Here is a 57,671-nt window from a genome sequence, read left to right on the forward strand (position 1 = left end):
CAAATCAAAATAAATGATTACTCCGTTTGCTTCTTTTGCAACTCATTTACCGTGACAAATCGATACCCTTTCTTCGATAAAGAATCTAATATGCCTTCAATCGTTTTTAGTTCGTTGTCAGTACGATCATACATTGGATGCAGCAAAATAATATCCCCTGGCTTAACGTTTTTATTTACATAATTCACTTTATCGGCAACCGAAGTGTAGTAAGTGTCGGGTTCAAGACTCCACATGATTGTTTCGATATGGTGTTGTTTCAAATAATACGGTAAACCAACGAGTTTTTTTCCGTTTGGCGGACGAAAATCGATGTCGCCTTTATAGCCTGTTTTTCGGATGAGTTGATTGGTTGTTTCAATTTCCTTCCGTATGAAGGAAAGCGATTTAAAAACCATTCGTTCATGGGAATATGTATGGTTTCCGATTTGGTGGCCGGCTGCCGCAATCTCTTTTCCTAATTGCGGGTTTTTCTTCAGTTCGTTTCCAATGACAAAAAATGTAGCTTTGGCATTGTATCGATCTAAAAGAGGCAATAGTTTGTCCACGTTTTTAGTCGGTCCGTCGTCAAAAGTCAACGCAACGACTTTCTTGCTTGTATCCACGTGGCTAGTAAGCCCTCCAAACAGCTGATATGTTCTTGAGTTCATTAATTTATATGTCACGAATGCTGCAAGAGATAACGCTAATAAAACAGCCCCGTATATTGCTACTTTTTTCCGCGTCACGATGTTTCTCTCCTTTAACCGTTCCTCTGAAAGCATTTTATCAGCTAGTATAGAATGAGGCAATGCTTAATGATAGATCAAAATTCAGCAACGAACTTTCTCAACCTATACTGCTAGAGGTGAGAGATTTCCCGGTGAGTATGTAGGATTAAAGGGGGAGATATCACTTTACTTTTTATTTAAAGTTTTGCTGTTCGATTGCTTCTCTGAGTAACGGAAAAGGAATAACAGGTCAACCATTTGGAGAAACTGTGATTAAAAAAGAAAGGTTTTCTAATTATGTGGGGGCTTACAATCGCGATCATTCTCTTTAACTCCATTGCCTTTGTAACAAATCGGCGCTTAACGAAAAGCCAAATTGTGCACATTTGGACCTTTACTATTTGTTTACAGGGGATTGTCGATCTGTATTTAGGTTTGAAATATGAGGCATATTGGTACTTTACAAATGGAATGGAGGGAATATCGATACCAGCTCGCACCCTGCTGATCCCTCCTGTAAATATGATGTTTTTGAATTGGTATCCTTTGAGCGCCCCATGGTTCCGACGTTTTGTTTACGTTATGTGTTGGACTATATTTATAACGGCGTACGAAGCCGCCACGTTGCTACCTGAACCTTGGGGGTATTTCCGCTACGGATGGTGGAATTTATGGTATTCGATACTATCATATCCATTGTTGCTGCTAATTGTACTCCGTTATTACAAGTGGATTAAAAAAATTGAAAAAGAGAATTAATCGATCAATGAGCCGAAATGGGGCCATCCGCTATGAATGTTTAGATTAAAGAAAAAAGCGAAGTGTTGCATTTCCTGAATTACTCAACCATTGTCTTTTGCCCCATGCACTAGAAATAAAAAAGCACCGTTGGCAGAATACAAAGAGAAAGAACTGATAGACTCATCCATCATATCGTTTCCTTTCTTTTTAGAAGCTTTTAAGCACCACCCCCTTCATTTTAATATGTTCAAGTCATACTGGGACGGTTTCAAATGTGTAGCTACAATCAAGCTACAATTTCATGAGATAGATGTTCTCATGTTGTCGACTTATAATCGCATAGGGGGGCACGTCCGGCAAATAATTATGAAAAAATGCAATAAAAAGGGCGGTTTTTTCAAATGGTGGGGTTATCAATTGCTGTAATTGTTTTTAACTTCGTTGCTTTTTTTACAAATCGACGGTTGACGAAAAATCAAATGGCACATATTTGGACATTTACTACCTCGTTTCAATTACTTTTTGACTTGTATGTAGATCATAAGTATCACGGATATTGGTATTTTACGAAGGAAGTTGATTGGGAAGGGCTTCCGACATTGACAATGCTTATTCCTCCCGTAAATATAATGTTTTTAAATTGGTATCCTTTCCATAAGTCCTTGTTAAAACGTTTCCTTTATTTTGTTTGTTGGCTAATATTTATATTGATTTACGAAATGGTTACATTGTTGCCTGAACCTTGGGGATATTTTCATTATGGCTGGTGGAATTTAGGATATTCAGCGCTTGCAGATCCGATCTTATTAATCATTTTACTGAGCTATTATAAATGGGTTTGTAAACTTGAATAGTTGATAGGCATCTTGGTCAAACGAAGTTAAAACAATGTTTATGTCTTATAATGGGCGAAAACCTATACCCACTTCCATATAGACACATACACTATGTTGAAGCCAAGCGGGGAGGAGGAATAAAATGGAAAGACAAATGGATGGAGGATATGGCGGTTATTATCACCACGGCCATGGCGGATACTATCCGGGCTACGGCTATCACCATGGTCACGGCGGTTATTATCCTGGCTATGGTTACCATCATGGTCACGGCGGTTATTATCCTGGCTATGGTTACCATCATGGTCATGGCGGATACTATCCTGGTCACGGCTATCATCATGGCCACGGTGGATACTATCCAGGCCACGGTTATCATCATGGCCAAGGGACCTACTAATGTTGGCGATTCACTGATTGCCAATGAAAAGTTGATGTTGCGGATGAAACGAAGGTGCACAATAGTTGAAGAGGATCGCCAAAAAAGACCGATATCTATCGGTCTTTTTTAGCGTTTTTACATTGCGGATGTTTATACTTTTCATCGTTCCGCGTGCTTCCAACGTAAACAGAGGAAAAATTTATAGTAGCGAATTACATCATTTTAGATTTCTCTTATTCAAATTGCCAATTGTTACACTAAAAAACAAGCGGAATTTTGACACTCTATTTGTTTTTGTCTATTTACAACGTAACAATGTTATGTTACATTGTTTATGTGAGATGAGGAGGTGTTCGAACAATGGAACAAGAGTTGATTTCGAAAAAAGAATTGCTGGAACTCACAGATATTTCATACGGCCAGTTATATCGATGGAAACGAAAAAAATTAATTCCTGAAGAGTGGTTTATCCGAAAATCCACGTTTACTGGACAAGAAACGTTTTTTCCAAAAGAGAAAATATTGGCGAGAATTGAAAAGATCAAGCAGATGAAGGATGATTTATCACTTGATGAATTGGCAAGCATGTTTTCGCCGAACCCAACGACCATTTCTCTTCATAAGGATGATGTTATAAAACGTAACATTGTTTCAGAGGTGGCGCTTCATTTCTATATGGAGCAAAAAGGCGAGCAACATGTGCTTTCGTTTGAGCAACTCCTTCAATTGTATATATTTGATCGACTGCTGCAGACAGGGGAAATGAGTCTGGGAGAAGGGAAAAGCGTATTTGATGTATTTGAGCGTCATTACACAAAAGTTCAAGGGAAAAGCTGTGAACTGCTCGTCGTGCGAAAAATGGGCATTTCAACATGCCTGCTCGCTACAAATGGAAGTGAGTTATATTTTGAAGACGGAGCTAAAGTCGTTGCCCGGTTGCATGTACCTAGTTGTATAGAGGAATTAAAAATAAAAGTGACGGAGGGGATGGATAAATGGAGCGAAAAGATTTAGTGATTGCTGGCGTCGGCCATGCTTCTGGCGGCCTATACAATATCGTCAAGGTCTCAGGAAGCGGAAAGCTATTTGGTGATGTTGATTGCAACGATTTGAACATTCAAGGCAATGCGACCATTGAAGGAAATGTGAAAGCGGAAATGGCTCATGTATCTGGAAGGGTTCATATGACGGGGGCGCTGCGCGCTGAACAAGTGAAAATTAGCGGAAATGCTAGTATTGGCGGGAATATCGAATGTAAAACGATTCGTTTCCACGGAAACGGGAGCGTAAAGGGAACGTTGAACGCCGAAGAGGTTTATATTCACGGAGAAACAGATATTGCGGGAGATTGCGCGGCCGAAACGTTTGATGCACGGGGCAGCTTTACAATCGGCGGATTATTGAATGCGGGAAACATTCAAGTGAAGCTGTATGGCCATTGTCAAGCGAAGGAAATTGGCGGGGAAACGATTGAGGTTCGGCAACCAGGAGTCCCGTTTTTGAAGAAGCTATTTTTTCATGTCGGATTGACAGCCGAAATGATTGAAGGCGATGAAATTTATTTAGAACATACAAACGCAAAAATCGTGAGAGGAAACAAAGTAACCATTGGTCCTGGCTGTGAGATTGAACGAGTGGAATATCAGAATAATTTTCAATGCGATAAAGGAGCGAAGGTAGGAACGCATCAAAAAATATGAGGAGGGAAGTTATGAGAAACTTGACAGTCAATGGTTCCGCTTTAACATCAGGAGGGACATTTCGCAATGTGACGATCCGCGGTGACGCTACGATTAGCGGCGATGTGCAATGTACGAAATGGAAAGTGTTCGGGAACGCTGATGTGAGCGGGAATATTACAGCAGAAGTGCTAGATATTTTTGGACAGGTGAATATAAGAGGGAATGTCAGTGTGAAAACGATCAAGCTATTTGGCCAGACAGACATTCGCGGAAATGCAAATGCGCATGATGTTCATCTTCGCGGAGCCGCACATATTGATGGAAATATCGCAGGCGGAACGATTCACGGGTATGGAGAGATGAATGTTTCCGGTGATTGTGAAGCCGAATCGTTTTCGGTCAAAGGGGTTGTACAAATTGCTAATACGTTAAATGCGGAACGAGTCGATTTATCCCTTTATTTTGCTGATAGCCGCATTTCGGAAATCGGCGGCAAAACGATCCGCGTAAAACGAAGCAAATGGAATGTAATGAGCTTTTTCAAAGGACTATCGAGCGCTTCAACAAGGCTCATTACAGAAACAGTCGAGGGTGATGAGATTTACTTAGAACATACGAGTGCAAAAATTGTCAGAGGAGACCGCATCGTTATCGGTCCAGGATGCGATATTGAACTTATCGAATACAAAACGAGTTTGCAGCAAAGCGAAAAAGCCGTTGTAAAAGAGAAAAGGAACATATAATAAGGAGAATCGGTATGGGGAGAAACGATACAAGAATTGGTTGGGTAGTAGCTGGATTATTGCTCGGAATTTTTGTAGCCTCGATGGACAATACGATTGTTGCGACAGCGATGGCAACGATCGTTGCCGATTTAGGAGGTCTTGATAAATTTGTATGGGTGACATCTGCGTACATGGTAGCCGAGATGGCAGGAATGCCGATCTTTGGAAAATTATCGGATATGTACGGGAGAAAGCGATTTTTTATTTTCGGGATTATCGTTTTCCTTCTTGGTTCGATGTTATGCGGTGTGGCACAAAATATCGTTCAGCTTAGCATTTTTCGAGCCATCCAAGGAATTGGCGGCGGAGCGTTAGTTCCGATTGCATTTACGATCATGTTTGATATTTTCCCGCCGGAAAAGCGAGGAAAAATGGGCGGACTTTTCGGCGCTGTGTTTGGGCTATCTAGCATATTTGGTCCTCTCTTTGGCGCATATATTACCGATTACTTAAATTGGCGCTGGGTATTTTATATTAACATTCCTTTGGGGCTTCTAGCGTTTTTATTGATTGCATTGTGTTATCGCGAGTCGCCAAAACATGCGAAGCAAAAAATTGATTGGTTGGGTGTTATTACGCTTGTACCAGCGATCGTATGTCTCATGTTCGCCTTAGAGCTTGGCGGCAATCAGTATGAATGGGATTCTTCTGTCATTATTAGTCTGTTTTCTGCTTTTGTTGTGCTATTTTTATTATTTCTTTACGTGGAGACAAAAGTGCAAGAGCCGATTGTTTCTTATCGCATGTTTCGTAATCGTTTATTTGCCGCAGGCAATCTCGTCGGTTTTTTTTCTGGAGCCACCTTTATTGTCGCAACGGTCTATATCCCTATTTTTATTCAAGGTGTGACAGGCGGCTCAGCAACGAACTCCGGGCTCATATTATTGCCGATGATGCTGGCGACAACCGTATCCGCTCAGCTCGGGGGATTTTTCGCAAGCAAAATGAGTTATCGCAACGTGATGATCATATTTATGGCCGTATTCGCAATCGGCATGTTTCTATTAAGCACTATCACACCGGAAACATCTCGTGCGACGGTAACGTGGTATATGATTATCGTTGGATTAGGAATAGGGGCTTCTTTTTCGGTGCTGGGAATGGCGGCGATCCATCACTTCTCAGAAATGGAGAGAGGAGCAGCTAGTTCAACAAACTCTTTCATACGGTCGCTTGGAATGACGGTCGGCATTACGATCTTTGGCATTATTCAACGGAATTTATTTCAAGACAAGTTGAACCATTTATTGAAAGGAATAGCACATGGGGGACCGGTTATGAGTACAAACGATCCGCGAGCGATTCTCTCTCCGGAAGCGCGAGCCCATATTCCGAGCGCTATTCTTGAACAAATTACATCGGCGTTAGCGTCTTCGATCGCACATACTTTCATGTGGAGCTTAATTCCGGCAGCGCTTACGTTGCTGTTTGTATTCTTTATGACAAATGATCGGCTCACTGTGGCATATGCCAGCCGACAATCCGCAAAAATAAAGAAAGAAAATGCGCAATAATTAGAGTAAAGCCCTTTCTCTGTGAGAGAAAGGGTTTTATTTTTATTAAGCATTTCTTTTGTAGAAAAACTAATGAATCATGTAAAATGAAATACCTGAGCTATATAGCCAAAAGGAGGAATGGATTATGAACAGTCGGACGTCGGTCATGGTGAGCATTGTATTGGCAATGCTTGTTGCGTCTATGGACACGACCATTATGAACACGACGATGCCTATTATTGCGAAAGAACTAGGGGGATTCTCTCTTTATGCATGGTCATTTGCTTCTTATATGATTACGACGACCGTTCTTTCCCCGATTGCCGGAAGGTTGTCCGATCTTTTTGGCCGGAAGAAAGTATTTAGTTTTGGACTAGGCCTCTTTCTTATCGGATCACTTTTATGCGGAATGTCACAAAACATGGTCCAGCTAGTCATATTCCGTGCCATCCAAGGAATCGGCGCCGGATTTATGATGCCGTTTCCAGCTATTATTGCAGGCGATTTGTTTCCGGTCGAGAAACGCGGAAAAATTCAAGCGTTTTTTACCGCAATGTGGGGTCTTGCGGCCGTTCTTGCACCATTGTTAGGTTCATTGTTTGTCGAATATATGTCGTGGCGCTGGATTTTTTACGTCAACATTCCGATTTGCTTGCTTTCTTTATTGACCCTTCTTCCGTACAAGGAAGTGTACGAGCCGAAAAAGGCTGCGATTGATTACATCGGGGCGCTATTGTTCGGGCTCGCGATTACGCTTCTCCTGCTTGTTACGGTTGTAGAAACGAATCAGTTAATATACGCTGCTTTCGGTGTCTTGCTTCTTGTTGTATTTTATATGTACGAAAAAAAGCAACCGTCACCGCTTGTGCCGCTGACGCTAGTTCATCAACCAACTTTAAAATGGATGAATATTAACGGATTTGTCGGCTGTATGGCACTGTTTGGGACGTCAAGCTACATTCCGTTGTTTTTGCAAAAGATTGTTCATCAATCGGTATTTATAAGCGGTGTGGCTCTTTTAGGAACGGCGATCGGCTGGATGATTGCTGCGGTTCCAGCAGGAAAATGGATTTTGCAATACGGCTACCGCATTTTGTTGATTATCGGGAACATCCTTTTAGTCGTATCTGGATTATTGCTTGTTCTTTTAAACGAACACCACGGATTTTTTTATGTGTTTTTTGTCATGTTCATCCAAGGATTGGCATTCGGTCTTACCTCCACTGTCGGCGTGATCGGTTCGCAACAGCTGGCTGATGCACACGAAAAAGGAATTGCTACATCATTTTTCATGTTTTGCAGAAATATTGGCACGGCCATCGGTGTTACGATTATGGGGGCGCTTTTAACAAAAGAAGCTGATTTTATGATGGGAATTCATCAATTGTTTTTATTCGGTTTTATTGGCAGTATTGCGGCGCTATTGACTTCCTTTTTCATCAGAGATGAATCAGCACAAGCAAAAAAGCTAAATGCAGCTAGGACATGAAAAATAATGAAGTGATGGCTATAAACCTTTTATTGATTCAATCCGATAAAAAAAGTGGAGGAAGCAATTATTTGTACGATCTAGTTTGCTGCAAAACGGATTGAAGAATGGAGGAGCCAGCTTTGAAGATGACAGTAAGAAAAAAAATGTATGCCGGCTTTTCGGCGGTTTTAGCCATTTTAGCGATCATTGTGGCCGTCGCTTATTATGAACTAAAAGTAATTGATAGCAGCTATTCGAAATTAATTGATCGAAATGTGCAAGAGTTACTATCGGTTCAAAAGTTGGAAATAGCTATCAAAAAAGAACAGGCGAGCCTACGCGGCTATTTAATTACCGGTGATGACACGTCATTAACAAATTTTGATAAAGCCCATGACGAATATGGACAATTGAGCAATCAGCTGAATCAAACGGTTGTGCGCAATGAAGCGAAAGAGCTGCTTTCGCAGTTGAATCAGCTGGAAACGGAATTTTATCAGTTCGGAAAAGAATTAATGCAGCTTAAGCAGCAAAACAATGTGCAACAGTATACGAATTTAGTGGCGACAAAAGGCCGAGAGTTGATGAAACAATTTGATGATACGGCCGATAAGCTAACGAGCTTAGAGCAGCGCTTATTGGATCAAAGCAATCATGCTAACTCTTTAAAGTCTGAGTCGGTGCAGCGCTGGATGGTCATTTACGGTCTTATCGCTATGGTTGTTGGCGTGATAGTGGCATGGTATATAAGCCGAATGATTTCCCGGCCGGTTGTGGCGTTATCTAAGGCGGCGCAACAAATTGCGGCAGGGGATCTTACGGGTGATGCCATTCGCATTAAAAATAGAGACGAGATTGGTGAGTTAGCTCGCTCGTTTAATGAGATGGCTGAAAATTTGCGTGAAGTGATACGCCAAGTAGCATTGAATGCTGAACAAGTAGCTGCATCGTCGGAGCAATTAACAGCAAGCGCTGAGCAGACAAGCAAAGCGACCGAGCAAATTACGGTCACGATGCAAGATGTCGCGTTAGGAGTCGAAAAGCAATCACAAAATGTCGAGGAAACATCGCAAACCATTCACGAAATGTCCCAAGGCATCCATCATATTGCGAACCGGACGCAAAATGTTGCGGAAATCGCAGGAGCGACTTCGGAAAAAGCATTAGAAGGAAGTTCTATTATCCGGACAGCAGTTGACCAAATGAACTCGATCAACGAAACGGTGACCCGTTTAGCTGATGTCATCAAAGGATTGGGAGAACGCTCTAATCAAATTGGACAAATTATTGAAGTGATTACAGGGATCGCTGAACAAACGAACTTGTTGGCGTTAAATGCGGCGATCGAGGCGGCGAGAGCAGGTGAACAAGGCCGCGGATTCGCTGTGGTCGCAGATGAAGTTCGGAAATTGGCGGAGCAATCAGCACAATCAGCGCAACAAATTTCGACATTGATTGCGGGAATCCAGCAAGAGACAAACGCTGCTGTCCAATCAATGGCAATGGCGACAAGCGAAACTTCTAGCGGTATTTCTGCAATCCGTACAGCAGGGCTATCATTTAAAGAGATTAAAGATTCTGTTCAACAACTCGCTGCGCAAATTCAGGAAGTTTCTTCTGCTGTGCAGCAGATGTCTGCGGGTGCTGACCAGATTGTGCAATCCATGCAATTAATGAGCCAGGTGGCGGAATCAGCAGCTGCGGGTACGCAGGAAGTTTCTGCAGCAACGGAAGAACAGCTTGCCTCCATGCAGGAAATTTCCGCTTCCGCTACAGCTTTATCGACTATGGCCGAAAACTTGCAGCACCTTATTCGAAAATTTAAAGTATCATAGTGTTGTGTTAGAAAGACAAACAGAGAATTGAGGATCCTGTCTTTAGGCAGGGTCCTTTTTCTATATGTGAACAAACAGGAAAAAAGAATGAAACTCTTTTTTCTTGTTTAAAATCGTGATAAAATGTCCTACACTTGGGTATAATAAACCAATGTGACATAACGGGTGCAGAAAGTAGTGATTCGCATGGGAGAAAGGCTTGTCGTTTTAATCGGACCAACGGCCGTAGGAAAAACAAAAATGAGCATTGAGCTGGCTAAACGTCTTAACGGCGAAATTATTAGCGGCGATTCGATGCAAATTTACAAAGGAATGGATATTGGCACGGCCAAAATTAAGCCGGAGGAAATGGAAGGGATTCCCCACCATTTAATCGATATTAAGGATCCGGCTGAATCGTTTTCCGTTGCTGAGTTTCAACAGCTCGTCCGCCCGTTGATCCGCGAGATTGCAAGACGAGGCAGATTGCCGATGATCGTTGGCGGAACCGGTCTTTACATTCAATCCGTCATTTATGACTACCACTTTTCCGATGCCCCCTCCGATGAAACATATCGTCGCCATTTGCAGCACATTGCGCAGGAAAATGGAGAAATGGTGCTTTACGAAAAACTAAAAGATGTCGATCCGAAAAGTGCAGAGCGAATTCATCCGCACAATGTCCGCCGCGTGATTCGCGCGCTTGAGGTTTACCATTGCACCGGGAAGACAATCACCGAGTGGCAAAAAACAGAGACGCCTGAACTTCTGTATGACGCGGTCATCGTCGGATTGACGATGGAGCGCGAGCAGCTATACCAGCGCATTAATGAACGAGTGGATCAAATGGTTGCAGAAGGACTGCTTGAAGAAGTGCGGGCCTTATATAAACGAGGCCTTCGCGATTGTCAATCGATTCAGGCGATCGGCTATAAAGAAATTTATGCATATTTAGATGGACACCTTTCGTTTGAGGAGGCAATCGAGCAGCTAAAACAAAATTCACGTCGTTACGCGAAACGACAATTGACATGGTTTCGCAATAAAATGGCGGTCAGATGGTTTGATATGACGGATTTCTCTAAATTTGCCGAAAAACGGGATGAAATTTTACAATACATAGAAGGAAAGCTTCAACAAAAAACGAATATATAAAGATAGGTAGAGAGAAAAAGAGGAGGCCAGTTCATGAAAACATCTATTAACATTCAAGATCAATTTTTAAACCAATTGCGCAAAGACGGCACGCAAGTTACCGTATTTTTGTTGAATGGATTTCAGCTGCGCGGCTTGGTAAGAGGATTTGATAATTTCACCGTGCTGTTAGAAGTCCAAGGGAAACAGCAGTTGATTTATAAACATGCTATTTCTACATTTGCTCCTGAAAAAAACGTTCAGCTTGAGATTCAATAAAAAAGCAGCAACAATCGCCTGCTCCGACTGGAGCAGGCGATTTTGTTTCGTAAAAGAGACGACAGCTGAATACAATAATAAAAATATCTCCTTATCAGACAGGGCGATGAATTTTTAGAAAAAGCATAGAATCTCTTTAGTTTCAACTTGCAATTTTTTGCTTATTTCTAGGCTATTGTCACAAATGGGCTAGAACAAACGTATACTGAAAAAGAATTATAACGATCACAAACGAAAGTGAAAAGGTTGAAGCGAGGTGACAACCGTTGTCAGAAGTAACGATGAATAAAGCAAAAGGGCAGATCAATATTGTACTAAACTCTAAAAATATGAATCATTTGGTGAAAGAGGAGCGCAAAGAAGGGATTGATTACGAGCAGCATGTTATATTGAAGGATATTCAAAGGGAATTTGATCAATTGATCGGTTTAGAAAATGTAAAAAAAATTGTAAAAGAAATTTATGCATGGCTATATATTAATAAAATGCGGAAAGAAAATGGATTAAAATCTAACAGGCAAGCGCTCCATATGATTTTTAAAGGGAATCCGGGGACGGGAAAGACAACCGTGGCCCGTTTGTTAGGAAAGTTGTTTTTTGAAATGAACGTGCTATCAAAAGGACATTTTATCGAAGCGGAACGTGCCGATTTAGTCGGCGAGTACATCGGACATACGGCGAATAAAACGCGCGATTTAATAAAAAAAGCGCGCGGCGGCATTTTGTTTATTGATGAGGCGTATTCCCTTGCGCGCGGCGGGGAAAAGGATTTCGGCAAAGAGGCCATCGATACATTAGTAAAAGGAATGGAGGACTATTGTGAAGATTTGGTCGTGATTTTAGCTGGTTATCCGGCGGAGATGGACTATTTTCTTTCCTTGAATCCAGGGCTTCCCTCACGCTTTCCGTTAATCATTGATTTTCCTGATTATACGGTCGATGAATTGGTCAGAATTGCAAAACAAATGCTGCAGGAGCGGGAATATGAGTTTACGTTTGAAGCAGAGCGGAAATTATATTACCACATTGAAGAACTGCTCCAAACGAAAAAAGAGAGGAAATTCAGCAATGGTCGCTATATTCGCAATTTAATTGAAAAAGCGATTCGCAAGCAAGCGGTTCGCCTGTTGTACGAAGGCCGTTACGATAAGAAAGAATTAACATTGATTCGCGATCGTGATTTAGTGTTGGGATCTTAAAAGGAAGGATATTCCCTTCCTTATTTTTTATTGCGGGAAGGAGTTTGAACCGTTATGTAGAATGTGGTAATATGAATAAAAATTCATAATTATTTTAATATTTAAAAAGGAGGGGGATACAATGTATTTAACGATTGGCGACGTTTTTTCACAAACGGTGAGGAAATTCCCGAAAAAAGAAGCGTTAGTCGATGTGAGAACGGGAGTACGTTACACATATGAACAGTGGGAGCTTGAAACGAACCGACTTGCAAACGCTTTCATTGAGATGGGAGTAAGAAAAGGTGACCGCATCTCGACTGTGTTGTTTAATACGAATGAATTTGCGACTGCATTTTTCGCCTGTGCGAAAATTGGTGCGGTGTTTAACCCGATTAATTTCCGTCTAAAATCCCAAGAAATCGCTTATATTTTAGAAGATGCAGCCCCAAAAATTGTTATATTTGAAAAAGCGGTAGAGTCGCAAATTGCTAGCATCCATGATCAATTTCCTCACATTTCCTTCTGGTATATTGATGAAGATACACCATCCTACGCTGTTAATTACCACGAACGCGTCAAAGCTGCTTCATCACAAATTTCACCAATTGATGTGTCAGAAAATGATCTTTACGCAATCATGTATACGAGTGGGACAACTGGAAGGCCAAAAGGAGTGATGCATCGCCATCGCGATATGGTTGAACAAAGCTTGATTTGCAACTCCGTTATGCGAATCCGTGAATTCGATCGCGGTCTCGTCGCTGCCCCGATGTTTCACTGCGCTGAATTGCATTGTTGTTTCCTGCCACGCGTTCATGCAGGGGCAGCCAATATCATCATCCATCACTTTGATCCAAAGAAAGTATTGAACGCGATCGCAACAGAGCGCATCACGGTTTTATTTGCTGCGCCAACGATGTGGAACATGATCTTGCAGGAGAAGCTTGACGAATATGATTTATCGTCGCTTCGCATTGGCTTATATGGCGCTGCCCCGATGGCTCCCGTTCTGGTCAAAGAGTGCAAAGAGCGGCTTGGAATCGACCTCATTCAGGCGTATGGAATGACGGAAATGGGGCCGGCAGTAACATTTTTATTCGAGGATGAGCAGCTGGCAAAAGCGGGCTCGGCGGGTCGAGCTTGCCTCAACCATGAAATCCGCATCGTAAAGCCAAGAGAAGACGGTCCGTCCGACCCAGACGATGTACTGCCGCCGGGGCAAGTTGGAGAAATCGTTGTCAAAGGACCATGCATGATGGCGGGCTATTACAATCGCGAAGAGGCGACCGAAAAAGCGATGTACAAAGGCTGGTACCATTCCGGCGATTTAGGATATATGGACGAAGAAGGCTATTTGTATGTCGCTGATCGCGTCGATGACATGATTATTAGCGGCGGTGAAAATGTGTATCCGCGCGAAGTGGAAGATGTGCTGTACGAGCATCATGGCGTGCTTGATGTCGCGGTGCTCGGCGAGCCGGATGAAATGTGGGGAGAAAAAGTGGTTGCTTTCATCGTTAGAAAAGGCGAGAACGTTACAGCGGAAGAACTGGAGCAATTTTGCAAAAACAGCGACCGTTTAGCCCCGTACAAACGGCCGCGCGCTTATTACTTTGTAGAAGCGCTGCCGCGAAACGCGAGCGGAAAAATCCAGAAATTTTTGCTTCGCGAGCAAATCCAAAAAGCGCAGCAATCGTAAGGAGCTGACAAAATGACAGCGGGTTATTTACGAGAAGAACATCATATTTTTCGGGATGCCTTCCGCAAATTTTTAGAAAAAGAAGCAGCCCCCCATTATTCGGAATGGGAAAAGCAAGGAATCATTCCCCGTGAATTTTGGCGAAAAATGGGCGAGCAGGGATTCCTCTGTCCGTGGGTCGAGGAAGCTTACGGAGGACTGGCTAGTGATTTTGGCTATTCGGTTGTCATGAACGAAGAATTGGAGAAAGTGGGCTCTAGTCTGGTCGGAATCGGTCTGCATAACGATATTGCCGTTCCTTATATCGCTTCTTACGGATCAGAGGAGCAGAAAAGAAAGTGGCTCCCTAAATGCGTGTCTGGAGAAATCATTACAGCGATCGCGATGACGGAGCCGGGAGCAGGGTCCGATTTAGCGGGCATCTCGACGACGGCAATTCGGCAGGGGGACTACTACGTCGTCAACGGGCAAAAAACATTTATTACAAACGGCATTCATGCGGATTTAGTCATCGTTGTCTGCAAAACCGATCCGCACGCAAAGCCGCCCCATAAAGGCATCAGCTTGCTTGCCGTGGAACGAGGGACGCCGGGGTTTTCGCGCGGCCGCAAGCTCGAAAAAGTCGGCCTTCACGGCCAGGACACGGCGGAGCTTTTTTTTGCGGATGCAAAAGTGCCAGCGGAAAACTTGCTCGGAGAGGAAGGAAAAGGATTCTATTATTTGATGGAAAAGCTGCAGCAAGAGCGCCTCGTCGTGGCGATTGCCGCGCAGACGGCTGCCGAGAGGATGTTTGAGCTGACGAAGCAATACGTCAAAGAGCGTTCCGCTTTTGGCAAGAAGATCAGCGAGTTTCAAACTGTTCAATTCCGCCTGGCGGAAATGGCGACGGAAATCGCATTAGGAAGAACGTTCCTCGATAGAATTATCGAGGAGCACATGCAAGGAAAAGACGTCGTTGCAGGCGTCTCGATGGCGAAATGGTGGATTACGGAAATGGCGAAGCGGGTGGCAGCAGAAAGCATGCAGCTTCATGGCGGTTATGGTTATATGGAAGAATACGAGATTGCAAGGCGTTACCGTGATATTCCGGTTAGCGCGATTTATGCTGGAACGAATGAAATTATGAAAACAATTATTGCTAAATATCTTGATCTTACTTAGAGGGAAGGGATTTGGTTTGTTAGACGGAGTGAAAGTGATTGATTTCTCTCACTATCTTCCTGGTCCATTCGCAAGCCTTCGTTTGGCCGATTTAGGGGCAGAAGTGTTAAAAATTGAGCCGCCAACGGGGGATATGATGCGAACACTTGCGGATGAATGTGTATTTCAAGCGAACAACGCAAGCAAACGAAGCATCGCTCTTAATCTAAAGGAAGAGAGAGATTTGGAGATTGCTAGGCAGTTGATTCGTCAAGCAGATATTATCATTGAGAGCTTTCGCCCCGGGGTGATGAAACGGCTCGGGTTAGGTTATGAAGAAGCTAGCCAGCTTAATCCAACGATTATTTACTGTTCGATTAGCGGCTATGGTCAACATAGCCAGCATGCCAAATTAGGAAGTCACGATTTGAACTATATGGCGATGACAGGGGTGTTAGTCCAATTGAAAGATCAAAATGGCCGCCCGGTTCACCCGACGATTACATTTGCTGATTTAATTGGCAGCCTTCATGCGGTCGAGCAAATTGTCGCTGCGTTATACGCTCGCGAGCGGACGGGCAGGGGGACCTATATCGACATTTCGTTAGTCGACGGACTGCTGTCGATGATGGCCAATCATTTTGCCATTGAGCATGAAACAAAAAATAAATCCGGTATCGACGTACTTGCGGGTACGATTGTTTCATATTATTTATACGAAACGAAAGACGGACGGTACGTTTCCTTTGCGGCGCTTGAAAAGAAGTTTTGGAAAAATTTTTGCCTCGCTGTACAGAAACCGGAATGGCTTGAGCACCAATATTCTCCAGCGAACGACGACAATGCTGTGTTTCAAGAACTTAAGCGCTTATTTCAAACAAAACCACTTAGGGAATGGATTGAGTTTGGCGAGCAAGTCGACTGTTGCTTAGCCCCTGTACTAGAAACGGACGAGGCCAAGTTATGGTTTTCCAATAACAGATATCGGAAAATGATTCATATGGACGACAAAAGAATCGAAGTAGCTACGCGGTATGATGATCATTTATTGAAGAAACGGTCGCGTGCGCCAAAGTTGAACGAACATGAACAAATGTTTACACATTCGGTGGGAGAGTGATCCGTAATGATGAATGTTCCATTAAATATTGCGTTGATGCTTGAACGGGCCGAAACATTTTTTCCGAAAAAGACGGTCATTTCCCGCATGAAACACGGGATTGTTCGCCATACGTACCGGGAAATCGGTGAGCGGACACGAAAGCTTGCCAGCGCCTTAAAACAGCTCGGCGTTCAGCCGGGGGAGCGCGTCGGGACGTTTGCTTGGAACCATCATCGCCATCTCGAAGCCTATTTTGCGATTCCAGGAATCGGCGCTGTTTTGCATACCATTAACATTCGCCTCTCGCCGCAGCATATCGCTTACATTATCAACCATGCGGACGATCGTGTGCTCCTCATTGACGATGATTTGCTTCCGCTCATTGAAAAAGTAAAAGATGACATTCCGAGCGTAAAAGCATTCATCATCATGACGGATGAAAGCGAGCTTCCGAACACGACGCTGTCCCCTGTCTACCATTATGAGGAACTATTAAAAGAGGGAGATGCCCGTTTTTCATTGGTGAAAGACATTGACGAGCACAGTCCGGCGGGAATGTGCTATACGTCGGCAACTACGGGAAATCCAAAAGGGATTTTGTATTCCCATCGCGCCATCGTGCTGCATAGTATGGCGCTCGGTCTTGCTGATAGCGCCGCATTGTCCGAATCGGATGTGGCGATGCCGGTCGTGCCGATGTTTCACGCCAATGCGTGGGGACTTCCGTTTGCCGCCGCCTGGTTTGGAACGACGCTCGTCATGCCTGGTGCAGCGTTTACGCCGCAAATCCTTGCGCAAATGATGGAAGCAGAGAAAGTGACGCTTGCCGCCGGCGTACCAACGGTTTGGCTCGGTCTATTAAACGAATTAGAGAAAGGGACATACGATTTAAGCAGCGTGACCCGGATTTTATGCGGCGGTTCGGCGGCGCCGAAGGGCATGATTCGCGCATTTGAAGAGAAATATCGCATCCCATTTATCCACGCATACGGCATGACAGAAACGAGTCCGCTTGTTGTGCTTTCTCGTCTGAAAAGTTATCAGCAGCATCTATCAGGGGATGAGAAACTCGATATTCGTGCGAAGCAAGGTTTCCTCGTTCCGGGAGTCGAAATGAAAGTCGTTGGTAAAGATGGCGATGTAGAGTGGAACGGGGCGGAAATGGGAGAGCTTTGTCTGCGCGGGCCGTGGATTGCCGATGAATATTATAACGATGAACGAAGCAAAGAGGCATTCCGCGATGGATGGCTGTATACAGGTGATGTAGTGACTGTGGATGAGGAAGGATTTATTAAAATTGTCGACCGCACAAAAGATGTGATTAAAAGCGGGGGAGAATGGATTTCTTCCGTCGATTTGGAAAATGCGCTCATGGCGCATGAAGCTATATTTGAGGCGGCAGTTGTCGCTGTGCCGCATCCGGAATGGCAAGAGCGCCCCATTGCTTGTGTTGTCGTAAAAGAAGGAAAAAGCGTGACAAAAGAGGAGCTGTACGACTTTTTAAGGCCGCAATTTGCAAAATGGTGGCTTCCAGACGACATTGTATTTATGAGCGAAATTCCGAAGACAAGCGTCGGAAAATTTTTGAAACTAAAATTGCGCGAACAATTACGGGATTATTTTGCAAATGTACAATAAGGGGGAACGAAAATGGCGCAAACAATCGCTGTCATCGGTGCAGGATTAATGGGAAGCGGCATCGCCCAGTCGCTGGCGATGGGAGGAAAAACGGTTTATTTATACGATATTTCCGATTCGGCGCTGGAAAAGGGGATTGCCTCCATTCAAAAAAGCCTTGCGCGGTTTGTAAAAGCGGGCAAGTATACGGAACAGGAAGCGGAGACCATACTTGGCCGCATTCAAACGAGCAAGATCTTACAAGAAGCGGTGAAAGATGCGGACGTTGTCATTGAAGCGGTTCCAGAAAATTTATCGCTGAAAAAACAAGTGTTTGAACAGCTGGACCGCCATGCGAAACGGGAAGCGATTTTAGCAACCAATACATCTGAGTTGAGCGTCACCGCTATTGCTTCTGCTACGAAGCGACCAAGTCAAGTTATCGGCATGCATTGGTTCAATCCTGCGCCAGTTATGAAACTCATTGAAATCGTAAAGGGAATCGCCACATCGGAACAAACCGTCGAGATGATCCAGCAATTATCCGAAGAGATCGGAAAAGAAACTGTGATCGTTAAAGACATGCAAGGGTTTGTCACAACGAGAGCGATTGCTGCTCATATGATTGAGTGTATCCGTATGTATGAAGAGGGAGTCGCTTCTGCTGAACATATTGATAAAGCGGTGCGCCTCGGCCTGAACTACCCGATGGGGCCGTTGGAGCTTGCCGATTTGGTTGGTTTAGATACGATGCTGCTTGTTAGTGAAAATATGACCGAGGCATACGGCGATCGTTTCCGCCCGCCGCAAACGCTGCGCAAGCTTGTGGAAGCAGGGCATTTAGGCAGAAAAACAGGAAAGGGATTTTACACCTATAACGAATGAAAGGGAGGCTCTCAATGCGGGAAGTAGTGATTGTCGAGGCGGTGCGTACACCTGTTGGCAAACGAAATGGCGTATTTCGCAATGTCCACCCGGTTCACCTTGCGGCTATTGTACTTGATGAAGTAATGAAGCGGGCTGAAATTGGTAAACACCTTGTAGAAGATGTTGTGATGGGCTGTGTGACGCCGATCGGCGAACAAGGATACAACATCGGGCGCCTTGCCGCGCTAGAAGCGGGTTTTCCGATTGAAGTGCCAGCGGTGCAAATCAATCGGATGTGCGGCTCTGGCCAGCAAGCGATTCATTTTGCGGCGCAAGAAATTCGCTCGGGCGATATGGATATTACGATTGCTGCTGGCGTCGAGAGCATGACGAAAGTGCCGATTTTAAGCGATGGGAATGAGCGAACCATTCCTCCATCGCTCCATGAAAAATACGAATTTGTACATCAAGGCATTTCCGCCGAATTGATTGCAGAAAAATACGGACTCACCCGCGAAGAGTTAGACGCCTATGCATATGAAAGCCACCAGCGAGCGCTGCGCGCGCAAGAACAACGATTATTTGCTCAGGAAATCGTGCCGGTGCGCGGAATTGATAAGGAAGGGAATGAGATAATAGTCGCAGCGGATGAAGGGCCGCGAAAAGATACATCGTTAGAAGCTCTTGCTCTGTTGCAGCCGGTATTTAAAAAAGATGGGAAAATAACAGCTGGAAATGCGAGCCAAATGAGCGACGGGGCCGCGGCTGCCTTGCTCATGGAACGGGATACAGCCCTTCAGCTCGGCTTAAAGCCAAAAGCAACAATCGTCGCCCAAACGGTCGTCGGCTCTGACCCGACGTATATGCTTGATGGGGTGATTCCGGCGACGAAAAAAGTGCTGCAAAAAGCGCAGCTGACGATTGATGAGATCGATCTGATCGAAATTAATGAGGCGTTCGCTCCCGTTGTGTTGGCATGGCAAAAAGAAATCGGCGCGCCGCTTTCGAAAGTGAATGTCAACGGTGGAGCGATCGCGTTAGGCCATCCGTTAGGGGCAACTGGGGTGAAGCTTATGACTTCTCTTGTCCACGAACTTGAGCGAAGAAAAGGGCGATACGGATTATTAACGATTTGCATCGGTCACGGAATGGCGACTGCGGCGATTATAGAACGGTGGGACGGGCAAAAATAAAAAGCAGTGCACGTAGCGCTGCTTTTTATTACGCTTCGATTTTTATTGATTTATTCGGCAGCTTCCAATTGTATGTGTACGATAAAATGCGCAAGGCGGCGACAACAATAAATAATAGATACAATCCAATCGGCGAGTTGGCGATTCCTGTTCCAACTGCGAATCCTGCCAAAATCGCCCATGCGGCGTAAATTTCTGCGCGGAGCACAAGCGGCTTTCGACCCGCTAGAACATCGCGGATAATGCCGCCCCCGCTTCCCGTTAAAACGGCCGCGACGATGACCGCACTCAACGGGTGGTTCATATTTTCGGCATATAAAGCACCTTGAATCGCGAATGCCGATAAGCCGAGCGCGTCAAAAAAATTCCCCCATCGCTGCCAATGCGGCAGCATTTTTTGCGGGAACAAATAAACCACTGTCATCGCAAACAGAGCGATATGAAATAGCATTCCTTGCTCCCAGAGCGCTGAAATTGGAACACCGATAAGCAAATTGCGGATCGCTCCGCCGCCAAAGGCAGTCACGATTCCGAGAATATAAATGCCAAGAATGTCATATTCTTCTTCCATTGCCACAATGGCACCGCTAATCGCAAACGCGACCGTACCAATAATACTTAATATTTCCCACGTCATACAACAGCAAGTCCTTTCCGATTCGTATTACCGTAAACATTTTAGAGAGAATGCATTAGAAAATCAACTATCATTTTGGAAAGATAGAGATTTTATGTGAGATTTGATATGATGAATGCAGGTTCATTCCGGTGATGACAGAAAGAAGGTGTCCATGTGCAAGAAATACAACGCAATATTCAAGAAAAAGTAGTGATTGTCGGCTGTCAACTCCCGAATGTTGACGACGAACGCTTCTCGTATTCAATGGAAGAACTCGCTTCCCTCGTCCATACAGCAAATGGCGAAGTGGTGATGGAACTGACACAAAAACGGGAAACGATTCATCCTGCTACATATATCGGAAAAGGGAAGGTAGAAGAACTCAGTCGGCTTGTCGAACAATTAGAACCAGAAGTTGTCATTTTTAATGACGAACTGTCTCCAAGCCAAAATCGCAATCTTTCCAGACTTTTAGGAACAAGGGTGATCGACCGCACACAGTTGATTTTAGATATATTTGCGCAACGGGCGCGGTCGAAAGAAGGTAAGCTGCAGGTTGAACTTGCCCAGTTGCAATATATACTGCCTCGCTTAGGAGGGCAAGGCGCTCAACTGTCTCGCCTCGGCGCGGGGATTGGGACGAGAGGACCTGGGGAAACGAAACTAGAAACGGACCGCCGCCACATTCGTCGCCGCATTGATGAGATTAAAGAACAATTAAAATCAGTCGTCGAACATCGGGAACGTTATCGTGAGCGCCGCAAGAAGAACCACGTATTTCAAATCGCCTTGGTCGGCTATACGAATGCGGGAAAATCGACGCTATTTAATCGTTTAACAAATGCGGACTCGTTTGAAGAAAATTTATTGTTTGCTACACTAGATCCACTCACTCGAAAAATGGCAATGCCAAGCGGCTATACAGCTCTTTTGACAGATACGGTCGGCTTTATACAAGATTTGCCGACGACTCTTGTCGCTGCTTTTCGTTCGACATTAGAAGAGGTAAAAGAAGCCGATTTAATTTTACATGTAGTAGACTCGTCCAATCCAGACTATATTCAGCACGAGGAGACCGTTTACAATTTGCTTGAAGAACTCGAAGTTTCGACGATTCCGGTAGTGGCAGTCTATAATAAGCGAGATATTGTACATCCCAATTTCGTTCCAAATCCATCGGTTCGTGCGATTTCTATTAGCGCGCTGAACGAAGGCGATGTACAAAAGCTGCGCCAGTTTATTGAAGAAGCGATGATCGAATCGATGGAGGCGTATACGGTAGCGGTTCCAGCGTATGAGGGGAAGCTTTTGGCTCAGCTGAAAGCCGAGACCATTTTGCGCCATTTTCATTACAACGAACAACAAGGTGTGTATGAATGCGAAGGATTTATATTGCCGACACACCCGCTTTATCCACAACTAAGAACCAATCAAAAATAGAAAGGGTTTTTGTTTTATGTTTCAACATTTAAGACACGGAGAAAAAATTGCTGCACTCGTGCGAGAAGTAGAAGAACAAATACAATCGGTTCATAGAGAAATCGAGGATCGCATCGACTATAACCAATATCGTGTTTTGCAAAGTTTCCGCCGCCATCAAGTAAGCGACGCGCATTTTATTCCATCAACAGGATACGGATATGATGACATTGGCCGCGATACGCTTGAAAAAATATATGCAGATGTTTTTGGCGGCGAAGCGGGGCTTGTTCGCCCGCAAATTATTTCCGGAACCCACGCCATTTCCATCGCGCTGTTTGGAATTCTTCGTCCGGGGGATGAGCTTCTTTACATTACCGGAAAGCCTTATGACACGCTTGAAGAAATTGTCGGCATTCGCGGAAGCGGGATCGGGTCTTTGAAAGAGTTTCACATCGGCTACAAAAGCGTCCCGCTTACCAAAGAAGGAAGAGTCGATTTTCAAGCGGTGAAACAGGCGATCAATGAACGGACAAAAATGATTGGCATCCAACGTTCAAAAGGCTACGATCCACGGCCTTCCTTTACGATCGAAGAGATTCAAGAAATGATTAAATTTGTGCGATCGGTAAAAAGAGATGTTGTTATATTTGTAGACAACTGCTATGGTGAATTTGTTGAAGAAAAAGAGCCATGTCATGTAGGCGCGGACGTCATTGCCGGTTCTCTTATTAAAAATCCGGGCGGTGGATTGGCGAAAACAGGAGGATATATCGTAGGGAAAAAAGAATATGTAGACATGTGTGCTTATCGGATGACATCGCCAGGAATCGGCGCGGAAGCGGGGGCTTCGCTTTACAGCTTGCCAGAAATGTATCAAGGATTTTTCATGGCGCCTCATATTGTCGGACAAGCGCTCAAAGGGGCGGTGTTTACATCGGCGATGCTTGAGCGTATCGGCATGAATACTTATCCGACATGGAACGCCAAACGAACAGACTTAATTCAGTCGGTGCAATTCGATGATCCGGATCAAATGATTGCATTTTGTCAAGCGATTCAATTCGCTTCGCCAGTCAATTCTCATTTTACGCCGTACCCGAACTATATGCCGGGATATGAAGATGATGTCATTATGGCAGCCGGAACGTTTATCCAAGGGGCGAGCATTGAACTGACAGCAGATGGACCGATTCGTCCGCCATATGTCGCGTATGTACAAGGAGGATTGACGTACTCCCATGTAAAAATTGCCGTTTGTACAGCGCTTGATCAGCTTATTGAGAAGCAGCTCATTTCTTTGTGAGGAAATATAACATTTTATTGACATATTATGTAACATTATAATAAAATGAAAATATACAAATTAAAGGAGGCGTTTGACATGAGTAGCAACATTCGTCGCTCGATGCCATTGTTTCCGATCGGCATTGTGATGCAATTAACTGAGTTGTCTGCTCGTCAAATCCGCTATTACGAAGAACATGGTCTCGTTTCTCCTGCTAGAACGGAAGGAAATCGGCGTCTTTTTTCATTTAATGATGTCGATCGTCTTCTTGAAATAAAAGATTTAATTGATCAAGGTGTAAATTTAGCTGGCATTAAACAAATTTTTGCCAGTCGTCAATCTAGCGCGCAACAGGAGCCGATTGAGAAAGTTGAAAAAGTGGTAAAGCAGCAATTATCGGACGAAGAGTTGCGAAAGCTGCTGCGAGCAGAGCTGCTGCAAGCGGGCCGTTTTAACCGAGCTTCGCTTCGTCAAGGAGATATTGCTCGCTTTTTCCATTAATGATGTTAGGTTGTATATTTTTAATCATAAATACCTAGGGAGGGGTTTGTGTGACGAAGTACACAAGAGAAGACATCATCCGCATTGTCAAGGAAGAAAACGTCAAATATATCCGCCTGCAGTTTACGGATATTTTAGGCACGATTAAAAATGTTGAGATTCCAATCAGCCAGCTCGAAAAAGCGTTAGACAACAAAATGATGTTTGACGGTTCCTCGATTGAAGGATTCGTTCGCATCGAAGAATCGGATATGTATTTATATCCAGATTTAGATACGTTTGTTATTTTCCCTTGGACCGCTGAAAAAGGAAAAGTAGCCCGATTTATTTGCGATATCTATAACCCCGATGGGACTCCGTTTGAAGGTTGCCCTCGCTACAACTTAAAACGGATGTTAAAAGAAATGGAAGCTTTAGGATTTACGGCTTTTAACTTGGGGCCAGAGCCGGAATTTTTCTTGTTCAAACTTGATGAAAAGGGAAATCCTACGCTGGAATTGAATGACAACGGCGGTTATTTCGATTTGGCGCCAACCGATTTAGGAGAAAACTGCCGTCGCGACATCGTGCTGGAATTGGAAGAAATGGGATTTGAAATTGAGGCTTCTCACCATGAAGTAGCCCCTGGTCAACATGAGATTGATTTTAAATACGCCAATGCAGTAAAGGCTTGCGATGACATCCAAACATTTAAGCTTGTCGTCAAGACTGTGGCACGCAAACACGGTTTGCATGCGACCTTTATGCCAAAGCCGCTATTTGGCGTGAACGGTTCAGGAATGCACTGCAATTTATCTTTGTTTAAAAATAATGAGAACGCATTTTTCGATCCAAACGGCGATTTACAATTAAGTGATGTCGCTCGCCAGTTTATCGCAGGTGTTTTGAAACATGCGCCAAACTTTACGGCAGTCACGAACCCAACTGTAAATTCATACAAACGCCTCGTTCCAGGGTACGAAGCGCCTTGCTATGTTGCTTGGTCCGCTCGCAACCGCAGCCCGCTTATTCGCATTCCAGCTTCCCGCGGCATGAGTACGCGCATTGAAGTTCGCAGCGTCGACCCTGCAGCGAATCCATATTTAGCGATGGCGGTATTGCTTGCGGCCGGATTGGACGGAGTTAAAAATAAACTAACACCTCCAGCACCAGTAGATCGCAACATTTATGTAATGACGAAAGAAGAGCGCTTAGAAGAGGGAATTGTCGATTTGCCAGCAACGTTAGCAGAAGCATTGCAAAACTTAAAATCGGATGAAGTCATCATAAACGCTTTAGGAAGACATTTGTTTGAACACTTTGTTGAGGCGAAAGAAATTGAATGGGATATGTTCCGCACTGCCGTTCATCAATGGGAGCGCGACCAATACATGTCCTTATATTAAATAAAGAAGGCTATCTCACTAGCGAGATAGCCTTCTTTGTTTTTCTGATTACTGAATCATACGGTAAACGCCAATGACTTTTCCAAGAATCGTTACATCTTTTACGATAATAGGCTCCATATGGGAGTTTTCCGGTTGAAGGCGAATATAGCCTTTTTCTTTAAAAAAGCGCTTAACGGTCGCTTCATGTTCTTCTGTCATAGCGACAACAATATCTCCGTTATTGGCTGATTGTTGCTGACGGACGATTACATAATCGCCATCCAAAATGCCTGCCTCAATCATGCTGTCTCCCATGATTTCAAGCATAAATACTTGCTCGTCCGAAGAAACAAATCGCCCCGGAAGCGGAAAATAATCTTCTACATTTTCTACTGCGGTAATCGGCTGCCCTGCGGTTACTTTTCCGATAATAGGAACGTTGATCACATCGCTCTGCTGCATAAATGAGGTGAAGTTAGGATCAAGTATTTCGATCGCGCGGGGCTTGGTCGGGTCGCGGCGAATGTACCCTTTGCTTTCGAGCCGTTCTAAATGTCCGTGCACCGTTGAGCTAGAGGCAAGTCCGACCGCTTCGCCAATTTCACGAACGGAAGGAGGGTATCCTTTTGTTTTAACCTCTTTTTTAATAAAGTCTAAAATTTGTTGTTGGCGTTTAGACAATTTGGTCATGTTACACACCTCTTACTCGTCGTTTTTTTCATTATAACATGTAAGAAACGAAAAAACAAACATAAGTTCGAAAAGGGGGTTGACACAAACAAACGTTCTATCTATAATAAAAAACAAAAAACCGAACAAATATTCTGGAGGAGTGGTAGAGGATGAAACTGATCCATTATCTCGTATTTTCTTTTCTATCATTCATGTTATTAGCAGGCTTTTTCTACGCGAGCAATCCTGTTCCAAAAGAAAAATACCTTCAAATCACCGTCACTTCTGGGGACACACTTTGGGGATTAGCCAACGAATACCGGCCTTCACATCATCTTTCGACCGATGAGTTCATCGAATGGGTGATGGATGTCAACCATTTATCAAATGAAAACATTGTAGCAGGTGAAAAACTAGTGATTCCCGTGTTAAAATCAGAAGTGAATAAAGGACTAGTTGTCACTAAGTAACGATGGAGATGATCCGATGAAAGCGGTCATTTACTGCCGTGTGAGCACGGAAAAGGAAGCGCAAGAAACATCACTTGAGAGACAGCGTATAGAACTGGAGCGTCTTGCTGAACAATACGGCTTTCAAGTAGTTAAGGTAATTATGGAGCAAGCAAGCGGATATGAAATTGAGCGAGACGGGGTACTAGAATTGCTCCATTTTTTGAAAGAAGAAGCGATCGATGCCGTTTTAATTCAAGATGAGACAAGGCTCGGCCGCGGGAATGCGCGAATTGCTCTGCTTCATTGTATTCAAAAAGAAGGGGCTAAATTATATACGGTGAGCCACAACGGAGAAATGCAACTGTCAGAGGCTGATTCCATGGTGCTTAACATCCTCAGCATCGTGGAAGAATACCAGCGAAAAATACATAATTTGAAGATTAAGCGAGGCATGCAAAAAGCGATAGAGCGCGGATATCGTCCAGAGCGAAACTTGAAAAACTTGGGGGACCACGCAGGAAGAGAAAAGATGGAACTTCCAATTGAGGAAATTGTTCGCCTTCGCCGCAACGGTCTAACGTTTGCAGAAATCGCAGCGACGTTACGCGGCTTTGGTTATGAGGTGTCAAAAGCGACTGTTCATCGAAGGTATCAGGAATACAGTCAGGATATGCAGTAAATACCGTTGCCAACCGCTCCTTTCTTTAGTAAGATGGTTGCATGAGATGTAAAATAGGTGGAGTGAAACGATGTTATCAAAACAAAAAATCGCACGAATCAATGAGTTAGCGAAAAAAGCGAAAGCAACAGGATTAACGGAGGAGGAGCAAAAAGAACAGCAAATGCTTCGAAAGGAGTACCTTCAGGCGTTTCGCCAAGCGGTAACCGATACGCTTCATTCCGTGAAAATTGTCGATCCAAACGGAAATGATGTCACGCCTAAAAAATTAAAAGAAAGCCAGAAAAAGCGGCTTCATTAATAATTACGGCCAAAAGAAAGCATCTTAAAGAATGGATGCTTTCTTTTTTTGAAAAGAAACATTGTACATTTTCCCTGTCTTTCTATATGATAGAGATGATACTATTTGGAACGAAAGGATGAATAATCATGACAGAGACGATCGATCAGTTAGCGATCACGACAATCCGTACATTGTCGATTGATGCAATTGAAAAGGCGAATTCAGGACATCCGGGAATGCCGATGGGCGCTGCGCCAATGGCTTATACGCTTTGGACGAAATTTATGAACCATAACCCAAGCAATCCAAAATGGTTTAACCGCGATCGTTTTGTGCTGTCCGCTGGACATGGTTCCATGCTTTTGTATAGCTTGCTTCATCTAAGTGGATATGATGTATCAATGGAGGATATTAAGCAGTTTCGCCAATGGGGAAGCAAAACCCCTGGACATCCGGAATACGGACATACACCGGGAGTTGAGGCGACAACAGGTCCATTAGGGCAAGGAATCGCGATGGCTGTCGGGATGGCGATGGCAGAACGGCATTTAGCAGCTACATACAACAAAGAAAGCTTTGAGATTGTTAATCATTACACATATGCGATTTGTGGAGATGGAGATTTAATGGAAGGGGTTGCTTCTGAGGCCGCTTCGTTAGCAGGGCATTTAAAGCTTGGCCGTTTGATCGTTCTCTATGATTCCAACGACATTTCCCTTGACGGAGAATTAAATCTATCGTTCTCTGAAAATGTCGCACAACGCTTTGAAGCATACGGTTGGCAATATTTAAGAGTGGAAAACGGCAACGATATAGCGGAAATTGCTAAAGCGCTAGAAGAAGCAAAAGCAAGCACAGACCGCCCAACGATCATTGAAGTTAAGACAACGATCGGCTACGGATCGCCAAACAAGGCTGGAACGTCTGATGTTCACGGAGCTCCGCTTGGCGCGGACGAGTTGAAATTGACAAAAGAAGCATATCAATGGACGTTCGAAGAAGATTTTTATGTACCGGAAGAAGTATATGCCCATTTCCGTCAAGCTGTTAAAGAAGCGGGAGAGAAAAAAGAAGCTGAATGGAATGAATTGTTGGCTGCATACAAAAAAGCACACCCAGAGCTGGCAACTCAGTTCGAGCTGGCTATCGAAGGAAAGCTTCCTGAAGGATGGGAAAAGAATCTGCCTGTATACGAAGAGGGGAAAAGCTTGGCAACGCGCGCTTCATCAGGGGAAGTGCTTAATGCGATCGCAAAGGCCGTTCCTCAATTTATCGGTGGATCGGCCGATCTTGCAGGTTCGAACAAAACGCTTATTAAAGGTGCGGGCAATTTTATGCCGCAAAGTTATGAAGGCCGCAATATATGGTTTGGTGTTCGCGAGTTTGCGATGGGGGCAATCATGAACGGTATGGCGCTACATGGTGGTGTCAAAGTATTCGGCGGTACGTTCTTTGTGTTCTCTGACTACTTGCGTCCGGCGATTCGTTTAGCAGCGTTAATGGGACTGCCGGTCACATACGTTCTTACGCATGATAGCATCGCTGTTGGTGAAGACGGCCCAACGCACGAACCGATCGAGCAGTTGCCATCGTTGCGGGCAATGCCGAATTTATCTGTCATTCGCCCAGCGGATGGAAACGAAACAGCAGCAGCATGGCGCTTGGCTGTTGAATCAACGGATCGCCCAACGGCGCTCGTATTGACTCGGCAAAATCTCCCAACTCTTTCGACAACAGTGGAACGTGCGTACGAAGGTGTGAAAAAAGGAGCATATATCGTATCAGAGGCCGCAAATGGAGAAGCAGAAGCGCTGCTGTTGGCATCAGGATCAGAAGTGAGTCTTGCTGTTGAAGCGCAAAAAGCGTTAGCCTCTGAAGGGATTTACGTTTCAGTTGTCAGCATGCCGTCTTGGGATCGGTTTGAGCAACAGCCGAAAGAATATAAAGAGCAAGTATTGCCTTCAACAGTGAAAAAGCGTCTAGCCATCGAAATGGCCGCTTCCCTCGGTTGGGAGCGCTATACGGGTGACGAAGGAGACATTTTAGCGATCGATCGTTTCGGTGCTTCTGCTCCGGGAGAAAAAATTATGGAGGAATACGGATTTACGGTCGACAATGTTATCAAACGCGTAAAGCAGCTTCTTCATAAATAAATGCTGAAAAACCGTCCTTTATAAAAGGGCGGTTTTTTACGCTTTATTCGACAAAATTAGTGAAGAATTTTTCCGTTAATAGACATGTTTTTCTCTCTTTTTTTTCTATAATAAGTAAAAAGAAGAAGAATGGGGGACGGGAAGGTGGCGCGCTATTGGATTTATTTGTTTCGTGATGAAGTAGCAGATGGATACTATCAACGACCAGAAAAAATTATCGAACTATTGCAAGAATATCAGACAGCATCATTAAAAAGCATTTGTCACAAGCAAATTCAATTTATTACGGAACGCATTTCGTTTTCGCGATTAGAGCTGGGGATGAAACAGCACTTTTCAGGGCAGATTGAAAAAAATGTAGAACGGAATATGCTAGTGCTTAAAGACGAAAAAACAAGTGAAGAGGCGCTTATCATTGCCCAGCAGCGCCGATTGTTTCTCATCAGCGATAGCCAGCCGTTAACGAATCGGATTTTTCAGGCGCTGGCCATGATTTCGTCATCATTTTTAGCGGTCGACATTCATTTCCATCATTATCAATGGCTAACGATGGCGACGGAAGAAAGAAAATTTGCGTAAATCAAATTAATGGATGAACCAAGAAGCTGGTTCATCCATTGATTTTCTAAAATAGCTACAGAGGTTAAGTTAATCGCAACTTGTACTTCCTGTAACCTATTTGCAACTTATATTCGACAAATAAAAGATTTTTATGTGGAAATATTGTATAATAGCGCATTGTTTAGTACACTGTTAGGTAGACAACATGAAGGAGGAAAAGGAAGTATGTGGACAACGATTCTCGTTGGCATTCTAGCGCTCATCGCTGGGACGGCGCTAGGATTTTTCATTGCCCGCAAAACGATGATGGACTATTTAAAGAAAAATCCGCCTATTAATGAACAAATGATTCGCATGATGATGATGCAAATGGGAATGACGCCGTCGCAAAAGAAAATCAATCAAATGATGAAAGCGATGAACAACCAGCTAAAATAAATTGGGACAGGCACTCTGCGGAGTGTCTTTTTATTTCAATTTTTTGCTATTTTTTGTTACGATGATATAATGTTTTAAGTATGTTAATAAACAAAGAAGGAGAGAAAGAGGGGCTGGATGAAGGGCTTTCGAGATTTATTCGGTTTTTTTGGCAAGAGAGACAAGCATAAACGGGAATTAGTTTGTTGCTAGTTGTGGCGATATTGGAACTTATGCCACCAAAAGCGATTAGTATCATCATTGAAGGGACGCTCTTACAGCAAAAACGCTTGTTCAATGGATCGGCCTTTTGCTGATCGCGGCAGCGCTGCCTATTGAAAGAAAAAACGCCTCACTGCTTCCTATTGAGAAGAGAGGCGTTTCTTCCTTTTGTACATATATTCGTTATATTGGTTGAGAAGGGAGTCTAACTCTTGACTTATTTGAATCGTCACCGCCGCATTGAGGCCGCGCTTTGCTACTATTTCCATTAATTCGTTTCTCTTTGTTTCAATGAGCCGAATCATTTCTTGTTTTGACACGGGGGCACAAGTCCTTTCTGTTGTTCAAATCTATATAGGTATTGTATACTATTTTGGCAATTAATTCAAAAGGAAAAAATCCCCTTTTTATAAATTCTCCTCATAAAAATAGAAAGAGCACAATAAACGTTGGTTTTTTGATAAAATGGAAGAAAAAGAACATATAGGAGTTGGAACGAATGGCAGATGTAAATCTTTTTTTAGCGTTTGGTGCAGGGTTTTTATCTTTTATTTCTCCTTGCTGTTTACCTTTATATCCTGCGTTTTTGTCATATATTACCGGCGTGTCGGTGGCAGAATTGCAATCGGAAAATGCGATGTTGCAAAAACGAAGTCTACTACATACCCTATTTTTTCTGATCGGTTTTTCGATCATTTTCGTTTCGATTGGCTTTGGCACGTCGATCATTGGTGAATGGTTTACAGAATATCAAGATTTTATTCGACAAATTGGGGCGATTTTGATTATTTTTTTTGGATTTGTCGTTGTTGGTGTATTTAAACCTAGCTTTTTAATGAAAGATCATCGCATTTCGTTTCGCAGTCGCCCGTCTGGGTATATCGGCTCTACGTTGATCGGAATGGCGTTTGCGGCCGGATGGACACCATGCATGGGCCCGATTTTGGTGTCGGTCATTGCGCTTGCGGCAACCAATCCGGGATCGGGAATGTTGTATATGGCTGCATACTCCCTTGGATTTGCGGTACCTTTTGTTCTTTTGTCCTTCTTTATCGGCAAAATGCAATGGATTCGCCGGCATAATGTCAAAATGATGAAAGCGGGCGGATATATTATGATTGCTATGGGGGTTTTGTTGTTTTTTGATTGGATGACGAAAATTACCACATATACAACAAGTATTTTCGGCGGTTTTACCGGATTTTAATGTCAAAAGCCATCGCAGTTTGTCACTATATTTAGGTTGAAATTTTTCCATAAATTCGCTACATTGTTGCATAGGACTGTCGGCCCGTTATTGCACACTCTATTTTTCTGGGCTAATAGGGGGATTATTATGGCAAAAGTATTAATTGTGGATGATGCAAAATTTATGAGAGTAACATTGTCGAACATTTTGAAAAAAGCAAACTATGAAATTGTAGGAGAAGCGGAAAATGGGGAGGAAGCTATTGAATTATATCGAGAGCTAAAACCGGATATTGTTACATTGGATATTACAATGCCCGTTATGAACGGAATCGAAGCAGCAAAAATAATTAAACAGATCGATCCAAAAGCGAAAATTATCATGTGCTCAGCGCTTGGACAGCAAAAAATGGTGGTTGAGGCGCTCGAAGCAGGAGCGATTGATTTCATCATTAAACCATTTGAAGAAAGCCGGGTAATGGAAGCAATTGCTCGCGTATTAATGTAGAAAAGATGCACGCGAATATCTATAATAAACTACGATGACAAAATTTTATAGCAAAGGATGATTTGCTTGGCAATTGTAAGTTCAATCGTAGCTGTAGTAATGGCATTCTTAATTTTGTTTGTTCGTATGAAAGCGGCAAAAAAGCCGACAAACGCCAAAAAAATTATTTTACCGCCTCTATTTATGAGCACCGGTTCCCTGATGTTTTTAGATCCACCGTTTCGTGTGACGAAGGGGGAGCTCATTGAAGCGATTGTGCTAGGGGTCTTTTTCTCGATCTTTTTAATTAAAACGTCAAAATTTGAGATTCGCGGACAACATATTTATTTAAAACGGTCAAAAGCATTTGTTTGGATTTTAGTGAGCTTGATTGTGATCCGCCTTGCACTGAAGTCATATTTAGGAAGAACGATTGACTATCATCAGTTAAGTGGCATGTTTTATTTGTTAGCATTTGCAATGATTGTTCCTTGGCGCGTAGCAATGTATGTCTCCTACAAAAAACTAGAACGACAATTAAAGCATAATCCAACCCTTTGGTCCACATAAAAAAAAGATGGGGTGCTCCCCATCTTTTTTTATTTAGTCAAACAAATGTGCATACGGAGAAAGATCGATCTGCTTTTCTTTCAACGCTTTGACTAAAAATTTATGGTCGCGCTTTGGCGTGGCGATAATATAGCCGCGTATCACCAAATCTTTTGTAATACACGGCGCTTGTTCTTGCAACGCCAGTTCACCGATTTTACCGGCAATTTTCTGACGGGCGACATCACGGAATAATTCTGGGACAGGTTTTACCAAGTCTTCAAGAAGAGCTTTTTCCTCCGCACCCCATAAATGCCGTGTTTGTTCAATATAATACTCTTGCCAGTCCAGTTCAGATTTTCCGTCTGCCTTTGGCAAGCGTTTTAAAAATTTGCGAAACATAAAGAAGCCGCCGATTGACATCGTTACTAGCAAAAATACGACCCAAAATAAAATAAACCAAAGAAACCAACCTGTTAACATCTTTCCACCTCGACGAAAACTTCCATTTCTATCAACCATTATCTCTAAAATAGAGATGTTTGGCAAGAATCGTCGCTTTTTATCGTCTGTTACGAAACTGTAATGCAACTGTAAAGAAGAAGCTTGAACCTTTATATATCAATGCTTCAGCATACCTTTAAAGAAACTGATGGAAATGCCAACCAGTGATCCGTGTCTACAAACATGCTAATCTAGTAAATGCGAACGGGAAAACCAAAAAGCAACTATGAGGAGGAAGAGATGATTAAAAAGACTTTGACGACACTCGCAGTAGTTTGCTGTATGGTTGTAGCGTTTACGTCATATGTAGGCAAAGCAGCTACCACGTATACATATTATAAAGTGCAACGAGGCGATTCTTTCTATAAAATCGCCAAAAAGTACAAAACGACCGTATCAGCGCTAAAAACGTTAAATAAAAGAAAGACGGATCGGATTTTGGCTGGTGAAACATTGAAAGTACCGGTAACGGCTAAAGTGACAAAAAGCACTAAAAGCGCTAAAAGTACATCGAAAAAGTCGACTCTAGCTATTACCGCAGAGGAACGAAAGCTTTTAGCACAAATTGTGCAAGCGGAAACAGGATCGAGCGAACCGTTCGCAGGGAAAGTAGAAGTTGCGTTAGTTGTTTTGAATCGAGTGAAAAGTCCAGATTTTCCTAACACTATTAAAGGTGTTATCTATCAAAAAACAAAAACAGGCTATGCATTTGTCCCAGTAAAGACTGGAAAATTAGCGAAGACTCAGCCGACAAAGCAGGATTATAAAGCGGTTGATGAGGCGTTGTCCCAATTTCCAACTGACAAGCGTCATTCCATATATTTTTACAATCCAGCCATCACAAAAGATCGTTGGATGCTTTCAAGACCTGTGACAATTCGCATCGGTCATCACGTATTTGCAAGATAAAAAAGAGGATGTTTGCAAACATCCTCTTTTTTATCTTTACATATCATGGCTAGAATTATGTTTTTGTCGCGTATGGTTTCGATTTTTCACTTTTTTAGAACCGCTTAAAGGCTCAGGCTGTCCCGATTGGTCTCCTTTCGGCGCGTTTTTCCGCATGTCTTTGCCTGTGTTTTTGTTTGTCATGGTCATCTTGCCTCCTTTATTTAAGTAGCATAGCGTCTTTTCTTTTGTTTATTCATTAGTATAATTTCCAGCATATTTGAAACGATAATAAATGTGGATGCAACGGAAGGAGGAAAGGGTATGCCGTATCATAAAAATAAGCAAGAAGCTTTCCAATCGGCCGAAAAGGGAACGATGGAGGCGAAGGAATGGTATGACCATTTAGTTCCCGATCAAGCGGATTACGGAAGCCAATTGAAGCATTTGCAGCAAGAAATGAATGAAGCTTTTGAACAAATTAACAATGCAATGGAGGTCGCCTCCGAAACGCAGCGCGCTCGCCTTGAACAGTTCCGCTCCGATTTGCAGGCGATCGTCGATGAGGTAAACCAAATTCAATAAAGGGAATGTCGGCATAAGACATTCCCTTTTTATATGCCCTGCGGCAGCTCCGCTTCAGCGTTTTACTGATTCTTTTTTCTTTTCTTGTTATTTTGACGCTCTGCCTCTGTTAATGGTTCGTTGGAAAACTCTTCATTGTAGCCAGCTCCCATCCCCTGTGCGCTGGCTGCGTTCATTCCAGGAATTACGTGATTTGCTTTGCGTTTTCCCATTGTTTTCACCCCCTTCGATAGTTTGCAGCAAGGAGGGATTTTTATTCTTTTGCGAAACAGAGGAATAATTATTTACAATCTATAGTGCCTTATAATAAGATAAAAGCGTATCAATTTTACGGGTTTTGGGAGAATTCGTACTATTTTTTCGACATTTTTACGAAAAAGTAGTATAGTATTTATTGAAAGAGGGGGTAGTACATATGACAAAGCAAGATGTGTTCCAAGCCCGCGCTTCATTTGAAGTGAACGGTAAAACTTACAATTATTATCGTTTGCAGGCTCTTGAAGAAGCGGGAATCGGCAATGTCTCCCGTTTGCCATATTCAATTAAAGTTCTGTTAGAGTCCGTGCTTCGCCAAGTAGATGGCCGTGTCATTACGAAAGAGCATGTGGAAAATTTGGCGAAATGGGGAACAGCCGAATTAAAAGATATTGATGTTCCTTTTAAACCATCGCGTGTTATTTTACAGGATTTCACTGGTGTTCCTGCTGTCGTTGATTTGGCGTCAATGCGCAAAGCGATGGCCGATATCGGCGGAAATCCGTATGAAATCAACCCGGAAATTCCGGTCGATCTTGTTATCGACCACTCTGTGCAAGTCGATAAAGCGGGAACAGATGATGCGCTTGAGTACAACATGAATTTAGAATTTGAGCGCAACGCTGAGCGTTATAAATTTTTGAAATGGGCGCAAAAAGCGTTTGACAACTACCGTGCAGTGCCGCCGGCAACAGGAATCGTTCACCAAGTAAACTTGGAGTATTTAGCGAACGTCGTGCATGCAGTTGAAGGAGAAAACGGCCAGTACGAAGCGTTTCCGGATACGCTCGTCGGTACGGACTCCCATACAACGATGATTAACGGTATTGGTGTCCTTGGCTGGGGCGTCGGAGGAATTGAAGCGGAAGCCGGAATGCTCGGACAACCTTCCTATTTCCCAGTTCCGGAAGTCATTGGCGTCCGTTTGACAGGTAAATTGCCGAACGGAACGACAGCTACTGACTTAGCCCTAAAAGTAACACAAGTGCTTCGTAAAAAAGGCGTCGTTGGTAAGTTTGTTGAGTTTTTCGGTCCAGGTGTCGCAACATTGCCTTTAGCAGATCGTGCGACAGTGGCGAACATGGCACCAGAGTACGGCGCTACATGCGGATTCTTCCCGGTTGATGCAGAAGCGCTTGACTACTTGCGCTTAACAGGCCGCGATGAGCATCACGTGCAAGTGGTAGAAGCGTACTGCAAAGCAAACGGCTTGTTCTATACGCCAGATGCGGCAGAGCCGACATTCACAGACGTTGTCGAAATCAACTTGTCTGAAATCGAAGCGAACCTTTCCGGACCAAAGCGTCCGCAAGATTTAATTCCGCTTTCTAAAATGAAAGAAGCGTTCCGCGAGGCGGTAAAAGCTCCTCAAGGAAACCAAGGATTCGGTTTGACAGAAGCGGATCTTGATAAAGAAATCACCGTCGAATTAAACGGTGAACAAGTGAAAATGAAGACGGGCGCAATTGCGATCGCTGCGATTACAAGCTGTACGAATACTTCCAACCCGTATGTGTTGATCGGTGCCGGTTTAGTGGCGAAAAAAGCGGTTGAAAAAGGCTTGTACGTACCAAAATACGTGAAAACGTCATTAGCGCCTGGTTCGAAAGTTGTTACAGGCTACCTAAAAGATTCTGGATTGCTTCCGTACCTTGAGCAAATCGGCTTTAACATTGTCGGATACGGCTGTACGACATGTATTGGTAACTCAGGGCCGCTCGCGCCAGAATTAGAGAAAGCGATTGCGGAAAATGACTTGCTTGTAACAAGCGTTCTTTCCGGTAACCGCAACTTCGAAGGCCGGATTCATCCGCTTGTGAAAGGCAACTACTTGGCATCGCCTCCGCTTGTCGTAGCGTATGCATTAGCAGGTACGGTGGACATTGACCTGCTTCATGATCCGATCGGCAAAGATAAAGATGGAAACGACGTCTACTTCAATGATATTTGGCCAACGACTGAAGAAGTGAAAGAAGTCGTTAAACAAACGGTTACACCAGAATTGTTCCGCAAAGAGTATGAGCGTGTGTTCGACGACAATGCGCGTTGGAATGAAATTGAAACAACGGATGAACCGCTCTATCAGTGGGATGAGGATTCCACATACATTCAAAATCCTCCGTTCTTTGAAGGGCTATCTCCGGATGTTCGTCAAGTACAGCCGCTTACAGGCTTGCGCGTCGTCGGAAAATTTGGCGATTCCGTCACAACAGACCATATTTCTCCGGCTGGTTCAATCGGAAAAAATACGCCGGCAGGCCAATACCTCATTTCTAAAGGTGTCGAACCGAAAGATTTCAACTCGTACGGTTCACGCCGCGGTAACCATGAAGTCATGATGCGCGGTACGTTTGCAAACATTCGCATTCGCAACCAAATCGCTCCAGGCACAGAAGGCGGCTATACAACGTACTGGCCAACAGGCGAAGTGATGTCAATCTATGATGCGTGCATGAAGTACAAACAAGACGGTACGGGCCTTGTAGTCCTTGCCGGCAAAGATTACGGAATGGGAAGCTCCCGCGACTGGGCAGCAAAAGGTACGTTCTTGCTAGGAATCAAAACAGTCATTGCGGAAAGCTTCGAGCGCATCCACCGTTCAAACCTTGTACTCATGGGCGTATTACCGCTCCAATTTAAAGAGGGCGAAAACGCAGAAACGCTAGGCTTGACCGGAAAAGAGACGTTTGAAATCCACATCGATGAAAACGTCAAGCCGCGTGACTATGTAAAAGTAACGGCTACGGACGAAGCAGGCAACAAAAAAGAGTTCGAAGTGCTTGTGCGCTTTGACAGTGAAGTCGAAATCGACTACTATCGTCACGGTGGCATTCTGCAAATGGTATTGCGCGAAAAATTGCATAAGTAATAAAAAAGCTGTCCTTTGGGGACAGCTTTTTTAATTGGTTACTTTGTATTGCTTCGTTTTGCTGCATTTTCCAGTTCACTTTTTGGATCGGGAGTAAATGTTGCATCTTGTCCAAATCCTTGCGGGTTGACGCCCGGTGCCTTCGTTCCGCGATTTTTTCCACCGTTTTTCGCCATTTCGGTTCACCTCCATGGATAGTGTGGCCCTGTTGTGAAAAAATATGTTTATGACAGTTGAAAGGGGAATGGTTGATGAATCGGGCGCTAAAAACAGCATTAAGCACGATCGCGATTGCGCAATTTTTAAAAATCCCGCTCAAAAAATGGGAAACGGGCGAGTGGCACTGGGGGTATTTTTTTGAAACGGGCGGGATGCCAAGTTCCCATTCGGCAGGCGTTTCCTCGCTCGCTACCTTTATTGCGCTGAAAAGAGGTGTGCGCACGGTCGATTTTGCGCTCGCAGCTTTATTTGGGCTTATTGTCATGTACGATGCACAAGGAGTAAGACGGCAAGCGGGGGAGCTTGCGATTCGCCTTAACGATTTGGCGGAAGAGGTGATGCGGCTTGAACGCGATCCAAAACAAGCATTGTATGAAAAAAGAAAGGAACGAATTCGCGAGCGGCTTGGCCATCAGCCGATCGAAGTAGTTGGCGGCGCTTTGTTAGGGATTGCGACAGGTTGGGTTTCTTATTGGCTGACAAAGAAAAAAATAAGCTAGCCATGATGACAAAAATGCGCTAAGATGGAAGCGAAATATGTTATTGTCGGGAGTGCGAGTATGGGAAAGCAGACGGTGGCGCAATATTTCGACTTCTTAGCAAGCAAGGGATTTCGTCTTGGCGAGGACGCGTTTCGCTTTGTGCAGTTTGGCCAGCAGTATGCACAGGCAAGCGATGAATTAACTATTATAGCTCTGGAGTGGACATTAAAGATTCAAAAAGAATTTGATGGCAGCTTCTTTCTGTCGTTACTAGAGGAACTGCGGAAAGAACAGCTTTCGACGCATAAGCAAGTGCAAGCATTTATGCGAGAAAAAGGTTTTGCGTAACAAAAAATCCTCGGCGTTATGCTCGAGGATTTTCTTGATTTAATGATCGCTTTCCTGCCCATGAGAAAATAGGCAATTCTGATACAATCATACCACATAAGATGCCAGCACACCCGAGGATGTCCGCGCTAGAAAGTCGTTCGCCCGCCCACATATAAGCTGTCGCTGCTGCAAACACTGGCTCCATAGCAAAAATAAGTGCAACGCGCGCTGCTGTCGTATATTTTTGAAAGTTCGTTTGGATTAAAAACGCGGCAGCTGTCGCAAGCAGAGATGTGACGAGCAAAGCTGTCCATACCTCTCGTTGCTGCAAAATAGCGATATCCCACATTTTTTTGCTATCTTCAAAAATAAGCGCAAAGATCGAACAAAGAAAAGCGACCGTAAAAATTTGCGTAATGGTTAGTAAAAACGTTGAATGACGCGACGAGTATTGTCCTGTAATAATAATGTGCATCGCAAACGAAATGGCGCACAGGAGCACGAATAAATCGCCGCGATTCATTGACCAACCTTCGCCATTCGCTGTCAAAAAATATAAGCCAAATGTGGCCATTACTGAGCCTAATGCCATGTTCGCCGTCGGTTTTTGTTTGAAAAAAAGAAAGGAAAATAGAGGAACAAGCACGACACTAAGCCCGGTAATAAACCCCGCTTTAGACGACGTCGTATATAAAAGGCCAATAGTTTGCAACGCATAGCCGCTAAATAACCAAAAGCCCATCCAAATACCAGCGCGTAAAAGCGAGCGGTCCAATTGGCGTAGCGAAGGGCGATCAAATAACAAAAACCAGACAAGCAAAAAAATCCCTGCAAGCCAAAAGCGTACGGCATTGAAGGAAAGCGGTTCTAGAAATGAAATGGCATTTTGTACAACAACAAATGTTGCTCCCCATACGAATGTCACCGCAAGAAGGGAGGCATCAGCGATCCATTGCTTTTTCAACGTTCATCCCTCCATCGATTCATTTTTGCGAATCGCTTGCCGTGCTAATTCATCGGCTACATGATTGTCTTTGCTGGGGATCCATTTTAAAAAAAATAAATCAAACTTTTTTATTAATGAAAGGGCCTGTTGTAAAAGAGGGGCATATTGCTTGTTTTTGATGAATTCCTTTTCTACAGCACGATCAATCAGTTGCGAATCGGTTCGGAATGAAACGATGCGATACCCTTTATCAAGGCAAATTTCCAGCGCTTTAATAAAAGAATGAAGCTCTGCCTCATGGTTAGACATAAAGCCGAGCGGGATAGAATAACGTTCTACTTCTCCATTTACTTTAATGAAAATTCCAGCGCCGGAAGGGCCGGGATTTCCAGCGCTTGCTCCGTCAATATATACTTCGATCAATGAACCATTCCTCCATGCCGTTAATGTATTAGTGATATAAATATTACAAATAATGGATAGAAGATATGATGAACTATCAGATGTGCTGATTGTACAATTAACATTACTTGATTCCAAGCTTTTCTGCCATAGTCGGCGAAGCCTAGCTTGTGTTGACCCATACTATTCTGCATTTTCAAGTAAAATAATGGATCAACAACGCTTGTAATGAACTATTGCTACTGTACCACCATTTTTAGAAAATTGCTATACTTTTTTAGAGATGGGGAGCAGTTATTTCAAACGGTTGTTTGTTGTATAATAAAAACAAGAGTAAATGAATGGCGGAAGGATGACAAAAATGGATGTAATGATACAGTGGACATATACAACGCCAAAAAAGCAAGAAGTGATGCTTACTTCTGAAATGCTCCCAGCCGAGAAGGCGCTGTTGTTAGCCGAGGATTTTGAAAAAACAGGACGTGTCAAACAACTAACATTTATCGATCGGCGAAATATAACATGGACGAAAAAAGAATTGATCAAATTACTTCGAGAGATAGAAAGCGAGCCGCACGATGTGATTGTTTATTTTGACGGAGGATTTGATCATGAAACGATGGAGGCAGGGGTAGGAGCGGTCATTTATTATCAGCAAAATCATCAGCCCTATCGCCTTCGAGTCAATCGCCGTCTTGGCGAGTTAAAATCGAATAACGAAGCGGAATATGCGGCCCTATGGTTTGCTGTGCAGGCGCTCGAGGAATTAGGAGTGCATCATTCGCCTGTTACTTTTCGCGGCGATTCGCACGTTGTATTAAATCAGCTGTCCGGGACATGGCCTTGCTTTGAAAAAGACTATAACGCATGGCTTGACCGCATTGAGGCAAGACTAAAAGAACTCGGCGTTGAAGCGATTTATGAGCCCATTTCAAGAAAGCAGAATAAAGAGGCGGATCAGCTTGCCCGTCAAGCATTAGAAGGCAAAATGATTGAGAGCACGAGCGAACTAGGGAGGAAAGGGATCGACGCAAATGAATAAAGAGGAAAAATTAGCAAAGCGAAAAGAGATATTAACGAAATTAAATGACATTCACAGCATGTACTGTGAAGGCTGCTTTATAAAAAGCACGTTTCGCAAAGAAATGGGTAAAACGCATGCGCAATCGTTCTGTATTACCCAATGCACAGTTGGAGAAACCATGAAGCGATATGGAGAAATGTTGCTTACAGTATCTTCAAGGTCGTAAAAAACAGGCTGAACCAAATCAAAATGGTCAGCCTGTTTTGTTCATCGGAGCGCCTCGTTTAATTGGTGTTCAGCCTGCTGCAGCTGTTGTTCGCATCTAGCGAGGAATGAGTCATCGACTCCTGTGGCTTGATTGCGAACGCGTGCAAGTTGCTCGTAGGCGTTGGCGATCGCCTGTTTGGCGCCTGTTAACATGTCGTGGTCTAGGCTCATTGTAGCTGATCCTACCATTTTTTGTGCTGTTTCAACAAACATTTCGAGCTGTTTTAGGTCATTGTATCCAGAATGAACATTTCGTTGCATTTGTCAACACCTCCTAGCCGATATTGTTTGTTGCATTAGCAGAGAATATGTACAAAAAAAGACTGGCCAATGCCAGTCTTTCTTCGCTTCCGTCTTGCTTCTATGTCAACGAGCGCTTAATTATTATAGTTTTACTACGTTAGCGGCTTGAGGTCCACGGTTTCCTTGAACGATTTCAAAAGAAACTTCTTGTCCTTCTTCTAATGTTTTGTATCCTTCACCTTGGATTGCTGTGAAATGAACGAATACGTCTGCTCCGCCTTCCACTTCGATGAAACCGTAACCTTTTTCATTGTTAAACCATTTTACTTTACCGTTTTGCATAATACTTAATTCCTCCTAATACCTTTAGCACCTTTTGGCTAACTAAAAAATTTTTATCAAATAACGGAATATACTCCACAGCAATCTAAGGTGAGCGTCCATGCTGCACGATTGAAATATATTCTGTTAAATGATGTTTCTACTATACACTAATGTAGCGGCATCGTCAAGGAAAAGAGGACGGAATTCAGAAAAAATTTACAAATTTCTTGGAAATATTCTCAAGAAGAGGGAATGAGGCTTGTGTGTAGAATCATCTTAATAAAAGCGGAAAAATGAGCATGAGTATATGGTAATGTTCATACATTGATAATACGAGCGCAAAGGGGGAGGCATGTATGTATCGCGGGAATATTGCTGGAAAAGAAGTGATTATTCATTTAGGAAAACGAGTGAAAGAAAGCCATTTTGATAACCGGAAACTTTATCATATGGTTCTTTCATACGGCGAAACGGCTTTTCGAAAAGGACAAAAAATGTTTTGCATTTATAATGACCGGGTCGGCTTGATTGTAGCAGAAGTCGAACATCATGATATTCCTGTAATTCGCATAGATTATGTCATTGAAAACCAAAATGTGTACGAATAATGGTTGACAAATAAAAGAAGATCACATAAATTAAAGAAAAGATGGTGTTGGAAGCGTTACCATTTTTGAAAAATAAACGTGCAGACCTTTGTCCAAAGAGCGACATAGGTCTTTTATCTTTTTCATTACATCGCCGCAATGGTAAAACCAAGGATGTTTGTTAAACGTCTATAATATGAATCTATATAATTCAGAAAAAGAGCAGCGATATGAGAATTTTAATATAAAAAACGCAAGCAAAATATGCAGAATTCGAAAAAAGAGGTGACAGGAGATGCTTTTGCGCAAAATGATGTCCAAATTAGGGGTAGGATCCGCGTATGTAGACCTGCTTTTAAATAAAAATGTATTAAAGCCTGGAGATATGATTGACGGTCAACTTTATATTCGCGGCGGAACAGTTGATCAGAAGATCATGAAGCTTGACGTGGATTTCGTGTGCAAAATGTTGCGGGAAGGTAAAGAGGAAGATACGGTAATTGCAACGATTCCGGTTGCCGGAGAGTTCATGATTGAAGCGGAGCAAAAGAAGTTTTTGCCGTTTTGTTACCGCATTCCAGAACATATTACCCCGTCGCAGCCGGGGGTTTCTTATCGCTTTATTACACGTTTGCACATTGAAGATGCGATTGATACGCTTGATTTTGACTACATTCAAATTGTTTCTGAATAGAATGAATAATCCAAAAAATATATTTACAAATTTTACATCTTTTGTTATATTAAACTTAAGTTAATAAACGTGGCGGAGAAAATGGAGACCCACACATATTCCTTATATAAGGGGAGATGTGTGGGTTTTCATTTTTCCATAAATCAAAGCTAAGGGAGGATGTAAGTGATGGCATCGTTTGCAGCAGAGTTGATCGGTACAGCTTTGCTCATCATTTTTGGTGGCGGGGTTTGCGCTGGAGTGAATTTAAAAAAATCGTTTGCGCAAAATTCAGGTTGGATTGTGATTACATTTGGATGGGGGATGGCCGTAGCCATTGCTGTATACGCAGTCGGACGATTTAGCGGCGCTCATTTAAATCCAGCCGTTACGCTTGCGCTCGCTTTCAGTGGAGATTTTCCTTGGAAAAACGCCCTAATGTATATTTTGGCGCAGCTTCTTGGGGCAATCGTAGGGGCGGTAATCGTATTTATACATTATTTGCCCCACTGGAAAGAGACGAACGACCCGCACACAAAACTTGGAGTGTTTGCAACAGGCCCTGCCATCTTCAATCCGTTTGCCAACTTGCTGAGTGAAATGATCGGTACTTTTATTTTAGTTGTAGGAATTTTAGCGATCGGAGCGAATAAATTTACAGATGGACTCAATCCGTTTATCATTGGATTTCTTGTTGTGGGAATTGGCTTGTCGTTAGGTGGGACCACTGGATATGCGATTAACCCAGCGCGCGATCTAGGACCGCGGATTGCACATTGGTTGCTCCCGATTCCCGGTAAAGGTTCTTCCAACTGGTCTTATGCATGGATTCCTGTCGTAGGTCCTGCGTTTGGGGGATCGCTTGGCGGGTTATTTTATAAAGCTGTTTTTTTAGGAAAAGTGACTGCTTCATTTTGGGGGTTGCTCATTGCCGTTGCGATTTTGCTAGTGATTACTTCTCTTTCGCAAAGAAAAACAACTTCTTTTAGACAACAAAAAAGAGCCTTCATGTAGGCAAAGGGGGATTTTTTATGGAACAATACATTCTCTCGTTAGATCAAGGAACGACGAGTTCAAGGGCGATTTTATTTAACAAAAAAGGGGAAATTGTGCATATTGCGCAAAAAGAGTTTACGCAATATTTTCCGAAGCCAGGCTGGGTTGAGCATGACGCGAACGAAATTTGGGGGTCGATTTTAGCGGTTATTGCAAGCGCTTTATCGGAATCGTCCGTCAAACCGGAACAAATCGCGGCCATCGGAATTACCAATCAACGAGAAACGACGGTTGTGTGGGATAAAAATACCGGGCTGCCTGTTTACAACGCGATTGTATGGCAGTCTCGGCAAACAGCCGATATTTGCGAGCAGTTAAAAGAGCAAGGATATGACCCATTGATCAGAGCAAAAACGGGATTGTTGATTGATGCGTACTTTTCAGGAACAAAAGTAAAATGGATTTTAGACAACGTCAAAGGGGCGAGAGAAAAAGCGGAAAAAGGGGATTTGTTGTTTGGAACGATTGATACGTGGCTGATCTGGAAGCTATCCGGCGGTCGCGCCCATGTGACGGACTATTCAAATGCTTCAAGAACACTTTTATTTAATATTCATGAATTAAAATGGGATGATGACATTCTCGGCATTTTGGACATCCCGAAATCGATGCTTCCGGAAGTGCGTTCTTCTTCAGAAATGTACGCCAAAACGGTCCCGTATCATTTTTTTGGCCATGAAATTCCGATAGCGGGGGCGGCTGGCGATCAGCAAGCAGCGCTGTTTGGTCAGGCGTGTTTTGAGGAAGGAATGGCAAAAAATACGTACGGTACAGGATGTTTTATGCTAATGAATACGGGAGAAAAAGCGGTTGAGTCGAAGCATGGGCTGTTAACGACAATCGCATGGGGAATTGATGGAAAAGTGGAATATGCTTTGGAGGGAAGCGTTTTTGTTGCAGGATCTGCGATTCAATGGCTCCGCGACGGGCTGAGAATGATTAGGCAAGCGTCTGATAGCGAGGAGTATGCTGAAAAAGTCGCTTCCACCGACGGAGTGTATGTTGTTCCGGCTTTTGTTGGTTTAGGAACACCGCATTGGGACAGCGATGTGCGCGGGGCGGTGTTTGGGCTTACGCGAGGCACAACGAAGGAACATTTTATTCGCGCGACGCTCGAATCGCTAGCTTACCAGACTAAAGATGTGCTTACAGCGATGGAGGCGGACGCGGGAATCTCTCTCAAAACGCTGCGCGTTGATGGAGGAGCGGTGCGCAATCAATTCCTTATGCAGTTTCAAAGCGACATGCTGCAAGTGCCGGTCGAACGCCCAGTCATTAATGAAACGACTGCGCTTGGCGCCGCATATTTAGCGGGCTTGGCTGTCGGCTACTGGAATGACCGTGCGGAAATTGCCGCTCAATGGCAGCTCGAGCGCCAATTTGAGCCGCACATGAGCAAAGAGCAGCAGGAAACATTATACGAAGGATGGAAAAAAGCTGTAAAAGCAGCGATGGCGTTTAAATAAAACGAAAAAGAGAGGAGAATTTGCACATAACCCTGTCAAGTAGACAATGAAAAAAAGAGTATATTAAGCTGCGGTCTTTTCTCGATATTCAATCGGGGAAAGACCGTTAAATTTTTCTTGAAAACGATTGTGGTTGTAAAAATGAATATATTCTTGAATAGCCTGATAAGCCTGTTCGATCGTTTGGGGGCGCACTAAATACAACTTCTCTGTCTTTAAATGTGAGAAGAAACTTTCGATACATGCATGATCATGACAATTTCCTCTTCGCGAATGGCTTCCTTGAATCTTGAGTTCTTTGAGCTGGTTCTCATATGATTGGGTCGTGTACTGAAATCCTTGATCGGAATGAAGGAGAGCATTCTTGCCAAACGGCTTCCCCTCTAGTTGTTTCAGGGTGTTTAATACCAAATGAAGATCATTTCTTTCAGATAGTTCCCATGCGACTATTTCATTGTTATATAAATCTAAAACCGCTGACAAGTAAGCAAACGTATCTCCAACACGCACATAGGTAATATCCGTTACGAGTTTTTGGAACGGAATCTCCGCATAGAATTCACGGTTTAATACATTTGGAAATATCACAGATCCTCTAATGCCGTAGAAAGATCGTTTCTTCCGAATCACCGATTTTATACCTAGCCCCCTCATTAAACGTCGTACACGTTTATGATTTACAATGATCCCTTCTCTGGATAATGCCCTTGTCATTCGTTTATATCCGAAGTACGGATGAATCTTATGAATGGCGAGTAAATGTTCTTTCAACAGAAGATCTTCTTCCAGACGTAATACTCTTTTGGATCTACTTTTACGCCATTTATAGTATCCAGCTCTGGAAACTTCGCCAATTTGAAGCAACCATGCCAGTGGGTGCTTTTTCCATAGCTCCTCAATTATGAGAAACCTTTCCGCTTTTAAGACCACTCCTTCCTGTGTAGATTTGGATGACGCTTTTTTAGATATTCCACCTGTGCTTTCAAATACGCGTTATCCTCTTCCAAACTGGAAAAATGTTTGCGAGTCCATACTCCTCGTTGATCTTCAAAAGACTCGCCACGTTGAAATTTCTTCACCCATTCAGCAATCTGAGCATCACTCTTAATTCCAAAACGTTCACGGAGTTGTCGATAAGACCAGCCCTCCTCTAATTTCAAACGAACGACTTCACGTTTCAGATCTTCTGAATATGAGTTAAAGGTTTGTCCTTTTTTAGCCATAAAAAATCTCCTCCCAGGTAGACTCCTAAGAACATCATATCAAATGTCCTCTTTTTTTACTGTCTACCTGTAGGGGATAATACCATTTTGCATCCCTCTCTTTTTCATTTAGTGAAGATATTGAATTCCTTTAAGTAGTATGCCAGTGGTATTGGATGAGGCGATTCGATTGATCTGGAAAATGGTTAAACAAAAAAATGAGCGCAGTCGAACGTGTCGATGATGAGGTGTTCTTGTTGTTTCACAGGGTAGAGGAGAAATTGATGGGCTTTTTGAACTAGCGCAGTGTGTTCACCTCCTTTTGGACGCCGGACAGTTTATCACCAATTGTACTCAACGAACTCTCGATGCACAAAAGGCGAGCGATTCATCTTTCATCTGTGAGGCGGAAGTCTTCTCGGTTGTTTATGATAAACGAACAATCAATCTATGTAGTATAAATAACTGCTGCGTCAATTAATGTGTGACTATATTGCCACGATTTTTATCAGAAAATAGAATGAAGATTTTACTAATAAACTAGTACCTTTCTGTAAATAATATTAACTAACAAAACTATGTTCTAAATAACCAATAAGAATATTATTGATAGACCAACTATAAGGAGACATGTTTCTAAATAGCAGCGGAAGACAATTAGTAAGGAAAGTAAGCGGATTTACTGGAAAGATCAAATGTAAATGAGTTGGAAAAGTATCGGACTTCTAGTAATGAATTCATTAAAACATCAGCTGTTGAGCCGTTACAATTTTTGCTTGTAACCGTTTTCGAAACAAATTATAGTAAAATTAGGTGAAGCATATGACAAATAAAAGATGGACTATTAGCTTAATCTGTATGTTTTTTCTTTTCCTATATGTTTTGATCCACTTTGTTATCTCAACGCAAAGAATCGAAAAAACGGTTGAACAATTGCGGCAGACTGCGCGTCCCTCTTCCTCACAGCCTCACTTTGTTTTAATTTCCCAAGAGTTTGATAACCCATATTGGCGAAAAATTGCACGAGGGGCGAAAGACGCAGCAAAATATTATCATATCAACGTCGAATATATCGGGCCACTACGGACGAGTATAGATGAACAAATAAAACTGTTGGAAAAAGCGATCGCTTCCCGCGTCGATGGAATTATTGTCCAAAGCTTAAATGACTCGCGATTTACCCCGTTTATTAATAAAGCGATGGACGAGCATATCCCTGTTATTACCATCGATACGGATGCCCCAATGAGCCGCCGACTCTCCTATGTGGGTACGAACAATTTTGCGGCGGGACAGTTGCTCGGTGAAACAGTCGTTTCACGTGCTGTTGGTAAAAAGAAAATTGGGGTGATCATAGGGAGCGATGCATCGGAAAGCCAGCAACTTCGCTTGCAAGGTTTTAAATCTGTCATCGAGCGACATCCATCATTCAAGATTGCTGCTGTTGCTTCTTCTAATATTTCCCGTACCCAAGCATCAATCCAAGCAGAAATCATGTTGCGTGCCCATCCCGACATTTCGGTTATGGTCGGCACGAGTGCTCTTGATGCAGTTGGAATTTTAATGGCAACTAAAAATTTACATCGAGATGATATCCAAATTTTTGGATTTGATGATGTCGAGGAAACATTGCAAGCAATTCAGCAAGGAAAAATTGCTGCGACCGTTGTCCAAAAGCCATACGATATGGGCTTTTCTGCGGTCGAATTAATGGTCGAGTATTTATCGGGAAAAAACATCAATAAAGAGCATTTTACGGATACCAAGGTTGTCGATAAAACAAACGTTTGGATGGAGGGGGATCGATGAAAATACGCACAAAGCTATTTATCTTTATCCCCTTGCTTGTACTACTTTTAAATTTGATTGCGTTTTTCATTTTTCAAAGCGGGAAAAAGGTACAAGAAAGCTATGATGTGATGATGCAGCGCATTTTTTTGTACAAACAACTTTCATTTGAGACGCAGGAAAACTTGCGCTTTTTAAGCAACTACCTCATTCATCAAGATGAAAAAGATTACCGTTCGTTGCTTCAACATCATAAAGAGCTTGAACGTTTACAAAAGGCGCTAGTTCACCTTCATCTGCAAGGAAACGATTCATTAACGTTAGAAAACTATAAAAATATGATAGGAGTATTTATTGATTTAGAGAAATCGATCGTTCAAAAGCTGGTTGATAAACGGTCTTCCGATTATACAGAGCAGTTCAGCGAAATCGAGAAAATTTCCACTTTCATTCGGGAAGACAGCCAGACGCTCGTCGATTTAGAATTAAGTGTCTACCAGCCTGTATATAAGCAGTTGCTGATCGATATCGGGCAGATGAACCAACTTGGCGGAATCCTGTTCATTTTAACGACGTTTTTAAGTATTATCTTTGCCATTTGGCTATCGCGCACGATCGTCATTCCGATTCACCGCCTAGTGCATGCCGCTAAACAAATATCAGCCGGAAAACTCGATGCTCACATTCCAACTGTTGAGGGGAATGATGAGATTGCGCTCCTTGGCAAAACATTTCAAAAAATGATTGAAAATTTGCGCATTTCAATCTCGAAAAATATGGAAATATTGGAGAAAGAAAAACTAGTGAGAGAATTGGAGCTTAAAGCACTACAAAGTCAAATTAATCCACACTTTTTATTTAACACGTTAAATGTCATCTCGAAGCTTGCTTATATTGAAGGAGCGGAAAAGACGAGCGAACTGACGGTTTCGACATCCAATTTATTGCGCTACAACTTGCGCAAGCTCGACGAACCAGTCACGCTTCGCGATGAAGTGGAACATGCACAAGAATATTTTGCGATTCAGAAGGCTCGGTTTCGCGAGCGCATTGCGTTTCAGCTCGATATTGATGAAGCATGCCTTGAACAAGTGATTCCGTGTTTAACGCTGCAACCGTTATTGGAGAACGCTTTTGTCCACGGGATTGAGGGAATGGAGTGCGGGGCATTGATTCAATTATCGATTCGTTCGAAACCTAATCATGTACAAATAACGATTGCGGACAATGGGGCGGGAATGGAAGAAGATGTTCGGAAAGCCATTTTGCAATTATCTTCCTCTTCTTTTTCTAAAAAAGGACGTTCCACCGGACTAGGAGTCACCAATGTATTGCGCCGATTGCAATTATTTTATGGAACGGAACATGTCGTTGATATTCAAAGCGCAAAAGGCGCAGGAACGACTATTATTCTCACATTGCCAAAACGGAAAGGAGGCGAAAAAGGTGTACAAGCTGTTAATTGCTGATGATGAGCCGCTAGAGCGGGAAGGGCTGCAATTAATGATTGAGCGGATGCTGCCAAATCAGTTTATGATATTCCATGCCGAGCATGGGCGCAGCGCCATCCAACAGGTAGAACGGCACCAGCCGGACATTGTCTTTATGGATATTCGAATGCCCGGCATTCATGGGCTTGAAGCAATCGCCGAAATTCGCAAAATGTATCCGGCAACGAAAATGGTCATTTTAACGGCGTACGATTATTTTACTTACGCAAAAGAAGCGATTTCTTTAGGAGTGAGCGACTATTTATTAAAGCCCGCCAAAAAAGAACATATCATTTCCGTCCTTGAAAAACTAACAGCTGAAATTGCCGCCGAAAAAAAAGCGCGTGAAATGGAGCTTGAAACAAAGGAAAAACTTGCTCAGCTCTACACGCTGAGCGAAACGACATTCACGTTATTTCTAATGGAGCGGATTGATGATTTTGACAAGCAGCAAATGCTGCCATTGGAGATAGAAGCGGGGTTTGCGCTAGCGATTCAGCTACAAGCGTTGACCGATCGAAGGAAAACAGTCGAAACTGTTCGGTATTATGTAAAAAGAATCGGGGAATGTTTGTGCAGTCCGCTTATTGACCATCACTTCGCTGCTTTTGTCAAAATAGATAACGAATCAGATGAAAAAGCGATTCCGCTGGCGCAAAAGCTTATGAAGCAACTTGAAAAAACGCTGGACACAGGGGTCAAAATTGGCATCGGCACGATTCAAAACGGCGTCGAAGGTTTAAAGCAGTCCTATAAAGAGGCCATGCTGGCGCTTTACTACCAGCCGTCTTTTGGAAGGGTGCAGCATATTCGCGATGTACCGTTGACAGCGAACGCAGGGGAGTTGCAACCGTTTGCTAGCGAAAAACGTCCTTCAATGATGGAGCAAGTGGAGGAGTTTTTACAGGAAAATTATCATCGCGACCTTTCGCTTGAAGAGGTAGCGCAATCTGTTCATCTTACGCCCCATTACTTTAGCAAGCTATTCAAAAAACAAACGGGCCAAACGTTTATTGATTATGTCACGAACTTGCGTATTGAAAAGGCGAAGCAGCTGCTTCATGATGAGCGATTGAATGTAAAAGAAATCTCCTACGATGTCGGTTACAAAGATCCAAACTATTTCAGCCGGGTGTTTAAAAAAATGACTAATATGACACCAAAAGAATATCGGCAGCAAAAATACAGGCAATCGTAACGCGATTGCCTGTATTTTTTTGTTATAGAACAAAAAAATGCTAATTGCTTTTTACAGTCTGAAAAGAAAGCGCTTTATTTGTGCGAATATGGGACAAAGAAGTGAAGAAAGTCAAAAGAAAACGGTTTCTTTTTTCGTGCTATTCTGAATTTGTGATCAAGAGATGCAATTAAAGGGGGAATATGAAGTGAAATGGTGGAAGCAAGCAGCAAAAGGGGCAGCAACATTTGTTTTAGCGTCTGCTCTTACAGCGTGCGGTGTCGTTTCTTCAGGAAATGAGGCCGCCAGCAAACCGGAGAAAAAAGATGACAAAATTGTAATTGGCTTTTCAATGGACACGCTGAAAGAAGAGCGTTGGCAGCATGATAAGGAACTGTTTGAACAAAAAGCGAAAGAACTTGGCGCAGAGGTGAAAACGCTTGCCGCTAACAGTGATGATGCGGCGCAGCTAAGTCAAGCGGAACAGTTAATTTCTGAGGGAGTGGATGTGCTGGTTGTCGTCCCGCATAATGCGGAGGCATCGGCAGCGATTGTCGAAAAGGCGCATAAAGAAGGCATTAAAGTGATTTCGTACGATCGATTAATTAAAAATGCAGATGTTGACTATTATGTATCATTTGATAATGTGCGCGTCGGTGAAATGCAGGCCAAAGCGATCGTGGAGAAAGCACCGAAAGGAAACTATGTATATATCGGCGGCGCGGATACGGACAACAACGCTCACTTATTCCGTGAAGGTGCGATGAATGTATTAAAACCACTTGTCGAAAAAGGTGATATTAAAATTGTTTACGATCAATTCTCGAAAGACTGGAAGCCAGAGGAAGCATTAAAAAATATGGAGAACGCTTTAACAGCAAACAACAATAACATTCAAGCCGTTGTAGCAGCGAATGACGGAACGGCTGGCGGTGTCATTCAAGCGCTTGCCGCTCAAGGATTAGCAGGAAAAGTACCGGTGTCGGGCCAAGATGCAGAACTTGCGGCGCTTCAGCGCATTGTTGAAGGGACTCAAACGATGACAGTGTACAAGCCGATTAAAGATATTGCGACAAAGGCAGCGGAAATGGCAGTTGCGGTGGCGAAAGGCGAAAAAATTGAAACGAACCAAACCGTTTCTAACGGAAAGATCGATGTTCCTTCCGTCTTACTTAATCCGATTGCTGTTACAAAAGATAACATTGTAGATACCGTTATTAAAGATGGCTACCAAAAGCTTGAAGACGTTTTTAAAAATGTGCCGAAAGACAAATGGCCGAAGCAGTAAAAGAACAAGGGGCTGGCATATAGTGCCAGACCCTTGTTTTAAAGGAGAATGATACAACGGGGGTGAATCGGATGTATGCGTTGGAAATGTTCGAGATTACAAAAGAGTTTCCTGGAGTAAAGGCGCTTGATCGCGTTAGTTTTAAAGTAAAAAAAGGTGAAATCCATGCTCTTTGCGGTGAAAACGGAGCAGGCAAGTCTACTTTAATGAAAGTGTTAAGCGGGCTTTATCCAGCCGGGAGCTATTCCGGAGAAATTCGCATCCACGGGCAGACGATGAGATTTCGAAATATCGTTGATGCGGAAAAAGCCGGGATCGCCATTATTCACCAAGAGCTTGCTCTTGTTAAAGAAATGACTGTCGGTGAAAATTTATTTCTCGGCCGTGAACCGAAAAAGTTCGGTGTGATTCAATGGGATGAATTGTACTACGAAGCAACACGATGGCTCCAAAAAGTCGGTTTGAACATTTCGCCGCAAACAAAAATTCAATCGCTAGGCATTGGGCAGCAGCAGCTTGTAGAGATTGCCAAAGCGTTAGCGAAACAAGCAAACATTTTAATTTTAGACGAACCGACTGCCGCATTGACGGAAAGCGAAGTCGAAATTTTGATGAGCATTTTAGAACAACTGCGCAACGAAGGAGTGGCATGTATTTATATTTCTCATAAAATGCCCGAAGTGTTTCGTTTGGCGGATTCGATCACAGTGTTGCGCGACGGCAAATCGATTGCGACATTATCGCGCAAAGAAACAAATGAAGATCAAATTGTTTCGCTAATGGTAGGGCGGGAATTAACGGAGCGTTATCCGTATGTAGCACGAAAGCCAAAAGAAGTCGTTCTGGAAGTAAAAAACTATTCCGTGTGGCATAAAGACAAACCTGTAAAAGTGAACGATAACGTTCATTTATCGGTCAGAAAAGGAGAAATTATCGGCATCGCCGGGCTAATGGGGGCGGGGAGAACCGAACTCGTGATGAGCCTATTTGGTGCCTATGAAGGGAAAGCAGAAGGAAGTGTACAGATTAATGGAAAAGAAGTACGCATTCGTTCTGTGCAAGATGCCATTCGTGCAGGTATCGCTCTTGTGACAGAAGACCGAAAGCGCCTTGGTCTTGTGCTTGGCATGGACGTCAAAACGAATACAACGCTTGCGAGTTTAAAGGAGATCAGCAAATTCGGCATTATTAATCAAAACGAGGAATTAAAATGGAGCCAAAAATATGTCGATGAATTAAAAACAAAAACATCTTCAATCGAAACGCCAGTCGGGACGTTGTCGGGAGGAAACCAGCAAAAGGTAGTTTTAGCCAAATGGCTAATGGCGAAGCCGAAAATTTTAATTTTAGATGAACCGACAAGAGGCATTGATGTCGGAGCAAAATATGAAATTTACCATTTAATGAACAAGCTTGCGCAAGAGGGTGTCGCAATTATTATGATCTCGTCGGAACTTCCAGAAATATTAGGAATGAGCGACCGCATCCTTGTCATGCGTGAAGGGAGAATTGTCAGGGAGTTTACCCATGATCAAGCGACACAGGAAAATATTATGATGGCAGCGACAGGAGGGAAATAGCATGGAAGTAAAAACGGTCATTAACGAACGTCCATTCGAAAGAAAGCGGATGTTTGGCAAAATTGATATTCGTGCTTATACGATGATTGGAGCGCTGATCGCGATCTGGATTTTTTTCGGACTTTTAAACGATACCTTTTTAAGCGCCCGCAATCTTTCGAATTTATTTACGCAGATGTCTGTAACGGCAATTTTGGCGATCGGAATGGTTCTTGTCATTGTCGCCGGGCACATTGATCTTTCCGTCGGTTCTATCGTTGGACTGACAGGCGGACTTGCTGCTATTTTGAGCAATTGGCTCGGTTTGCCGACGAGTGTGGTAATCATAGGCACGTTAGCGGCCGGGGCCCTTATTGGAGTAGTACAAGGATGGCTTGTTGCTTATCGCGCCATTCCTGCATTTATTGTGACGCTTGGTGGAATGATGGTGTTTCGCGGCGCGTTGATGGGAATTACGAAATCGACGACGATTCCAATTTCCGATGCCAATTTTATCGCACTAGGAAGCGCTTATTTTACGAATAGTTTCGGGCTCATCCTTGCCGCTGTGGCGATTGCTGCTCTTGTGATATCTACAATAAAAAAGCGTAAATCACGCGAGCGGTACGGCTTTAGGGTGGCGCCGCTGTCATTGGATGTAGCGAAAGTAATGTTAGTCAGTGCTTTAATCGTGGTTTTTGTACTCACGATGAATAGTTATAAAGGGATTCCGTTTCCAATTATTTTTGTCATTGGCCTCGCCCTTATCTTTTCCTTTATCGCCAATAAAACGACATTTGGGCGGCATGTTTATGCCATCGGCGGCAATAGCGAAGCGGCTCGTCTATCTGGAATCCGCATTCAACGTCATACGATGGTGCTTTTTCTGTTCACTGGACTATTGTCAGCCATTGCTGCGCTTGTGTTGACGGCACGCCTTTCATCTGCCACGATTTCCGCAGGCCAAATGTATGAACTTGACGCCATTGCCGCTTGTGTGATCGGTGGCACCTCGCTCATGGGCGGATCAGGTACGATTATGGGAGCGATCATAGGAGCAATGGTAATGACATCGCTTGATAATGGCATGTCGTTATTAGGAATGGAAACGTTTTGGCAATATATTGTAAAGGGCAGTATACTTGTTCTTGCTGTATGGATTGATATTGCCAGCCGAAAAAAACAAGCACATTAATTTTGCATCATTTTATTGAAAGCCGTCCCTCTGTTCTAAAGAACAGGGGGATTGTATTTTTTGTGATTCTCTCAACTTTTAGTTATGAAAATAGTATTTTTCATTTTGTTGCTTTTTTGATAAAATAAAAACTAATCTAAATCTTCTAAAAAATAACTCGGTCATAGGAAGTGGGGGAGCAAGATGCGGCTATTTCGGCTAGGGGAGCTGCTGCTAAATCGGCTAAAATTCGGAAAGAAATTTATGCTCTTATTTATTATCTTTATTTTTTCTCTAGTTACGATTGGATCGTTTTATGTTCGCTCGTTGTCGGAAAAATCGAGCTTCGCTGAAAGAGAGAAAATCGGCTTGCTGTACATCGAAGACTTTTTAGTCGGACTGCATGCACTGCAAAAGCACCGTGAATATACGCTGCTTTATCTTTCCGGTGACTCGTCAAGCGAGCAAAGCATCAAAAAAGCAACAGAAGAATTGGACAAGGCAGTTCAGCATATACAAACATCCCAAAAAACATACGGTGATTTATTCGTGATTAATAAACAATGGAAAGAATTCATGGAAACTTGGAAGCAGATGAAGGGGGGATGGACGTCATATACAATGGATGAAACAGTCTCGCGCCACAACATTATTATTGAGAGTTTAATAGACATGATGATGAATGTGGCGGACCGTTCTAATTTAACGCTTGACAATAATATTGATAACAACTATCTCGCTAGCGTGGTGGTGGAAAAAATTCCATCATTGACGGAGTTGATCAGTTCAGCACAGGCGCTTGGAGTCAAAATTGCGTTGAGCACGCAAATGTACGAAATGGACCAATCAAAAATGACGTACTTCTTAAATGCCATTGACAACTCTTTGAATGCTCTCAATCGTTCGGCAGCGATGATGTTTGTCGATGATAAACAGCTGCAAAACAAGTTCGAACAATACAAAGACGCAGCCATGACAGAAGTCATCAGCATGTCCGGTATCATGGATAAGGAATTTTTAATGGTCGGTCAAGTGTCGCTCCAGCCGAAAGATATGTATGAGAAGACGAATCAGGCGCATGAGAAATTATATGAAACAGCTAAATTTAGCGTGAATCTTTTAAAAGAGCGGATTAATGAGCGCTATCATTCTCTTAATGTGAGTAAATGGACGACCATCTCAATTATTGCAATAGCTTCCGCATTAATGATTTATCTGTTCATTGCTTTTTATTCCTCTGTCCGAGATCATATCGCAATGATCGAAACGAATATGAAGCAAGCTGCGACAGGGGATTTAACGGTTCATATGAATATTCGCACCAATGATGAATTTTCACAAATTGCGCGCTCGTTTAACGAATTAATTGAATCATTCCGTTCGATTATTTCCGTAAATCAACAGATGACTGAAGAAGTGTCCGCGGCGTCGGAAGAGTTAACGGCCATTACGGAAGAGACCGTGCAAGCGGCGGGACAAGTGGCAACGACAATCGAAAGTGTTGCTGTCGGTGCTGAACAGCAGTTAAAGTACGCGGAACAAAACACCCTTTCGATTCACGAATTGTTGCGCGATACTCATTACATTTCAGATCGCGCAAGACAAGTAGCTTCTTCTTCGATCGAGATGACGAACGAAGCGAAAAACGGGAGCACATCCGTGCGCCAAATGATCCAGCAAATGTCGAATGTAAATGAACTCGTGTCACAATCGTCGCATTTGATTCAAACACTGTATGAGCGCTCGAACAACATTGGCCAAATGACGCAAATGATTACAGCAATTGCAGAGCAAACAAATTTGCTTGCTTTAAACGCAGCCATTGAAGCGGCACGGGCAGGAGAGCAAGGGAGAGGGTTTGCTGTTGTGGCTGATGAAGTTCGTAAG

61 protein-coding genes and 1 pseudogene (1 of these 62 only partly in view) are annotated in these 57,671 nt (G+C 43.3%); 48 read left to right on the forward strand and 14 right to left on the reverse strand.

Annotation, left to right across the window (positions count from 1 at the left end):
• Nucleotides 1-17: 17 nt before the first annotated feature.
• A complete protein-coding gene (locus tag N667_RS0106245; protein ID WP_409978172.1) occupies nt 18-728 on the reverse strand; it encodes a polysaccharide deacetylase family protein in 711 nt (236 codons plus the stop codon).
• A gap of 1,124 nt (nt 729-1,852) precedes the next feature.
• Here N667_RS0106245 and N667_RS0106255 point away from each other — a divergent pair.
• The 17 genes from N667_RS0106255 to N667_RS0106335 all read left to right on the forward strand — a co-directional run bounded on the left by N667_RS0106255 (nt 1,853) and on the right by N667_RS0106335 (nt 20,129).
• Nucleotides 1,853-2,305: a hypothetical protein gene (locus N667_RS0106255; protein WP_027408780.1), complete on the forward strand. Its 453-nt coding sequence runs from the start codon at nt 1,853-1,855 to the stop codon at nt 2,303-2,305.
• 149 nt (nt 2,306-2,454) lie between these two features.
• Nucleotides 2,455-2,799, forward strand: a complete 345-nt coding sequence (locus N667_RS0106260) for a hypothetical protein (RefSeq protein WP_156936091.1) — start codon at nt 2,455-2,457, stop codon at nt 2,797-2,799.
• Between the two features lie 230 nt (nt 2,800-3,029).
• Nucleotides 3,030-3,683: a YhbD family protein gene (locus tag N667_RS0106265; RefSeq protein ID WP_027408782.1), complete on the forward strand. Its 654-nt coding sequence runs from the start codon at nt 3,030-3,032 to the stop codon at nt 3,681-3,683.
• Nucleotides 3,665-4,369: a polymer-forming cytoskeletal protein gene (locus N667_RS0106270; RefSeq protein WP_027408783.1), complete on the forward strand. Its 705-nt coding sequence runs from the start codon at nt 3,665-3,667 to the stop codon at nt 4,367-4,369. Before N667_RS0106265 ends, N667_RS0106270 begins: the two co-directional genes overlap by 19 nt.
• Nucleotides 4,370-4,380: 11 nt before the next feature.
• On the forward strand, nt 4,381-5,094 hold the full coding sequence (locus tag N667_RS0106275; RefSeq protein WP_409978173.1) for a polymer-forming cytoskeletal protein: 714 nt from the start codon (nt 4,381-4,383) through the stop codon (nt 5,092-5,094).
• Between the two features lie 14 nt (nt 5,095-5,108).
• The gene (locus tag N667_RS0106280; protein ID WP_027408785.1) at nt 5,109-6,650 is read left to right on the forward strand and encodes an MDR family MFS transporter; all 1,542 of its coding nucleotides are present in this window, start codon (nt 5,109-5,111) and stop codon (nt 6,648-6,650) included.
• Between the two features lie 127 nt (nt 6,651-6,777).
• A complete protein-coding gene (locus N667_RS0106285) occupies nt 6,778-8,121 on the forward strand; it encodes an MFS transporter (RefSeq protein WP_027408786.1) in 1,344 nt (447 codons plus the stop codon).
• 128 nt (nt 8,122-8,249) lie between these two features.
• A complete protein-coding gene (locus N667_RS0106290) occupies nt 8,250-9,938 on the forward strand; it encodes a methyl-accepting chemotaxis protein (RefSeq protein WP_232223884.1) in 1,689 nt (562 codons plus the stop codon).
• A 186-nt stretch (nt 9,939-10,124) separates the two neighbouring features.
• The gene (gene miaA, locus N667_RS0106295) at nt 10,125-11,072 is read left to right on the forward strand and encodes a tRNA (adenosine(37)-N6)-dimethylallyltransferase MiaA (RefSeq protein ID WP_027408788.1); all 948 of its coding nucleotides are present in this window, start codon (nt 10,125-10,127) and stop codon (nt 11,070-11,072) included.
• A gap of 33 nt (nt 11,073-11,105) precedes the next feature.
• Complete coding sequence (gene hfq, locus N667_RS0106300) at nt 11,106-11,330, forward strand: RNA chaperone Hfq (RefSeq protein ID WP_027408789.1); 225 nt, start codon at nt 11,106-11,108, stop codon at nt 11,328-11,330.
• A 266-nt stretch (nt 11,331-11,596) separates the two neighbouring features.
• Nucleotides 11,597-12,529 carry a stage V sporulation protein K gene (gene spoVK / locus N667_RS0106305; RefSeq protein WP_027408790.1) on the forward strand — a complete coding sequence of 311 codons (933 nt, stop codon included), beginning with the start codon at nt 11,597-11,599 and terminating at the stop codon, nt 12,527-12,529.
• A 121-nt stretch (nt 12,530-12,650) separates the two neighbouring features.
• Nucleotides 12,651-14,210 carry a fatty acid--CoA ligase gene (locus N667_RS0106310; protein ID WP_027408791.1) on the forward strand — a complete coding sequence of 520 codons (1,560 nt, stop codon included), beginning with the start codon at nt 12,651-12,653 and terminating at the stop codon, nt 14,208-14,210.
• Between the two features lie 12 nt (nt 14,211-14,222).
• Nucleotides 14,223-15,371, forward strand: coding sequence for an acyl-CoA dehydrogenase family protein (locus N667_RS0106315; protein WP_027408792.1), 1,149 nt, complete (start codon nt 14,223-14,225; stop codon nt 15,369-15,371).
• 16 nt (nt 15,372-15,387) lie between these two features.
• Nucleotides 15,388-16,470 (forward strand): CaiB/BaiF CoA transferase family protein, encoded by a 1,083-nt coding sequence (locus N667_RS0106320; protein WP_027408793.1) that lies wholly within the window; start codon nt 15,388-15,390, stop codon nt 16,468-16,470.
• 6 nt (nt 16,471-16,476) lie between these two features.
• Entirely contained in the window at nt 16,477-18,090 is a 1,614-nt protein-coding gene (locus N667_RS0106325; RefSeq protein ID WP_027408794.1) for a long-chain fatty acid--CoA ligase, read from the forward strand.
• 12 nt (nt 18,091-18,102) lie between these two features.
• Complete coding sequence (locus N667_RS0106330) at nt 18,103-18,954, forward strand: 3-hydroxyacyl-CoA dehydrogenase family protein (protein WP_027408795.1); 852 nt, start codon at nt 18,103-18,105, stop codon at nt 18,952-18,954.
• A 14-nt stretch (nt 18,955-18,968) separates the two neighbouring features.
• Nucleotides 18,969-20,129 (forward strand): thiolase family protein, encoded by a 1,161-nt coding sequence (locus tag N667_RS0106335; RefSeq protein WP_027408796.1) that lies wholly within the window; start codon nt 18,969-18,971, stop codon nt 20,127-20,129.
• Between the two features lie 28 nt (nt 20,130-20,157).
• Here the strand turns inward: N667_RS0106335 and N667_RS0106340 are convergent, their stop codons facing one another.
• Entirely contained in the window at nt 20,158-20,766 is a 609-nt protein-coding gene (locus N667_RS0106340) for a trimeric intracellular cation channel family protein (protein WP_027408797.1), read from the reverse strand.
• Between the two features lie 165 nt (nt 20,767-20,931).
• Between N667_RS0106340 and hflX the strand changes: the two genes are divergently transcribed.
• The 4 genes from hflX (at nt 20,932) to glnA (ending at nt 25,341) form a co-directional block, all read left to right on the forward strand.
• On the forward strand, nt 20,932-22,188 hold the full coding sequence (gene hflX, locus N667_RS0106345) for a GTPase HflX (protein WP_035098258.1): 1,257 nt from the start codon (nt 20,932-20,934) through the stop codon (nt 22,186-22,188).
• Between the two features lie 16 nt (nt 22,189-22,204).
• Nucleotides 22,205-23,473 carry an aminotransferase class I/II-fold pyridoxal phosphate-dependent enzyme gene (locus N667_RS0106350; RefSeq protein ID WP_027408799.1) on the forward strand — a complete coding sequence of 423 codons (1,269 nt, stop codon included), beginning with the start codon at nt 22,205-22,207 and terminating at the stop codon, nt 23,471-23,473.
• A gap of 78 nt (nt 23,474-23,551) precedes the next feature.
• The gene (locus N667_RS0106355) at nt 23,552-23,956 is read left to right on the forward strand and encodes a MerR family transcriptional regulator (protein ID WP_027408800.1); all 405 of its coding nucleotides are present in this window, start codon (nt 23,552-23,554) and stop codon (nt 23,954-23,956) included.
• Nucleotides 23,957-24,006: 50 nt separating this feature from the next.
• Nucleotides 24,007-25,341 (forward strand): type I glutamate--ammonia ligase, encoded by a 1,335-nt coding sequence (gene glnA / locus N667_RS0106360; RefSeq protein WP_027408801.1) that lies wholly within the window; start codon nt 24,007-24,009, stop codon nt 25,339-25,341.
• Between the two features lie 48 nt (nt 25,342-25,389).
• Here the strand turns inward: glnA and lexA are convergent, their stop codons facing one another.
• Nucleotides 25,390-26,013 (reverse strand): transcriptional repressor LexA, encoded by a 624-nt coding sequence (gene lexA, locus N667_RS0106365; RefSeq protein ID WP_027408802.1) that lies wholly within the window; start codon nt 26,011-26,013, stop codon nt 25,390-25,392.
• A gap of 152 nt (nt 26,014-26,165) precedes the next feature.
• On the opposite strand from lexA, the gene yneA reads away from it, so the two are divergent.
• The 6 genes from yneA (at nt 26,166) to N667_RS0106395 (ending at nt 30,561) form a co-directional block, all read left to right on the forward strand.
• Nucleotides 26,166-26,465, forward strand: coding sequence for a cell division suppressor protein YneA (gene yneA, locus N667_RS0106370; RefSeq protein ID WP_027408803.1), 300 nt, complete (start codon nt 26,166-26,168; stop codon nt 26,463-26,465).
• 16 nt (nt 26,466-26,481) lie between these two features.
• Nucleotides 26,482-27,126, forward strand: a complete 645-nt coding sequence (locus N667_RS0106375) for a recombinase family protein (protein ID WP_027408804.1) — start codon at nt 26,482-26,484, stop codon at nt 27,124-27,126.
• A 70-nt stretch (nt 27,127-27,196) separates the two neighbouring features.
• The gene (locus N667_RS0106380) at nt 27,197-27,427 is read left to right on the forward strand and encodes a DUF896 domain-containing protein (RefSeq protein ID WP_027408805.1); all 231 of its coding nucleotides are present in this window, start codon (nt 27,197-27,199) and stop codon (nt 27,425-27,427) included.
• Nucleotides 27,428-27,555: 128 nt separating this feature from the next.
• Nucleotides 27,556-29,562: a transketolase gene (gene tkt / locus N667_RS0106385; RefSeq protein ID WP_027408806.1), complete on the forward strand. Its 2,007-nt coding sequence runs from the start codon at nt 27,556-27,558 to the stop codon at nt 29,560-29,562.
• Between the two features lie 144 nt (nt 29,563-29,706).
• On the forward strand, nt 29,707-30,141 hold the full coding sequence (gene sirA / locus N667_RS0106390; RefSeq protein ID WP_027408807.1) for a sporulation inhibitor of replication protein SirA: 435 nt from the start codon (nt 29,707-29,709) through the stop codon (nt 30,139-30,141).
• Between the two features lie 207 nt (nt 30,142-30,348).
• Nucleotides 30,349-30,561, forward strand: coding sequence for a YneF family protein (locus tag N667_RS0106395; protein ID WP_027408808.1), 213 nt, complete (start codon nt 30,349-30,351; stop codon nt 30,559-30,561).
• Between the two features lie 341 nt (nt 30,562-30,902).
• Here the strand turns inward: N667_RS0106395 and N667_RS0106400 are convergent, their stop codons facing one another.
• Nucleotides 30,903-31,067 carry an aspartyl-phosphate phosphatase Spo0E family protein gene (locus N667_RS0106400; RefSeq protein WP_084278950.1) on the reverse strand — a complete coding sequence of 55 codons (165 nt, stop codon included), beginning with the start codon at nt 31,065-31,067 and terminating at the stop codon, nt 30,903-30,905.
• A gap of 194 nt (nt 31,068-31,261) precedes the next feature.
• Here N667_RS0106400 and N667_RS0106405 point away from each other — a divergent pair, with 194 nt between their 5' ends.
• From N667_RS0106405 to N667_RS0106415, 3 genes are all read left to right on the forward strand, one after another.
• Complete coding sequence (locus N667_RS0106405) at nt 31,262-31,969, forward strand: cytochrome c biogenesis CcdA family protein (RefSeq protein WP_027408810.1); 708 nt, start codon at nt 31,262-31,264, stop codon at nt 31,967-31,969.
• Nucleotides 31,970-32,098: 129 nt separating this feature from the next.
• Nucleotides 32,099-32,458 carry a response regulator gene (locus N667_RS0106410; RefSeq protein WP_027408811.1) on the forward strand — a complete coding sequence of 120 codons (360 nt, stop codon included), beginning with the start codon at nt 32,099-32,101 and terminating at the stop codon, nt 32,456-32,458.
• A gap of 57 nt (nt 32,459-32,515) precedes the next feature.
• Nucleotides 32,516-33,007 carry a CcdC family protein gene (locus N667_RS0106415; protein ID WP_409978174.1) on the forward strand — a complete coding sequence of 164 codons (492 nt, stop codon included), beginning with the start codon at nt 32,516-32,518 and terminating at the stop codon, nt 33,005-33,007.
• A 33-nt stretch (nt 33,008-33,040) separates the two neighbouring features.
• Here N667_RS0106415 and N667_RS0106420 read toward each other — a convergent pair whose 3' ends face one another.
• Nucleotides 33,041-33,469, reverse strand: a complete 429-nt coding sequence (locus N667_RS0106420; RefSeq protein WP_027408813.1) for a DUF2621 domain-containing protein — start codon at nt 33,467-33,469, stop codon at nt 33,041-33,043.
• Between the two features lie 261 nt (nt 33,470-33,730).
• On the opposite strand from N667_RS0106420, the gene N667_RS0106425 reads away from it, so the two are divergent.
• On the forward strand, nt 33,731-34,399 hold the full coding sequence (locus N667_RS0106425) for a cell wall hydrolase (RefSeq protein WP_035098231.1): 669 nt from the start codon (nt 33,731-33,733) through the stop codon (nt 34,397-34,399).
• A gap of 36 nt (nt 34,400-34,435) precedes the next feature.
• Here N667_RS0106425 and N667_RS19345 read toward each other — a convergent pair whose 3' ends face one another.
• Nucleotides 34,436-34,582, reverse strand: coding sequence for a small acid-soluble spore protein P (locus tag N667_RS19345; RefSeq protein WP_084278942.1), 147 nt, complete (start codon nt 34,580-34,582; stop codon nt 34,436-34,438).
• A 120-nt stretch (nt 34,583-34,702) separates the two neighbouring features.
• Between N667_RS19345 and N667_RS0106435 the strand changes: the two genes are divergently transcribed.
• Nucleotides 34,703-34,963 (forward strand): hypothetical protein, encoded by a 261-nt coding sequence (locus N667_RS0106435; RefSeq protein WP_027408815.1) that lies wholly within the window; start codon nt 34,703-34,705, stop codon nt 34,961-34,963.
• A 62-nt stretch (nt 34,964-35,025) separates the two neighbouring features.
• Here N667_RS0106435 and sspO read toward each other — a convergent pair whose 3' ends face one another.
• Nucleotides 35,026-35,175: a small acid-soluble spore protein O gene (sspO, locus tag N667_RS0106440; protein ID WP_027408816.1), complete on the reverse strand. Its 150-nt coding sequence runs from the start codon at nt 35,173-35,175 to the stop codon at nt 35,026-35,028.
• 203 nt (nt 35,176-35,378) lie between these two features.
• On the opposite strand from sspO, the gene acnA reads away from it, so the two are divergent.
• Complete coding sequence (acnA, locus tag N667_RS0106445) at nt 35,379-38,087, forward strand: aconitate hydratase AcnA (protein ID WP_027408817.1); 2,709 nt, start codon at nt 35,379-35,381, stop codon at nt 38,085-38,087.
• A 38-nt stretch (nt 38,088-38,125) separates the two neighbouring features.
• Here the strand turns inward: acnA and sspL are convergent, their stop codons facing one another.
• The gene (sspL, locus tag N667_RS0106450; protein ID WP_027408818.1) at nt 38,126-38,263 is read right to left on the reverse strand and encodes a small, acid-soluble spore protein L; all 138 of its coding nucleotides are present in this window, start codon (nt 38,261-38,263) and stop codon (nt 38,126-38,128) included.
• A gap of 75 nt (nt 38,264-38,338) precedes the next feature.
• On the opposite strand from sspL, the gene N667_RS0106455 reads away from it, so the two are divergent.
• Together N667_RS0106455 and N667_RS0106460 are read left to right on the forward strand one after the other, a co-directional pair.
• Nucleotides 38,339-38,806, forward strand: a complete 468-nt coding sequence (locus N667_RS0106455; protein WP_027408819.1) for a divergent PAP2 family protein — start codon at nt 38,339-38,341, stop codon at nt 38,804-38,806.
• Nucleotides 38,807-38,866: 60 nt separating this feature from the next.
• On the forward strand, nt 38,867-39,136 hold the full coding sequence (locus N667_RS0106460; protein WP_035098234.1) for a DUF6123 family protein: 270 nt from the start codon (nt 38,867-38,869) through the stop codon (nt 39,134-39,136).
• Between the two features lie 16 nt (nt 39,137-39,152).
• On the opposite strand, the gene N667_RS18335 is transcribed toward N667_RS0106460, so the two are convergent.
• Complete coding sequence (locus tag N667_RS18335) at nt 39,153-40,082, reverse strand: DMT family transporter (RefSeq protein WP_051529974.1); 930 nt, start codon at nt 40,080-40,082, stop codon at nt 39,153-39,155.
• A 3-nt stretch (nt 40,083-40,085) separates the two neighbouring features.
• A complete protein-coding gene (locus N667_RS0106470) occupies nt 40,086-40,487 on the reverse strand; it encodes a reverse transcriptase-like protein (RefSeq protein ID WP_027408821.1) in 402 nt (133 codons plus the stop codon).
• 340 nt (nt 40,488-40,827) lie between these two features.
• Between N667_RS0106470 and N667_RS0106475 the strand changes: the two genes are divergently transcribed.
• Together N667_RS0106475 and N667_RS0106480 are read left to right on the forward strand one after the other, a co-directional pair.
• On the forward strand, nt 40,828-41,508 hold the full coding sequence (locus tag N667_RS0106475; protein WP_027408822.1) for a ribonuclease H family protein: 681 nt from the start codon (nt 40,828-40,830) through the stop codon (nt 41,506-41,508).
• Nucleotides 41,501-41,716 carry a zinc-finger domain-containing protein gene (locus tag N667_RS0106480; protein ID WP_027408823.1) on the forward strand — a complete coding sequence of 72 codons (216 nt, stop codon included), beginning with the start codon at nt 41,501-41,503 and terminating at the stop codon, nt 41,714-41,716. The genes N667_RS0106475 and N667_RS0106480 overlap by 8 nt, the downstream gene beginning before the upstream one ends.
• 41 nt (nt 41,717-41,757) lie before the next feature.
• Here the strand turns inward: N667_RS0106480 and N667_RS0106485 are convergent, their stop codons facing one another.
• Nucleotides 41,758-42,018 carry a DUF2564 family protein gene (locus N667_RS0106485; RefSeq protein ID WP_027408824.1) on the reverse strand — a complete coding sequence of 87 codons (261 nt, stop codon included), beginning with the start codon at nt 42,016-42,018 and terminating at the stop codon, nt 41,758-41,760.
• 123 nt (nt 42,019-42,141) lie between these two features.
• On the reverse strand, nt 42,142-42,342 hold the full coding sequence (cspD, locus tag N667_RS0106490; protein WP_027408825.1) for a cold-shock protein CspD: 201 nt from the start codon (nt 42,340-42,342) through the stop codon (nt 42,142-42,144).
• A 338-nt stretch (nt 42,343-42,680) separates the two neighbouring features.
• Between cspD and N667_RS0106495 the strand changes: the two genes are divergently transcribed.
• The 4 genes from N667_RS0106495 to glpK all read left to right on the forward strand — a co-directional run bounded on the left by N667_RS0106495 (nt 42,681) and on the right by glpK (nt 46,106).
• A complete protein-coding gene (locus N667_RS0106495) occupies nt 42,681-42,932 on the forward strand; it encodes a hypothetical protein (protein ID WP_027408826.1) in 252 nt (83 codons plus the stop codon).
• Between the two features lie 274 nt (nt 42,933-43,206).
• Complete coding sequence (locus N667_RS0106500) at nt 43,207-43,605, forward strand: sporulation protein (RefSeq protein ID WP_027408827.1); 399 nt, start codon at nt 43,207-43,209, stop codon at nt 43,603-43,605.
• Nucleotides 43,606-43,773: 168 nt separating this feature from the next.
• Nucleotides 43,774-44,598: an MIP/aquaporin family protein gene (locus N667_RS0106505; protein WP_027408828.1), complete on the forward strand. Its 825-nt coding sequence runs from the start codon at nt 43,774-43,776 to the stop codon at nt 44,596-44,598.
• A gap of 17 nt (nt 44,599-44,615) precedes the next feature.
• Complete coding sequence (glpK, locus tag N667_RS0106510) at nt 44,616-46,106, forward strand: glycerol kinase GlpK (protein ID WP_027408829.1); 1,491 nt, start codon at nt 44,616-44,618, stop codon at nt 46,104-46,106.
• A gap of 63 nt (nt 46,107-46,169) precedes the next feature.
• On the opposite strand, the gene N667_RS0106515 is transcribed toward glpK, so the two are convergent.
• Both N667_RS0106515 and N667_RS20395 read right to left on the reverse strand, forming a co-directional pair.
• A protein-coding gene (locus N667_RS0106515; RefSeq protein ID WP_156936092.1) for an IS3 family transposase occupies nt 46,170-47,329 on the reverse strand; the annotation gives its coding sequence in 2 pieces (ribosomal slippage) (nt 46,170-47,071 and nt 47,071-47,329; 1,161 coding nt in all).
• 185 nt (nt 47,330-47,514) lie between these two features.
• Nucleotides 47,515-47,595 (reverse strand): annotated as a pseudogene (locus tag N667_RS20395) (hypothetical protein); the annotation flags it as partial.
• Between the two features lie 535 nt (nt 47,596-48,130).
• Between N667_RS20395 and N667_RS0106525 the strand changes: the two are divergent.
• The 7 genes from N667_RS0106525 to N667_RS0106555 form a co-directional block, all read left to right on the forward strand.
• A complete protein-coding gene (locus N667_RS0106525; RefSeq protein ID WP_027408832.1) occupies nt 48,131-49,117 on the forward strand; it encodes a sugar-binding protein in 987 nt (328 codons plus the stop codon).
• Nucleotides 49,114-50,565 (forward strand): sensor histidine kinase, encoded by a 1,452-nt coding sequence (locus N667_RS0106530; protein ID WP_027408833.1) that lies wholly within the window; start codon nt 49,114-49,116, stop codon nt 50,563-50,565. Before N667_RS0106525 ends, N667_RS0106530 begins: the two co-directional genes overlap by 4 nt.
• Entirely contained in the window at nt 50,543-51,784 is a 1,242-nt protein-coding gene (locus N667_RS0106535; protein WP_027408834.1) for a response regulator, read from the forward strand. The genes N667_RS0106530 and N667_RS0106535 overlap by 23 nt, the downstream gene beginning before the upstream one ends.
• A gap of 187 nt (nt 51,785-51,971) precedes the next feature.
• The gene (gene xylF / locus N667_RS0106540; protein ID WP_027408835.1) at nt 51,972-53,051 is read left to right on the forward strand and encodes a D-xylose ABC transporter substrate-binding protein; all 1,080 of its coding nucleotides are present in this window, start codon (nt 51,972-51,974) and stop codon (nt 53,049-53,051) included.
• 71 nt (nt 53,052-53,122) lie between these two features.
• On the forward strand, nt 53,123-54,631 hold the full coding sequence (locus N667_RS0106545; protein ID WP_027408836.1) for a xylose ABC transporter ATP-binding protein: 1,509 nt from the start codon (nt 53,123-53,125) through the stop codon (nt 54,629-54,631).
• A 1-nt stretch (nt 54,632) separates the two neighbouring features.
• Nucleotides 54,633-55,805, forward strand: coding sequence for a sugar ABC transporter permease (locus N667_RS0106550; RefSeq protein ID WP_027408837.1), 1,173 nt, complete (start codon nt 54,633-54,635; stop codon nt 55,803-55,805).
• Nucleotides 55,806-55,988: 183 nt separating this feature from the next.
• Nucleotides 55,989-57,671, forward strand: partial view of a methyl-accepting chemotaxis protein gene (locus N667_RS0106555; protein ID WP_027408838.1) — the 5' portion only. Its footprint extends 423 nt past the window's final position; the window shows 1,683 of its 2,106 coding nt (coding positions 1-1,683); its start codon is at nt 55,989-55,991; its stop codon lies beyond the right edge, outside the window.

The organism is Anoxybacillus tepidamans PS2 (genome assembly GCF_000620165.1).
GTDB classification, from domain to species: domain Bacteria; phylum Bacillota; class Bacilli; order Bacillales; family Anoxybacillaceae; genus Anoxybacteroides; species Anoxybacteroides tepidamans_A.

Coding starts and splice junctions, on each gene's coding strand:
- sspL (WP_027408818.1), bottom strand. CDS start 38,263: ATGGCGAAAAACGGTGGAAAAAATCGCGGAACGAAGGCACCGGGCGTC.
- N667_RS0106265 (WP_027408782.1), top strand. CDS start 3,030: ATGGAACAAGAGTTGATTTCGAAAAAAGAATTGCTGGAACTCACAGAT.
- N667_RS19345 (WP_084278942.1), bottom strand. CDS start 34,582: ATGACAAACAAAAACACAGGCAAAGACATGCGGAAAAACGCGCCGAAA.
- N667_RS0106505 (WP_027408828.1), top strand. CDS start 43,774: ATGGCATCGTTTGCAGCAGAGTTGATCGGTACAGCTTTGCTCATCATT.
- N667_RS0106495 (WP_027408826.1), top strand. CDS start 42,681: ATGTATCGCGGGAATATTGCTGGAAAAGAAGTGATTATTCATTTAGGA.
- N667_RS0106395 (WP_027408808.1), top strand. CDS start 30,349: ATGTGGACAACGATTCTCGTTGGCATTCTAGCGCTCATCGCTGGGACG.
- N667_RS0106530 (WP_027408833.1), top strand. CDS start 49,114: ATGAAAATACGCACAAAGCTATTTATCTTTATCCCCTTGCTTGTACTA.
- N667_RS0106335 (WP_027408796.1), top strand. CDS start 18,969: ATGCGGGAAGTAGTGATTGTCGAGGCGGTGCGTACACCTGTTGGCAAA.
- N667_RS0106280 (WP_027408785.1), top strand. CDS start 5,109: ATGGGGAGAAACGATACAAGAATTGGTTGGGTAGTAGCTGGATTATTG.
- N667_RS0106410 (WP_027408811.1), top strand. CDS start 32,099: ATGGCAAAAGTATTAATTGTGGATGATGCAAAATTTATGAGAGTAACA.
- glpK (WP_027408829.1), top strand. CDS start 44,616: ATGGAACAATACATTCTCTCGTTAGATCAAGGAACGACGAGTTCAAGG.
- N667_RS0106415 (WP_409978174.1), top strand. CDS start 32,516: ATGATTTGCTTGGCAATTGTAAGTTCAATCGTAGCTGTAGTAATGGCA.
- N667_RS0106375 (WP_027408804.1), top strand. CDS start 26,482: ATGAAAGCGGTCATTTACTGCCGTGTGAGCACGGAAAAGGAAGCGCAA.
- N667_RS0106350 (WP_027408799.1), top strand. CDS start 22,205: ATGTTTCAACATTTAAGACACGGAGAAAAAATTGCTGCACTCGTGCGA.
- N667_RS0106355 (WP_027408800.1), top strand. CDS start 23,552: ATGAGTAGCAACATTCGTCGCTCGATGCCATTGTTTCCGATCGGCATT.
- N667_RS0106435 (WP_027408815.1), top strand. CDS start 34,703: ATGCCGTATCATAAAAATAAGCAAGAAGCTTTCCAATCGGCCGAAAAG.
- lexA (WP_027408802.1), bottom strand. CDS start 26,013: ATGACCAAATTGTCTAAACGCCAACAACAAATTTTAGACTTTATTAAA.
- N667_RS0106270 (WP_027408783.1), top strand. CDS start 3,665: ATGGAGCGAAAAGATTTAGTGATTGCTGGCGTCGGCCATGCTTCTGGC.
- N667_RS0106400 (WP_084278950.1), bottom strand. CDS start 31,067: ATGATTCGGCTCATTGAAACAAAGAGAAACGAATTAATGGAAATAGTA.
- sspO (WP_027408816.1), bottom strand. CDS start 35,175: ATGGGAAAACGCAAAGCAAATCACGTAATTCCTGGAATGAACGCAGCC.
- cspD (WP_027408825.1), bottom strand. CDS start 42,342: ATGCAAAACGGTAAAGTAAAATGGTTTAACAATGAAAAAGGTTACGGT.
- tkt (WP_027408806.1), top strand. CDS start 27,556: ATGACAGAGACGATCGATCAGTTAGCGATCACGACAATCCGTACATTG.
- N667_RS0106500 (WP_027408827.1), top strand. CDS start 43,207: ATGCTTTTGCGCAAAATGATGTCCAAATTAGGGGTAGGATCCGCGTAT.
- N667_RS0106255 (WP_027408780.1), top strand. CDS start 1,853: ATGGTGGGGTTATCAATTGCTGTAATTGTTTTTAACTTCGTTGCTTTT.
- N667_RS0106545 (WP_027408836.1), top strand. CDS start 53,123: ATGTATGCGTTGGAAATGTTCGAGATTACAAAAGAGTTTCCTGGAGTA.
- N667_RS0106290 (WP_232223884.1), top strand. CDS start 8,250: ATGACAGTAAGAAAAAAAATGTATGCCGGCTTTTCGGCGGTTTTAGCC.
- N667_RS0106330 (WP_027408795.1), top strand. CDS start 18,103: ATGGCGCAAACAATCGCTGTCATCGGTGCAGGATTAATGGGAAGCGGC.
- N667_RS0106525 (WP_027408832.1), top strand. CDS start 48,131: ATGACAAATAAAAGATGGACTATTAGCTTAATCTGTATGTTTTTTCTT.
- N667_RS0106550 (WP_027408837.1), top strand. CDS start 54,633: ATGGAAGTAAAAACGGTCATTAACGAACGTCCATTCGAAAGAAAGCGG.
- N667_RS0106460 (WP_035098234.1), top strand. CDS start 38,867: ATGGGAAAGCAGACGGTGGCGCAATATTTCGACTTCTTAGCAAGCAAG.
- miaA (WP_027408788.1), top strand. CDS start 10,125: ATGGGAGAAAGGCTTGTCGTTTTAATCGGACCAACGGCCGTAGGAAAA.
- N667_RS0106380 (WP_027408805.1), top strand. CDS start 27,197: ATGTTATCAAAACAAAAAATCGCACGAATCAATGAGTTAGCGAAAAAA.
- N667_RS0106485 (WP_027408824.1), bottom strand. CDS start 42,018: ATGCAACGAAATGTTCATTCTGGATACAATGACCTAAAACAGCTCGAA.
- hfq (WP_027408789.1), top strand. CDS start 11,106: ATGAAAACATCTATTAACATTCAAGATCAATTTTTAAACCAATTGCGC.
- acnA (WP_027408817.1), top strand. CDS start 35,379: ATGACAAAGCAAGATGTGTTCCAAGCCCGCGCTTCATTTGAAGTGAAC.
- N667_RS0106420 (WP_027408813.1), bottom strand. CDS start 33,469: ATGTTAACAGGTTGGTTTCTTTGGTTTATTTTATTTTGGGTCGTATTT.
- N667_RS0106480 (WP_027408823.1), top strand. CDS start 41,501: ATGAATAAAGAGGAAAAATTAGCAAAGCGAAAAGAGATATTAACGAAA.
- N667_RS0106425 (WP_035098231.1), top strand. CDS start 33,731: ATGATTAAAAAGACTTTGACGACACTCGCAGTAGTTTGCTGTATGGTT.
- yneA (WP_027408803.1), top strand. CDS start 26,166: ATGAAACTGATCCATTATCTCGTATTTTCTTTTCTATCATTCATGTTA.
- N667_RS0106405 (WP_027408810.1), top strand. CDS start 31,262: ATGGCAGATGTAAATCTTTTTTTAGCGTTTGGTGCAGGGTTTTTATCT.
- N667_RS0106340 (WP_027408797.1), bottom strand. CDS start 20,766: ATGACGTGGGAAATATTAAGTATTATTGGTACGGTCGCGTTTGCGATT.
- N667_RS0106325 (WP_027408794.1), top strand. CDS start 16,477: ATGATGAATGTTCCATTAAATATTGCGTTGATGCTTGAACGGGCCGAA.
- N667_RS0106475 (WP_027408822.1), top strand. CDS start 40,828: ATGGATGTAATGATACAGTGGACATATACAACGCCAAAAAAGCAAGAA.
- N667_RS0106275 (WP_409978173.1), top strand. CDS start 4,381: ATGAGAAACTTGACAGTCAATGGTTCCGCTTTAACATCAGGAGGGACA.
- N667_RS0106285 (WP_027408786.1), top strand. CDS start 6,778: ATGAACAGTCGGACGTCGGTCATGGTGAGCATTGTATTGGCAATGCTT.
- N667_RS0106315 (WP_027408792.1), top strand. CDS start 14,223: ATGACAGCGGGTTATTTACGAGAAGAACATCATATTTTTCGGGATGCC.
- N667_RS0106310 (WP_027408791.1), top strand. CDS start 12,651: ATGTATTTAACGATTGGCGACGTTTTTTCACAAACGGTGAGGAAATTC.
- N667_RS0106455 (WP_027408819.1), top strand. CDS start 38,339: ATGAATCGGGCGCTAAAAACAGCATTAAGCACGATCGCGATTGCGCAA.
- N667_RS0106260 (WP_156936091.1), top strand. CDS start 2,455: ATGGCGGTTATTATCACCACGGCCATGGCGGATACTATCCGGGCTACG.